Raw genomic sequence first — 57,145 nt, 5'->3', positions numbered from 1 at the left:
GGGGCACGTCCGGGACGTCCCGGAAGGTGCGATTCGGCCGCGCCCGGTCTGGGACGGGCTTGTCGAAGCGTCGGACGATGCCGAGGCGCCGACCTATGACTTTCGTATGGGGAAGCCTGATGCGGCGCTGTTTCCGCTACCGGTTTGGAGGCGGCTGCTAGCGGCGGAGTGGCGCGCGTCGACGATCCGGACCGCTGGTTACGGAGCCCCCGCTGGACACCATGGATTGCGCGAGGCGATCGCTCGGTCTACTGGCCTGTCGCGGTCCGTGCGCGCGCGGGGCGACGACGTGGTGGTGACTCAGGGCGCTCAGCAGGCGTTCGATCTCATCGGACGCGTCCTGGTCGAGCCGGGTGACATCGTGGCCGTGGAGGATCCGGGGTATCCGCCGGTGCGCGATCTGTTTCGGTCGCTCGGTGCGCGTGTCGTGCCCGTTCCGGTTGATCGCGAGGGGCTTGAGGTGGAGGCGCTTCCGGACGGTGCCCGTCTGGTGCATGTGACGCCCTCGCACCAGTTCCCGCTGGGCACGCCGATGTCGCTGGCGCGCCGGGCGGCGCTGCTCGACTGGGCCGGACGCCATGACGCCGTGATCGTCGAGGACGACTACGACAGCGAGTTCCGCTTCTCCGACCGTCCGCTCGACCCGCTGCACAGCCTCGACCGCGCCGGACGCGTCCTCTACGTCGGGACGTTCTCGAAGACCCTGCTGCCGATGCTGCGCGTCGGGTTCCTCGTCGCGCCCGCCTCGCTGCGTCCGGCGCTGTGCGCGGCCAAACGGCTCTCCGACTGGCATGGCGAGCCCGTCACGCAGGCGGCGCTCGCCCGGTTCATCGACTCGGGGGAGCTGGCGCGGCATGTCCGGAAGGCCACACGTACCTATGCCGCCCGCCACGAACTTATAGCTGAGGCGCTGGCGGGCGATCTCGCGGCGTGGCTCGATCCCGTCCCCTCGACCGCTGGGCTCCACTTGTGCGCAGTGCTCAAGCCGGACGTTTCAGTCGACATCCCGTCGGTGCTGGCCAGGGCCGGGGAGCGGGGCGTTGCTGCTCAGAGCCTGGCGAAGTACGGCGATGAGGTTTCGCTGCAAGGCGTCGTCCTCGGCTACGGCGCCATCCCGACCGAGCGCGTTCAGGCAGGACTCGCGCACCTTGCCAAGGCGTTCAAGGACGAGACGAAACGTCCGCGGGGCGGCCTCCGGTCAGCCGATTTCCTCTAGGCCCTTCTTGAAGACGCGCTCGGCCTCGTCCTTCGACACGTCGCGACCGGTCAGGTCGTGCCGGGCGTCGCGGAAGCGGAACGCGTAGCCGCGGTCGGGCAGGTGGCAGATCTCCCACCAGTTGCCGTCGAGGTCCTGGAGGTAGAACGCGTAGGTCCCGTGCTGCTCGACCGGTTTGGTCATCTTCCGGATGCCGTACTCGTCCCGGACGGCCGAGATCTTCGCGTGCGCCTCGTCCACCTCCTCGCGGCTCCCGAGGTCGATCCCGTTGTGCCCGAGCAGCGGCATCTCGTGCTGCGCGGCCTTCGGCGTCTCGACGCACACGTACACGTGGTCGCCGCCGAGCCGCACCATCAGCGCGATCGGAGCGTGCTGGATCACCTCCAGCCCGAGGACCTCCTCGTAGAACCGCCGGGACGCCTGGAGGTCCACCACCTCCAGCGTCCCGTGGGACAGGAACCGCGTCTTAAGCAGGGGCTCCTTCGCTGACCGCTGGGTGATTCCCGCCATGTCCTCTCCTCCTGCTGGACGTCCTCCACCGAAGGATGGTCGGTCCCCCGGCCGCTGGCCACCCCTTCCCCGCGACGCCTTGACCCAACTGGTCGGTTGGCCGGATGCGGCCAAGAAAGAGGCACGAGAACCTCTCGACAGGGTCAGCGCACTGCAATCGAACGACTACTGTGCGTGGCATGGGAGATCGAGCGCATTACGTGATCAAGCAGGCCGGAGCCTGGAAGCGGTACTACTCGCAGTGGGGCGGCGCCTCGATGGTGTCCGACTTACTGCCCGGCCCGGCCGAGGCGACCCGGTTCGCGGGGCTCCAGGCCGAGACGGGCGGCTGGATCGACGACGCCATGTGCAGCGGGGCGGCGTTGATCGACCACGACCGGCGGCGGCTGCTGTGGTTCGGCTGGGTGCACGACGCCGCGCACCGCGCCGCCGCGCTCGCCGTGCTGTCCCGCACCTGGGCGGGCTGGCGTGTCGAGTGGGCCTACGACGGCCTCGGCGACATCGTGGCCGCGGTAGGGGAGGACCCTGCCTCCGTCCGCGCCCGCCGCACCCTCAAGGTGCCGGACGATCTGCGGACGGTCGGCGAGTTCGAGCGCGCCTTCCGGAACTTCTCGTTCCCGGGCCGCTCGCCGGACGAGCCGCTCCCGCGCGAGCTGCCCCTCACCCCGATGGGCATGACCCCGGCCGACGAGACCGAACCCGCCTGCCTGATCACCATCACCGGACACCGCCCGTCCGGCGACGACCCCCGGGAGCCTGGGAAGCCTGCCGAGGCCGACGCCCCAATCCCGGCCCCGCGCAACGGCGAGGGCACGACGCGGAACGGCGAGGGCACGACGCGGAACGGCGAGGGCACGACGCGGAACGGCGAGGGTACGGCGCGGAACGGCGAGGGTACGGCGCCAAACGGCGAAGGCGCGGCGCCAAACGGCGAAGGCGCGGCTCAAGGCGAAGCAGGCGCGGCGCATGACGGGAGAGGCGCGGCGCGTGGCGGGGGAGGGGTGGTGCGGGCCTACACGCCCGGGTCGTGGTGCGCGAACGTCATCGAGCACGGGCCGGAAGGGCTTCTCGACGTCCTGGACAGGTGGACGCCCGTGTCGTCCTGCGCCCGCTTCCCGACGTCCGGTGTCCACCTGGACCTGGAGTCCCGCGAGGCCGGGGTCTGGACGACCGGCACGCTCGACCAGATCCTCGACATCGCCTCCGGAGCCTGGGAGGGGTGGCGCTGGTCACGATGGGACGATCGGTGGGACGAGCAGCTCGCGCGGGTTTCGGGTGCGGTCGAACTCCCGCCGCTCGACAGGGCCGGGGGGTTCCGCCGCCTCGCCGAGGACTTCGAGGAGAACCAGGTGGCGGGCCCCGCCGTCCGGGGCGCGATGCTCCTGAACCTCGCGACCGGGGCGCTGCGCGCGTCCATGGAGAAGTCGGGCCACAAGGTCACGACGGCGGCGGACAACTCCATGGTGCATCGCCCCATCGACCTCGCCCCGGAGGCCGCGTCCCATGTCAGGAAGGTCATCGCCGATGCCGCGCCTTGACCGACGTCGAGCCTTCGGCGACCGCCGTCCGATCAACGAAGCCGTGTTGATGCGGGGCGTGTCATGGTGCCAGTTGCCAGACGCAGATCGCGTCGCGGCGGCTGTTGCTGATGACCACTGGACGTCCGTCCAGCTCGGTGATGGCGACGCCGTCCACGCTGCGGGAGTGCTCGCCCACCTGGCGGCTGACGAGCCTGCGGCCGGCCAGGTCCCAGGCATGGACCTTGCCGCCCTCCGAGCCGGTCACGGCGATCGGACGACCATTCACGACGGCTGCGGTGAGGCACGAGATCGCCCCGTCCCCGAGCGCGGCCGCCCCGTCCCCGGGCGTGGCCGCCCCGTCCCCGAGCGCGGCCGCGCCGTCCCCGGGCGTGGCCGCGTTGTCCCTGAGCGTGGCCGCGGTGTCCTCGGGTGTGGCCGCGGCGACCCACTCGCGGGTGGACGGGTCGCCGAGCATGAGCCGTTCGCCGCCGGCCACGACGTGCGCGCGGCCGTCCACGTCCACGAGGGCGAAGACCTTCGGTGTCGCGCCGTCCACGTCGAGCCGGGCGGTGGGATGCCGGCCGTCGATGTCCCACAGGAGCACGCCGCCGCTGCGATCGCCGCCCACGACGACGCGCTGATCGTCGATCATGCCGCCCGCGACGGCACTGGCGCTCAGCGAGCGGGAGGACAGCTCCCAGATCTCGACCCGGAGGATGCGGGGGAAGGGCTGGTCTCCCGGATCGGCCGATTCGCCGGTCCTGGGCACCGTCGGCTCCCACACCTGGACGGCCGTCTCGGACGTTCCTCCGTAGACAAAGAGGCTCTGGCCGGCGAAGTCGACCGCGGTCGCCGAAGCGACCCCGCCGTCCAGGGCGTGCAGCCTGACCGCGCCGGATTCCAGGTCCCACTGGGCGAAGCCCTGGTGGTCACCGCCGCCGGCGATCACGATCCTGCCGTCCACGACCGCGGCGGCGAGCGAGGTGATCTCGGTGTAGTCGCCGTCCTCATCGTGGAACCAGGGATTGGCGAGGGTGTGCTCCGTCCAGATGTCCCGGGCGGGGTCCCAGGTGAAGGCGCGGTGATCACGGTCGGGGGTTCCGACGACGAGCGGGCGCCCGTCCACGGTGACCAGATCGAAGTCGTACAGATGCCCGGAAGGGCAGGAACTGCGGGTGAGGGGAGCGGCCATGCCAAATGATCTTAGGGAGCGGCGCCGACAGGCACCGCGAAACGGCGGACACGCCAGGAGGAGAGGTGATCCTTTCGGGTCCGGGGCATGAAAAAGGCCCCGAAAACGGGGCCTTTTCGTGGTGGGCGATACTGGGATTGAACCAGTGACCTCTACCGTGTCAAGGTAGCGCTCTCCCACTGAGCTAATCGCCCGGAACGTCCGCCCAGCAGGGCGGTCCGGAGAGCGGAAGACGGGATTTGAACCCGCGACCCTCACCTTGGCAAGGTGATGCTCTACCCCTGAGCCACTTCCGCGTGTGCTGCTCGGTGCCTTCCCTTTCGGGCCGGTCCCTCGCGGCGACAAGGAAACTTTAGCGTGGATTCCGAGTGCGTGTGACATCGGAGCGAGCTGATCAGCCATGTCGCCAGGTGCCCCAGCCCCCGCTAGCCCGCCCGAACGACGCCACGTCCGGGTGGGGCGCCCGCTCCTCCTGGCCCGCGCAGAGCTCTGCTGTGCCCGGGAGGCCGCGCCTCTGGACCCACACCGGCCCGGGACGGGCGCCCGAGGCATGCCGGGGCCCACCTCCGGGCCCCGGCGGAACGGAGCCGCACTCAGGCAAGGCGTCCCCTAGCCAGGACTGGGACCGGGAACCCGGAGCCGGAACCCGCGGGCCGGAACCCGGAGCTGGAATCCACGGGCCGGAATCCGGGGGCCGGAATCCGCGGGCTGGAATCCGCGGGCTGGAACCCGGGGGCCGGAATCCGCGGGCCGGAACCCGGGGCTGGAACCCGGGGGCCGGAGGCCATGGCGTGGGTCCCGGGGCGGGCCCCGGGGCGGGGGCGGGGCCGGGACCGGGGGGTGCGGGAGTCGGGGTCGGGAGGTTTGGGGTGGTGGGTTAGGGCCTGTCTGACAATTCGTGGTGGCGGAGCCACAGGACGAGGCTGGCCAGCAGGACGCCGGATCGGTAGCGGCTGGCCAGCTTGTCGAAACGGGTAGCGATCGCGCGGAACTGCTTGAGCTTGGCGAAGCAGCGTTCCACTACGTTGCGTTGTTTGTAGAGCTGGGTGTCGAAGGTGGGTGGCCGGCCGCCGCGACTGCCCTTGCGGGCCCGGTTGGCCTGCTGATCGCGGGGTTGCGGGATCACCGTGTGGATCCGGCGACGGCGCAGGTAGACGCGGATCCGCCGGGCCGAATACGCCTTGTCACCGATCAGCACGTCCGGGGTGGTGCGGGGGTGCCCGCCGCCGGGCCGTGCGACCCTGACCTGAGCCAGGATCTGCTCCAGCACTACCGAGTCGTGCACGTTCCCGCCGGTGATCAGCACGGCCATCGGCAGGCCACGGCCGTCGACGAGCAGATGCAGCTTGGTGGTCAGGCCGCCTCGCGATCGACCCAGCCCCTGCGCGGCTTGGGTGGTTTGATCATCACCCTGCCTGATCGTCCCCTGCAAGGTCCCCCTTTTCCGGGGCCCCGCCCTTGCGGGCTCCGGCGGCGTGCTGGTGCGCGCGGGCGATGGAGGAGTCGATGCTGAAGGTCCAGTCCACCTGGCCGACCGCGTCGTCCTTGACCTGCAGATGCTCCAGCAGACGGGGCCAGGTGCCGTCCTCGTCCCAGCGTTTCCACCGCTCGTAGCAGGTCTGCCAGGGTCCGTACCGTTCGGGAACATCCCGCCAGGGCGCCCCTGTCCGCAACCGCCACAAGATGCCGTTGAGCACCTGCCGGTGGTCTCGCCACCGACGACCCGGCCCAACCCCCTGCGGCAACAACGGCTCGATCTGCGCCCAGGCCGCATCGGTCAACTCACCACGTCTCACCACAACGATCATCCAACCCCGACCAACCCCGACCAACACGATCTTTTGTCAGACAGGCCCTAGTGGCGGGGTTTGGAGGCGAAGCCGTGGCGGGTGGCGTAGGCGGCCAGGTCGTGCCAGTCGTCGCCGGTGTGGGGATGGGGTTCCAGGCATCCGCGGGTGTCCGGGCGCGGGACCTTGTACTGCGGGGCGTGCAGGTTCGGCTTGGCGTGGAAGTCGAGCACCTCGGCGATGTTGCGGGCGGCGGCGTCCCGGACCGAGAGCGGCTTCAGGCCCCAGCGCCACTCGATGGCCTTGAGGACGGAGGTGTGGTCGTAGACCTCGTGCGCGATCGAGCGCCGCCGGGCGCGCGGGGAGATCAGCAGGCACGGGACGCGGAAGCCGCGCAGCCCGGTGCCGAGGTCCGGGCGCGGGTCCGGCCCGGCCGGCGGCGGGACGTGGTCGAAGAAGCCGCCCCACTCGTCGTAGTTGATCACGAAGAGGGTGCGCGGCCAGTTCGGGGAGGTGGTGACGGCCGTGTAGACGTTGTTCAGGAAGTGCTGGCCGAGCCGGATGTCGGCGAGCGGGTGCTCGTCCTCGGACATGCCGGGCAGCGCCTCGCCGAGGAAGCCGGGCTCGACGAAGCTGACGGCCGGGAGCCGTCCGGCCTTCGCGTCCGCGTAGAACTCGGCGATGTTGCGGCTGACGTCCAGGTGCTTCAGGCCCCAGAGCGCGGTGAACGGCACGTCGCTGAAGTAGTAGCGACAGGAGACGCGCTTCTCCTTCAACCGGTCCCAGATGGTGGTGAGCTGCGAGATCGTGAACGTGTTGGACGTCCGGTCCGTCTGCGCCGCGTGCTGGAAGATCCGGTTCGGGAACGTGGACGACATGACCGCCGGGAAGTAGCGGTCGCAGACCGTCCAGTCCCGCGCGGCGTGCCCGTGGAAGCCGAGGTCCGGCCCCTTGAAGTAGCCGATGGAGAACACGTCGTTCTCCCCGGCGCGCAGCCAGCCGTCGCACTTGCCGCCGTTGTACTCGGTGCGCCCGCCCGCGTACGAGTGGTCGGGGTCGTTGAAGCCGCATCCCCACGGCACCGTCAGGTGGTGCGTCGAGTGCGCCTCGCCTTTGGCGTCGGTGAAGGTCAGCCCCTCCTGCTTGCCGTCCGCGCCCGGCAGCCAGCCGAGGTAGTGGTCGAAGGAGCGGTTCTCCATCATCACGACGACGATGTGGTCGATGCCCGACTTCTCCGGTGCAGGCAGCGCCGCCACGGGCGCGCGCGTGGACGCCGACGCCTCGCCCTCGGCCCCGCCCGCCGCCAACACCGCGGCCGCCCCCGCCGTCCCCGCGAGGAACCCGCGCCGTGTCAGGTCGTCGATGCCCATGTGACTCCCTCCATCCACCGCAACAGCGTGAGGAGTATCGCCACGTATGGGGCACGAGCGGAAGAACAAGACCCGAATGCCAAAGAACAAAACCCCGAAAACCCCTCACCCGAATCCCGCCCCGTCCACCCCGCCAACCCCACCCCCGACACCGCCCGACGAGCGAGCGTTCACCCCCGCGCAAGAAGAGACCGATGACCCCCCACAGCAACGGCGTCCGTCCCGCTCAAACCACTCACCCCCAGGACCAGCCGCCGTCGCCCCGCTCGACCAAGTCAGCAGCTCACCCTGAGCTCCCCATACGCGAGCGCGCGTTCCGAACCCAAAGCGCGCCAGCCTCCCAACCCGGCGAGCGAGGCAACATCCGAGCCGCCTTGCGTAACGATGACGCCCAACGCGCGGGGCGCGACGCCCGGCAAGTGGGGCAATGTCCGAGCCGCCTTGCGTGGCGCGACGCCCAACACGCGGGGCGCGACGCCCAAGCGCGGGGCGATGTCGGAGCCAGCACGGAGGCGTGGACCGAGCGCGCGCTAGCACAGTCCGAGCTCGCGCCTGGGCACCGTCCGGGGCGGCGCGTGGGAGGAGGTAAGTGAGACGCGTCTGTGGCGGTGATGTTCGAGGGCGGGACGTGATGCCTGAGCGGCGGGCGTGATGTCGGGCTCCGCGGGGTGATGTGGTGCGGGGCCGTGCTTGGGAGGGTGGCGTTCGCGCGTGTGGGCACCGTCCGGGCGGCGCTTGGAGAGGTTAGGTGGGCCGCGCGTGCGGTGGCGCTGATGTTGGAGGGTCGGGTGATGACGGCGCTTGTGGGCACCGTCCGCAGGCGGCGGTTGGGAGGGGGTACGTCCGAGTCGCGTGCGTGGCGCGGTGCCTGAGCGCGCCGAAGGGTCGGGTGCGAGGTCGGCTCCTGCGGCGCTACGAGCCTGTGCTGGAGGGTGGCATTCGCGTGCGTGTGTTCAGAGTGCGCGCGAGGCGGTATCTGGGGTCGCGTCGTGGGGCGTCCCAGCGAACGCGGAAATGGTGTTTGAGGTCGCGGGCTGGGGATGGGCGGGGTTGCTTGGTGTGCTGCCGGTCGTCGGGGGCGTGGGTGGGATTGGGGGCCGTCGGGGCTTTGGGAGGAGCGCGGTGGGGGGTTGGAGGGGGCGGGGTTTGTCAGACTGGGGGAGTGGGAGACAGAGGGGCTGCGGTGGAGGCGGCCGCCAGGGTTCGGGCCGTCCGGGAGGGGGCGGTGGCTGGGCGGTTGCGCCTTGCGGCGGAGTTCTACCAGGGGCGGCATGCCGCGTATGGACGGGCTGAGCTGAGCTTTCTCCGGTGGACGATCGCGCGCGGGGTGCTCAATCCGCCGGATGCCGACCCGCCGGGGAGTCCCTGGTGGCGTGCGGTGAACGAGCACCTGCTTCGCGACAAGACCGAGGCCGTTCTGCTGGACGGGACGCCGTCGTCCAATCCGCGTGTGGTGCTGTGGCAGCGGTTTCTGCACAGGCCGTCGCCGGCGGCCTGGTACCGCGCGCATAACGCCAGCGTTGTGGCGGGGTATCTGGAAAACCTGCCGTTGGCCTTGGCGGAGTTGCCTGCCGAGCGGTTCATGATGAACGTCGCGCTCGTGCGCGTTCTTTATACGCATGCGATGGTCGCACGGCCGAAATTGGCGCTTGGGCCGCTCGCGCGGCTCGGTCCTCTGCTGGGGGATCCGCGCAAGGGGACGGTCGGGTTCTTTCTCGATCTGCGTCGGGGTTTCCCGGAGCGGTATCCGCTGGTGGGACTGTCTGCCGAGTCGCTCGTCCATGCGGCGGGAGGGCTGCCCCGGCTGCTCGACTACGGGGTGATCAACCAGCGCTCTGCCGAGCTGTACCACTTCTCCGCGGCGTCGCTGGACGAGCCGCGGGTCGCCGACCTCCATCAGGACGGCCTGCCCAGCTACGCGTGGCCCGCCGATCGGCTCTCGATCTGGCCGAACGGCGAGTCCCCTACCCGGATCCTTCGTCTTGCTGCGCGGGCGACCCGTCCGTGAGCACGGCTCGCACGGAGGGCTGCATCATGAGCGGCTGCCTGCACAGGCTCTAGGAGCGTCCGGTTCAGGCGCCGGGTTGCTGCGGCAGGCGGTGCGCGTCGCACGGCGGGTCAGAGTTCGACGATTTTGCCGTTTTCGACTTGGAGGCGGCGGGTGGTGCGGACGGCGTCGAGCATTCGGCGGTCGTGCGTGACGAGCAGGAGCGTGCCGGAGTAGGAGTCGAGTGCGGATTCCAGTTGCTCGATCGCCGGAAGGTCCAGGTGGTTGGTCGGCTCGTCCAGGACGAGGAGGTTGACGCCCTTGGCCTGGAGCAGGGCCAGGGCGGCCCGGGTGCGTTCGCCGGGGGAGAGGGTTCCGGCCGGTCGGAGGACGTGGTCGGCGCGCAGCCCGAACTTCGCGAGGAGCGTCCGGACGTCGGCGGCCGTCATCTCCGGGACGGCCGCGCCGAACGCGTCGAGCAGCGCGTCGTCCCCGAGGAACAGCCCGCGCGCCTGGTCGATCTCGCCGACCAGGACACCCGGTCCGAGCGACGCGTGGCCCTCGTCCACCGGGACGCGGCCCAGCAGGGCGCTCAGCAGGGTCGTCTTGCCCGCGCCGTTCGCCCCCGTGATCGCGACCCGGTCGGCCCAGCTGATCTCCAGGTCCACCGGGCCGAGCGTGAACGAGCCGTGCCGCACGACCGCGCCGCGCAGCGTGGCCGCGACCGCGCCCGAACGCGGAGCCGCGGCGATCTCCATCCGCAGCTCCCACTCCTTGCGCGGTTCGGCGACGACCTCCAGCCGCTCGATGGCCTTCTCGGTCTGCCGCGCCTTCGCCGCCTGCTTCTCGCTCGCCTCGGACCGGAACTTCCGCCCGATCTTGTCGTTGTCGCTCGCCTTCCGGCGCGCGTTCTTGACGCCCTTGTCCATCCACGCGCGCTGCGTCTGCGCCCGGTCCTTGAGCGAGGACAGCTTGTCGGCGTACTCCTCGTAGTCGGCCCGCGCGTGCCGCCGCGCGACCTCCCGCTCGGCGAGGTACGCCTGGTACCCGCCGCCGTATGCGTTGACCTGCTGCTGCGCGAGGTCCAGCTCCAGGACGGCGGTGACCGTCCGGGTCAGGAACTCGCGGTCATGGCTCACCAGGACGGTCCCGGCCCGCAGTTCGGAGACGAACCGCTCCAGCCGCTCCAGCCCGTCGAGATCCAGGTCGTTGGTGGGCTCGTCCAGCAGGAACACGTCGTACCGGCTCAGCAGCAGCGACGCCAGGCCCGCCCGCGCCGCCTGCCCGCCTGACAGGGCCGTCATCGGACGGTCGAGCGAGACCTTCAGCCCGAGTTCGGCCGCCACCTCGCCCGCCCGGTCGGAAAGATCGGCACCGCCGAGCGCGAGCCACCGCTCCAGCGCCTCGGCGTACGCGTCGTCCGCGCCCGGGACCTCGTCGACCAGGCCCTGGGTCGCCGCGTCGAGCTCGGCCTGAGCCTGCGTCACACCCGTCCGGCGTCCGAGGAAGTCCTCGACGGTCTCGCCCGGACGCCGCTCAGGCTCCTGGGGCAGGTACCCGACCAGCGCGTTGGGCGGGCTGAGCCGTACCGAACCGCCCTCCGGCGCGTCCACCCCGGCGAGGAGCCGCAGCAACGACGACTTCCCCGCCCCGTTGGCCCCGACCAGCCCCACGACGTCCCCGGGAGCCACGACCAAGTCAAGCCCGGAGAACAGAACCCGGTCCCCGTGCCCCGCGGCAAGTTCCTTAGCAACAAGAGTGGCGCTCACGTCCCAAACGCTACCGCCGCAACCAGCACGAATGCGCATCCCTGAGCCAGCAGCGCCAGCACGAACGCGCATTGCTGAGCCGGCAGGGGGGGCGTGGGGGCGGAGCCCCCACATCGGGGGTCTGGGGGTCGTCCCCCAGGAAAGCATTGCGGGCCACCCTGGAAGGCGCGGAGCGCCGACCATGGTGGCCCGCCACGTGGGCGATACTGGGATTGAACCAGTGACCTCTACCGTGTCAAGGTAGCGCTCTCCCACTGAGCTAATCGCCCGAAGAGGTGGAGACGGGATTTGAACCCGTGTACACGGCTTTGCAGGCCGTTGCCTCGCCTCTCGGCCACTCCACCAGAGCGAGGCCGTGCGAGGCCTCTCAGAGCGGAAGACGGGATTTGAACCCGCGACCCTCACCTTGGCAAGGTGATGCTCTACCCCTGAGCCACTTCCGCGTGCCCTCCGGGTTCCCCCGGCGACAGAGAGAACACTAGCGCGTCAGCGCCGCTTCCCCAAACCGGATTACGGCAGGACGCCTCCGGAACACGCGACGGTGCCCCCGGGCCTCCCGGGGACGCCGACAGATCATGCAGGGACGGTTCGATGGGGGTCGAAGTGTCCGGCGCTTAGGCTCGGGGGCATGAGCTTGGCGTATGACTCCGACATCGCCCCGGTGGCGGCGCTGATGGCCGACCGGGCGCGGGCGGCGATGCTGACGGCGCTGCTGGACGGGCGCCCGCTGGCGGCCGGGGAGCTGGCCCGGACGGCCGGGGTGAGCCCGCAGACGGCGAGCGCGCACCTGGCGAAGCTGCTGGACGGCGGCCTGGTCAGCGTGGTGGCGCAGGGCCGGCACCGGTACTACCGGCTCGCCGGGGACGAGGTCGCCGCGGTGATCGAGGCGCTCAGCCGGATCAGCCCGGACGTCGAGGTGCGGGGCCTGCGCCAGTCGCAGCTGGCGCGAAGGCTGCACACGGCTCGGACCTGCTACGACCACCTCGCCGGCGAGGCTGGGGTGGCGCTGTTCGCCGCGCTGGTGGACGGCGGCATGATCGAGCCGGACGGCGGGCGTCCGGTCGAGACGGGCGTCCCGTACGAGGCGACGGAGAAGGGTGAGCACCGGTTCGAGGAGATCGGGCTCGACCTGCCCGCGCTGCGGCGGAGGCGGCGCAGGTTCGCCGGGGCCTGCCTGGACTGGACGGAACGCCGCCCGCACCTCAACGGCGCGCTCGGCGCGGCTCTGACCAGCCGGTTGATCGAGCTGGGCTGGTTCGAGCGGGGCCGCGAGCGCCGCGCCCTCACGGTGACCGGCGCGGGGCTCAGCGGCCTCGCCGACTCCTTCGGCTGCGTCCTCAGCTGAGGGCCTGCCGCGAGCGCCGGGCCCAGGGTGCCGCGCCCGGCGGGCGGGCGGCAGACTGGGGGCATGTTCGTGCACGTCGGAGGGATGCTGGCGACCGGGCTCGCGGAGGTGACCAGCGACCCGGCGGCGCTGGACGGGCGCGGCTGGTGGGCGGTCGTCGTGAGCTACGAGGGCAAGATCACCTGCGCGCGGTTCGAGGACGTGCGCGAGGCACCGCATCCGGACGGGTCGTGGCGCGCGCCCGGGGAGTGGCGGTCGTCGCTGGACCAGGACGAGTACATGCGGGGCGTCGAGCGGATCCGGGCGGCGATCGCGGACGGCGTCGTCTACCAGGCGAACCTGTGCCGGGTGCTGTCCGCGCCGCTGGCCGGGGACGCCGAGATCGCCGGCCTCGGCACGCGGCTGGCCAGGGGGAACCCGGCGCCGTACGCGATGACGGCGAGCCTGCCGGGGATGGCGCTCGCGTCCGCGTCGCCCGAGCTGTACCTCGCGCGGGACGGCCGGACGGTCACGTCCAAGCCGATCAAGGGGACCGCGCGCACCGAGGCCGAGCTGCTGCACAAGGACCGCGCCGAGAACGTCATGATCGTCGATCTCGTCCGGAACGACCTCGGACGGGTCGCGGCGGTGGGGACGGTCGAGGTCCCCGGGCTGCTCGAACTGGAGGAGCACCCGGGGCTGGTGCACCTGGTGTCCACGGTGAAGGCCGAGCTGGAGCCGGGGGCGGGCTGGCCGGAGCTGATCGAGGCGACGTTCCCGCCCGGGTCGGTTACGGGGGCGCCGAAGCAGAGCGCGCTGGTCCTGCTGGACGAGCTGGAGCCCGTGCCGCGCGGCCCGTACTGCGGAGCCGTCGGCTGGGTGGACGCGGACGCCGGACGCGGCGCGCTCGCCGTCGGGATCCGGACGTTCTGGGCCGAGGACGGCCTGCTGAAGTTCGGGACGGGGGCCGGGATCACCTGGGGATCCGACCCGCTGGGAGAATGGCGGGAGACCGAGCTGAAGGCGGCTCGGCTGCTGGAGGTGGCGTCAGGTGAGCGGTGAGCGGGCGAAGGTCTGGGTCGACGGGGCCCTGCTGGATCCCGATGAGGCGTCGGTGTCGGTGTTCGACCACGGCGTCCTGGTCGGGGACGGCGTGTTCGAGACGGTCAAGGTCGTGGACGGGGAGCCGTTCGCGCTGACCCGGCACCTGCGGCGGCTGGCGCGGTCGGCCGCCGGGCTCGGCCTGCCCGCGCCGGACGAGGCCGCGCTCGCCGAGGGCGTCCGCGCGACGCTGGAGACCGCGCCGGACATGCCGCTCGCCCGCATCCGGATCACCTACACCTCCGGGGTTGGGCCGCTCGGCTCCGAGCGCGGCACGGAGGGCACGACGGCGACGATCATCGTGGCCGAGCAGAAGCCGTTCGCGGAGACCGCCGACGTGGTCGTGGTGCCGTGGAAGCGGAACGAGCACGGCGCGCTGGCCGGTCTCAAGACGACGTCCTACGCCGAGAACGCGCTGTCGCTGGCCTACGCCAAGGAGCGCGGCGGCGGCGAGGCGGTCTTCGCCAACCTCGCCGGGAACCTGTGCGAGGGCACCGGCACGAACGTCTTCGTCGTGCTGGACGGCGAGCTGGTCACCCCGACCCTGGAGGCCGGCTGCCTGGCGGGCATCACCCGCGAGCTGGTGCTCGAATGGTGCGGCGGCGTCGAGGGCGATGTGCCGATCTCCGAGCTGTACCGGGCGGAGGAGGCCTTCCTGACGTCCACGACCAGGAACGTCCAGCCGATCAGGAAGGTCGACGACACCGTCCTGCGAGCGGCGCCCGGACCGGTGACCCGCAAGGCCATGGAGGCCTTCGCCGCGCGCTCGGCCGAGCAGACCGACCCGTGACCGCCCGCGCGCCGGCCGCATGATCGCCCGCGCGCCGGCCACACCGGCCGCGTGATCGCCCGCGCACCGGCCGCAGCGGCCGCGTGATCGCCCGCGCTCGGACCGCATGATCGGCCGGGCGGGCGAATCGATGATCGAATAGGTCTTTACGCCGTTCGACTCATCGGTCACGTTAGCGGTGACGCCCTTTTGGAGGTCACCGTGGACATCCCCGGACGGCCCGCAGCGGCCCGACTCCCACTCCGACCCGGCTCACTCCTCCGACCAGGCTCACCGCTCCGACCCGCCTTCCGCCGCAACCCGTTCCGCTCCGGCCCGGCGCTTCCGGCCGCGCTCGCCGTGCTGATGGCGGGCGCGGCCCTGTCGTCCTGCGGCGGCGGCTCGTCCTCGACCGATCCGCAGCGCAACGCCAAGGCCAAGACGTTCACCCTCACGATCGCCCGCAACGCCATCGTCGGCGGCAAGAACAGCGCCGAGGCGGAGTGGGTCACCAAGACCGTCATCCCCGGCTTCGTCGCGGCGGAGAAGGCCAAGGGCCTGCACGTCAAGGTCGTCTACCACGGCTACGGCGTGGACGACGAGGCGTACAAGACCAAGACCGCGCTCGACCTGAAGTCCAAGGCCGGGGCCGACATCGTCAGCCTGGACGGGATCTGGGTCGGCGAGTTCGCGCAGGCGGGGTACATCAAGCCGCTCACCGACGTGGTCGGGCCGCGGGCGGACTCCTGGGACGGCTGGTCCCAGATCAGCCCGTCGGTCCAGCAGTTGGGAGCGTTCCAACTCAAGCGGTACGGCATCCCGCCCAGCACGGACGGGCGCGTGCTCTTCTACAACAAGAAGCTGCTCGCGCAGGCAGGGCTACCGGCCAACTGGCAGCCGACGAGCTGGAACGACATCCTCGCCGCAGGACGGGCGCTGAAGAAGCTCCCCGGCGTCACGCCGCTCCAGATCAACGCGGGCACGGCGATGGGCGAGGCGACCACCACGCAGGGCGTGCTGCCGCTGCTCGCGGGCGCCGGCGCGGAGATCTACTCCGGCGGCAAGTGGACCGGCGGCGGCCCGGCGATGAAGCAGGTCCTCGGCCTCTACCAGCAGCTCTACGGACCGGGCGGGCTCGGCGACCGCAAGCTCCAGGAGGAGGCGAAGGGGCGGGACAAGTCGTTCGAGGAGTTCGCGTCCAACAAGATCGGCGTCCTGCTGGAGGGCGTCTACTTCTGGCGCGCGGTGCTGAACCCGAAGGACGGCATCGCCAAGATGGCCGACCGCGACCAGTCCGTCGGGTACGCCCTGATTCCGGCGATGGCTCCCGGCAAGGGGGTGAGAGGGCAGTCGTTCGTCAGCATGTCCGGCGGGTCGGTCGCCGCGGTCAACCCGCACACCAGGTACCCGCAGCAGGCGTTCGACCTGCTGACCTACCTGAACAGCGCGGACGCGATGAAGGCGCGCATCGCCGGGAACCCCGAGGTGACGTCCCGGAACGACGTGAACGCCGAAGCGCTGAAGAGCGACCCGTTCCTGACGTTCGTCGCGCAGAAGGTGCTGCCGATCACGCTGTTCCGGCCGGGGCTCGCGGCGTACACGCAGGTCTCGACGGCGCTGGAGGAGGCGACGGCGAGCGTGGTGGCAGGGCACGGCCCGGACGACGCGGCGGCGCAGTACACCAAGAAGCTGGAGGGGATCGTCGGTGGCCCCGGACACGTCAACGCGGGCTGAGCCCACCCGGAGCGCCGCGGTCGACGTCGTGGGGCTGGGGCGGCGGCGCGCGGCCGCGTTCGTCGCCCCGGCGCTCGTCCTCATCGTCGTGTTCCTGGTGTTCCCGGCGCTGTGGACGCTGTACCTGGGCGTTACCGACTACCGGCTGACCGGCCTCGCGGCGACGCATCCGCACTTCCTCGGCGCCAAGAACTACACCGATGTCGTCGCGGACGGGCGGTTCCACAACTCGCTGTGGCTGACGCTGGAGTTCGTCGGGGGATCGGCGGTGCTCGGGCAGACCGTCCTCGGCTTCGCGATCGCGTGGGTGATGCGCGAGCGCCCGGCGGCCGTCCGCCGGACGGTCGAGGCGCTCGTGCTGCTCTGCTGGATCCTGCCCGGATCGGTGGTGGCGTTCCTGTGGCTCGCGCTGCTCGACCGGGACGGCGGGACGCTCAACGCGATGCTCGGCACGCCCGGCACGGCCTGGCTGCTCGACCATCCGATGGCCTGCGTCATCGTGTTCAACATCTGGCGGGGCACGGCGTTCTCGATGATGCTCTACACCGCCGCCCTTGGGAACGTTCCGCCGTCGCACCTGGAGACGGCGCGGCTGGCCGGCGCGTCCACCTGGCAGACGCTGCGGGACGCGGTGCTGCCGAAGATCCGCAGGCACGTGCTGACGAGCCTGCTGCTGGTCAGCCTGTGGACGTTCAACGACTTCACCCCGTTCCTGATCACCGCGGGCGGCCCGGAGAACCGCTCGGAGGTCATGTCCGCCTACGTGTACCGGACCGCGCTCGGCGAGGGGCGGCTCGGCTTCGGCGCCGCGATCTCCCTGGTCATGCTGCTGATCAACCTGCTCATCGCCTTCGCCTACCTCCAGGCCCTCCGAAGGAGGCGCACATGAGCCCGGAACCCCCGAGGGGGCGCGCATGAGGACGGCGCTGCGGCGGATCGCCGCGACCACGTTCGTGTCGCTCGTGCTGGCGTTCTTCGCGCTGCCGATGCTGTGGCTGGCGAGCGCGCCGTTCAACGCGGACCCGAAGATCAACGTGTCGCTGCCGAGCTTCACGCTGGAGAACTTCCGCGTCCTGATGGACGACCCGTACGCGCTGAGGTCGCTGCGCAACTCGGTGATCCTCGCGGCCGGGACGGCGCTGGTCGTAGTGGTGTTCGCGGCGCTCGCCGCCTACGCGCTCAGCCGGGTCCGGCTGCCCGGCCGGGACGTGCTGCTCTACCTGCTGCTCCTGCTGTCGTCCATCATCACCGGCACGGCCGCGATGGTGCCGATCTTCCTGCTGGCCACCCAGCTGCACCTGGTCGACTCGCACCTGGGTGTGGTGCTGGTGCTGTCCGGCGGGCTGCTGCCGACCGCGATCTTCCTGCTCAAGGACTTCACCGACGCCACCCCCGCGTCCTACGAGGAGGCCGCGCGGGTGTTCGGGGCCTCGCCGCTGCAGACGCTGCGGCACGTGGTCGTCCCGGTGATCCGGCCGGGGCTGGCGATGGTCGGGATCTGGACGGTCGCGCAGGTGTGGGGCGACTTCCTGATGCCGTTCCTGCTGCTGCGCGATCCGGACAAGGCCCCCGCGTCGGTGATCATGTACACCTTCTACACCGAGGGCGGCCAGCCGGACCTGGCCCTGATCTCCACCTTCTCGCTGCTCTACTCGGTGCCCGTTGTGGCGATGTACCTGCTGGTCAGCCGCCGGTACGGGTTCCGCTTCCACGGAGGGATCAAGCGGTGACCGGTGATCGACGCGAGCCGGCCGGTGTCGGGCTGAGCGCGCTGACCAAGGACTACCCCGGCGGCGTCCGGGCGGTGGACGGCCTGGACCTGGACGTCCCGGACGGCGCGTTCTTCGCGCTGCTCGGGCCGTCCGGCTGCGGGAAGACCACCCTGCTGCGGACGATCGCCGGGCTGGAGTCCGCGACGTCCGGGACGGTCCGGATCGGCGACCGCGACGTGACGCGGCTGCCGCCGGGCCTCCGTGACGTCGGGATGGTGTTCCAGGACTACGCGCTCTTCCCGCACATGACCGTCGCCGACAACATCGCCTATCCACTCCGCATCAAGAAGGTCGGCAAGGGCGACAGGCGCGCGGCGGCGGCGGCCGTCGCGTCCTCGCTCGGCCTGTCGGACCTGCTGGAGCGGCGTCCGGCGGAGCTGAGCGGCGGCCAGCAGCAGCGGGTCGCGCTCGCCCGCGCGATGGCGGCCCGTCCGAAGGTGTTCCTGCTGGACGAGCCGCTGTCGAACCTGGACGCGCGGCTCCGCCTCGAAGCCCGCACGTTCCTGAAGAAGCTGCAGCACGAGCTGGGCGTGACGACGCTGTTCGTCACGCACGACCAGGCCGAGGCGCTCGCCATGGCCGACCGGATCGCGGTCATGGAGGCCGGCCGCATCCGGCAGGTCGGGACGCCGGCGGAGGTGTTCCGGCGGCCCGCGAACCTGTTCGTCGCGTCGTTCATCGGCTCGACGCCGATGAACCTCGTGGACGCGCGCGTCACCGGCGGCCTGGTCGAGGCGGCCGGAGCGCGCCTGCGCCCACCGGTGCATGTGGACGACGGCGAACAGGTCGTCTACGGCGTCCGGCCCGAGTACCTGGACTTCTCGCCGACACCCGTGGACGAGGCGTTCCACGGAAGGGTCGTCGTGGTGGAGAACCTGGGTACCAGCTCACTGGTGACCCTGGAGACCGGGGACGGCGTGCTCGTGCACGTCGTCGTCCCGGAGGACGCCGAACCCGAACCGGGCGGCGAGGGCTGGGCGGCTCCGCGCCCCGGCCGTGCACTGCTCTACCGCGAAGGGGACCTGATGCAGAACGACGTGACGGCGGCGGCATGATCCGGTTCGAGGGCGTCTGGACGCTGGAGGACCGGCTCGAACGGATCATGCGCGAGCTGTCCTTCGAGGTGCCGCCCGGGACGGCCGCGCTGACCGTCCGGCTGCGCTTCGAGGCCGGGGTGATCGACCTCGGCTGCGGCGGGCCGGGCGGGTTCCGCGGCTGGTCGGGCGGCGCGCGCGACACCTACACGATCGCCGCCGGCTGGGCGACGCCCGGCTACCTGCCGGGCGAGCTGGAGCCGGGGGAGTGGCAGGTGTGGTTGCGGCTGCACCGCATCCCGCCCGAAGGCGTCCCGTACGAGGTGACGGTCGAACTCACCGATCGTGCGCCGGAGCGCCCCGAGACACCGTCGCCGCCTGCTGTTCCGGACCGTCCGGCGCGGCGGGGCGGCCTGCCCGAGCCGTCCGGGATGCGGTGGTTGGCCGGTGACCTGCACGCGCACACCGTGCACAGCGACGGGACGCTGACCGTCCCCGAGCTGGCCGATCTCGCCGTGCGGGAGGGGCTGGACTTCCTCGCCGTCACCGACCACAACACCGTCAGCCACCATTCGGAACTGCCCGGTGCGTCGAAGCACGCCGGGATCGTCCTGGTGCCGGGGCAGGAGGTCACGACCGACTACGGGCACGCCAACGCGTTCGGCGACACCGGCTGGATCGACTTCCGGCGCCCGGCGGCCGAGTGGGACGCGCCCGGCGGTGTCCTGTCGATCAACCATCCGCTCTCCGGCGACTGCGCGTGGCGGCATCCCGTCCCGCCCGGGAAGCGCGCGCGGCACGTCGAGCTGTGGCATTCGTCCTGGTGGGACAGGACGTGGGGCGCGCCGCTCGCGTGGGCCGCGCTCTGGCGGGACGACACGGTCGCGCTCGGCGGCAGCGACTTCCACGACCCCGCGCAGCACAAGACGCTCGGCGAGCCGACCACGTGGGTGCTCGCCGAGGACGGCTCGCCGGAGGCGGTCGTCGCCGCGATCGCGGCCGGACGCACCGCCGTCACCAACGGCCGCTCCGGCCCGCTCCTGCTGCGCGTCGGCGACGAGCTGCACGCGCTCGGCGCGGACGGGAGCGTGCTGTGCGCGCCGGACGGGCGGCGCACGGCCGTCCGCGGCGACCGGGTGGTGCTCGCCGCCACCGAGACCGGAACACACCGCCTCGAAACGGACAGGAACGAGGTGATCGCGCTATGCGGTTGAATGACGAGGCGCTCGTGGTGGTCCCGCACACGCACTGGGACCGCGAGTGGTACCTGCCGTTCCAGCGGTTCCGGCTGAAGCTGGTCGGCCTGCTGGACGACGTGCTCGACCGGATGGACCGCGATCCCCGGCTGCGGTTCACCCTGGACGGCCAGATGGCCGCCGTGGACGACTACCTGGAGATCAGGCCCGAGCGCGCCGAGCTGGTGGCGCGGCTCGTCCGTGACGGGCGGCTCGCGGTCGGCCCCTGGCAGATCCTCATGGACGAGTTCCTGTGCTCCGGCGAGACGATCGTGCGGAACCTGGAGCTAGGGCTGCGCCGCGCGGACGCCCTCGGCGGCGCCATGCGGATCGGCTACCTGCCCGACATGTTCGGGCACATCGCGCAGATGCCGCAGATCCTCGCCGGCTTCGGGATCGACCGGGCCTGCGTGTGGCGGGGCGTCCCGGAGCGGATCACGACCCACGCGTTCGCCTGGCAGGCCCCGGACGGTTCGCGCGTCCGGACTGAGTACCTGCCCGGCGGCTACGGCAACGCCGTCCACATGTTCGACGACGAAGGGCTGCACGAGGACCGCGCCGAGGACGTGGCGGCATGGCTGCGCCAGTGGCGTCCCGAGGGTGGTCCGTCGCTCGCCATGTACGGATCGGACCACACCGCGCCCGCCGCCGACCTGGCGGAACAGGTCGAGAACGCGTCGATGCCCATGCGGCTGGCGACGCTCGGTGAGTTCCTCACCGACGCGTCGCTCGACGGCCTACCGGTGGTGGAAGGCGAGATGCGCTCGCACGCGCGCGCGAACATCCTGCCCGGCGTCTTCTCCGTGCGTATACCGCTGAAGGCGGCGATGGGCGCTGCCGAGCGCCGCGTCACGCGCTACGCCGAGCCGCTCGCCGCGCTCTGGCTCCCGGACGGCTCGGCCGACCGGTTCCTGGAGCTGGCCTGGCGCAAGCTCATCGAGGTCAGCTGCCACGACTCGGTCACCGGCTGCGGCAGCGACGCCACCGCGCAGCAGGTCGCGGCCCGGATGGCCGAGGCCGAGCAGCTCGGCCACGCCGTGTTCGACCTGGTCACGGGCCGTCTCGCCGCGTCGGTCGACCGGGGTGACCACCTGGTCGTCAACCCGTCGCCGGTGCGGCGCCGCGGGGTCGTCCGGGTCGGCGAGCCGGTGCTGGTGGAGGTCCCGGCGCTCGGCTGCGCCACGGTCCGGTCGGCGTCCGTCCAGCCGCGGCACCCGGCGCGGATCGAGGACGACCGTCCGGTGAACGACCTCACCGGCATCCGCGACCTGGGACGGATCGTGGACGGCGGCGACACCGGCGACACCTACAACTACGCGCCGCCGAAGAGCGACGTCCTGGTGGACGAGCCGGAGACCGAGCACGTCCAGGTCCGCGAGGACGGGCCGGTCGTCGCGTCCGTCGCGCTCGACCGCGAGTACGCGTGGCCGCTCGAAGCCGACGCTGACGCGCGCTCCACCGCGACCGCCCGGGTCGCGGTGCACACGCTCGCGGAGGTTCACGCGGACGAGCCGTTCACGCGGATGACCATCGCGTTCGACAACCCGTGCCGCGACCACCGCGTCCGGCTTCACCTGCCGCTCCCGCGCCGGGCGGACCGGTCGTTCGGCGAGGGCCAGTTCGCGGTCGCCGAACGCGGCCTGACCGGCGAGGGCGGGCATGGCGAGTTCCCGATCCCGACGTTCTCCGCGCACGCGTTCGTCGCGGCCGGCGGGCTCGCGGTGCTGCTCCGGCACGTCACCGAGTACGAGGTCGTGAACGACGGGACCGAGCTGGCGCTGACGCTGCTGCGCTCGGTGGAGATGCTCTCGCGCGACGACAACGGGCTGCGGGAGGAACCGGCCGGGCCGCAGGTCTTCACCCCGGACGCCCAGTGCCTCGGCCGCCAGGTCGTCGAGCTGGCGCTGATGCGCTACGACGGCGACCGGCCCGGCCCCGAGGTGATCGCGGCGGCCGAGCTGTTCGGGCACGAGGTGAAGGCGGTGCGCGGCACGGCGCGCGAGGAGGCGCCGCCGCCCGAGCCGCGGACGGGCGTGCGGGTGAGCGGCGACGGCGTGGTCCTGTCGTCGCTGCGCCGCCGCGACGGGATGCTCGAACTGCGCGTGGTGAACGAGCTGCCCGAGCCGTCCGAGGCGGTCGTGACCGGCGACTTCACCTCGGCGACGCGCCGAGACCTGGCGGGCCGTCCGACCGGGCCGCTGGAGGCCTCGACCGGACGCTGCGCGCTGCCGCTGCGCCCCTGGGAGATCGCCACGATCGCCCTCGGCTGAGACCGAGCGCCCCGGGCCGACGACTGCCGCCCCGGTCCCCGGCTCAGGGCTTGGGGGCCGGGGCCTGGCGGGCGGGGGACGGCGCGGCGGTCTTCGCGGCGGCCATCGCGGCGCCGACGATCCCGGCGTTGTTGATCAGGGCGGCGGGCACGATCGGCGCCCGCACGCCCTCGATCAGCGGGACGAACCGGTCCGCCTTCCGGCTCACGCCCCCGCCGAGGATGATCAGCCCAGGGCTGATCAGGCCCTCCAGCCGCGCCAGGTACTCGCTCAGCCGCTCGGCCCAGTGGTGCCAGCTGAGCTCCTTCTCCTCGCGGACCTTCGCCGACGCGCGCTTCTCGGCGTCCTTGCCGCGGATCTCGATGTGCCCGAACTCGGTGTTCGGCACGAGCGCGCCGTCGATGAACAGCGCGCTGCCGATGCCCGTCCCGAGGGTCAGCATGACGACCGTGCCCGGGTGGCCGCGGCCCGCGCCGTGCGCCATCTCGGCGACCCCGGCGGCGTCGGCGTCGTTGAGGACGGTCACGCGCCGCCCGGTGACCCGGGCGAACAGCGCCGCCGCGTCCGTCCCGATCCAGCCGTGGTCGACGTTCGCGGCGGTCATCGTCGTCCCGTTGACCACCACGCCGGGGAAGGTCACCCCGACCGGGCCGTCCCAGGCGAAGTGCTCGACGACCTGCGCGACCGCGCCCGCGACCGCCGTCGGACGGGACGGGTCGGGTGTCGCGATCCGCATCCGGTCGGCGGTCAGCTCGCCGGTGCCGAGGTCGACCGGGGCGCCCTTGATGCCCGATCCGCCGATGTCGATGCCCAGCATCCGCATGCCCACGGCCTACCCCCGCTCGTCCCGGTCCAGTCCGGCAGTCCCCCCGACCGGAAGTCCTCTCGATCGGAAGTCCTCCCGATCGGAAGACCCCCAGCCTGAAAATCCTTCCAAGCCGGGCCTTATGGAAACCTGCGGCCTTCGTCACACTGGGGGCGTGTTCGACTTCGACATCCTCGTGCTCGGGTCGGGTCCCGGCGGGCAGCGCGCCGCCATCGCGGCGGCGAAGCTCGGCCGCCGGGTGGCGGTCGTGGACCGCAGGGACATGATCGGCGGAGTCTGCATCAACACCGGGACGATCCCGTCCAAGACGCTGCGCGAGGCGGTGCTGTACCTGACCGGGCTCAGCCAGCGCGAGCTGTACGGGCAGAGCTACCGGGTCAAGGAGGACATCACCGTCGCCGACCTCGGGATGCGCACCCGGCACGTGGTCGGCCGCGAGATCGACGTCGTCCGCAGCCAGCTCGCCCGCAACCACGTGACCGTGCTGCCCGGCACCGGCCGCTTCCTCGACCCGCACACGGTCGGCGTGACCTCCGCCGCGACGGCCGAGGCGGCGGGCCGGGAGACCAAGGTCAGCGCGGAGCGGATCGTGATCGCCACCGGCACCCGCCCGGCGCGTCCGGACTCGGTCGCCTTCGACGACCGGACCGTGATCGACTCCGACGGGATCATCCACCTGGAGCGGATCCCGCGGTCGATGGTGGTGGTCGGCGCGGGCGTGATCGGGATCGAGTACGCCTCGATGTTCGCCGCGCTCGGCACCAAGGTCACCGTGGTCGAGCGGCGCGAGCGGATGCTGGAGTTCTGCGACCTGGAGATCGTCGAGGCGCTCAAGTACCACCTGCGCGACCTGGCGGTCACCTTCCGGTTCCGGGAGGCCGTCGCGGCGGTCGAGCGGCGCGGCCGGGCCGCGATCGCCGTGCTGGAGAGCGGCAAGCGCATCCCGGCCGACACGGTGATGTACTCGGCGGGCCGGATCGGCACGTCCGACCGGCTGAACCTCGGCGACGCCGGGCTGGCCGCCGACGACCGCGGCCGGATCCGGGTGGACGGCGACTACGCCACCGAGGTCCCGCACATCTACGCGGTCGGCGACGTGATCGGCTTCCCGTCCCTCGCCGCGACCTCGATGGAGCAGGGCCGGCTCGCCGCGCACCACGCCTGCGGCGAGCCGGTCGCCCGGATGTCGGAGCAGCAGCCGATCGGGATCTACACCATCCCGGAGATCAGCTTTGTCGGGCGCACCGAGGACGAGCTGACCGAGGCGAAGATCCCCTTCGAGGTCGGAGTGTCCCGGTACCGCGAGCTGGCCCGCGGCCAGATCATCGGGGACTCCTACGGGATGCTCAAGCTGCTGGTGTCCCCGGACGACCGGTCGCTGCTCGGCGTGCACGTGTTCGGCACCGGCGCCACCGAGCTGGTGCACATCGGGCAGACCGTGATGGGCTGCGGCGGCACCGTGGACTACCTGGTCAACGCGGTCTTCAACTATCCGACCCTCGCCGAGTCCTACAAGGTCGCCGCGCTCGACGCGATGAACAAGATGCGCCAGGTGGCGCGGCTGACCGAGCTGACCGGCGGACCGGCCGCGGACGCGGCCGGTGAGGGCGGGGAACCTGGGGAGTGAAGTCCCGCCGCGGGCGCGACGGGCGCGCGGGGCGGACGCCGTGCGGCGCGTGCCGGACCGTCCGGGGGAGCGTCCCGGAACCGTCCGGCGCCCGTCAGGACGACCAGAGCAGCGTGGCGAGCTCCGCGTCGATGTCGATGAAGCGCGGCTCCTGGCCGGCCGGCACCACCTGGTAGGTGCGGTGCAGGAAGTCCGCGAGCGGGCTGAGCGGGGCCTCGAACAGCGCGTCGCCGAACGGCGAGCTGAGCGCGATGTCGAGGGTGTCGTCGTCGTCGGCCGAAGGCCAGACCTCCACGTCGCCGTCCCCGACCCGGCGCACGATGCCGACGGTGAGCAGCTCGCGCGCGAAGATCCACTCGACCGGCTCGTCGTCGCCGACGTAGAAGGCCATGCGGATCGCGTAGGGGTCGTCGGCCGCGTAGGAGAGGCCGGCGAGCAGGGGGACGGTCGTGCGGTCGGGGACGACGAGGCGAAGGCCCAGCTCTGCTGAGACGGTGGTGCTGCTGCTGTTCATGGCCATTCCTTCTGACGTCGGTCCCGCGGTGCGGCGGGCGTTGGGTGGGAACTTCACTCCTCTCACGGATGTCCCCGCGATCTATGACGCGTAACTGGGCCGAGTTGTGGGAACATTCCGCGACCCGCCGGGGCTGTGATCAAAATCACGTACCGACAACCGGCCTTTGACCTGGGCAATTGGATCATTTCGCCCGGCTGGATCGTTGTGTTCCCATGATGGCGCCCGGTCGGTCGTGCCACGATCGAGAGGGCCCGCCTGCACCGTAAAAACGGGGCATGATGCGCTTAATGACCATCGCCCCCCAACCTTGGGTAAAAGCGTGGCTATTGACTCGGAAAATGATCGGCCCACCCGGCTGGAGCGGTTCCAGGCCCGCGCCCGCCGCAACCGCGCGACGCACCTGGCGTGGCGCGGCGGCGTGCTGGTCGTCGGCGTGGCCGTCCTCGCGGTCGGCGTCGTCATGATGGTCACGCCCGGCCCCGGCATCCTCGGCATCGTCCTCGGGCTGGCGATCCTCGCTACCGAGTTCGCGTGGGCGCGGCACGCGCTGCACAAGGCGCGCGCCGCCGCCGACAAGGCCAAGGAGAAGGCCCTGGAGAAGACCCGGGCCAAGAGCGCCCGCCGCGGCGCCTCGCAGGACTGACCGCCGCGCCTCGCGGGACGGATGGGCCGCTCTCGCGCGGCGTTTGTCCTGGTCCGTAGGGGGATGTCGGCTGTTTACCCAAGCACTAGCGCGACCTGGTCTTATGCCGTGTCCGCACCGGAAACGAGCCCCTTGATGCCGTTCAAGGGGGACCCACGTGACCAACTCGCCGTTCGGATCGTTCTTCGACGACCCCTTCCGGGGGTTCGACCTGATGAGCAACCGGATCTTCGGGGGTGAGTCCTGGCCGCCCTCCCGGCCGGGGGTGCAGCGGGTGGACGTCGGCCGGCTGCTCAGCGAGCAGGGCCGCGAGCTGCTGGTGCGCGCCGTCCAGGACGCGAGCGAGCGCGGCGCCGCCGACATCGACACCCTCGACATGCTGAACGCCGCCGCGCAGGCCGACCCCGCGCGGACGCTGCTGCGTTCGGCCGGCGCCGACCCGGACGGCCTGACCAAGGCGATCGACGAGGCCCTCGGCGGGTCGCCCGGCTCCCCGCCGTCCACGTTCACCCCGTCCGCCAAGCGCGCCCTGCTGGACGCGCAGCGGATCTCCAGCGCGCTCGGGTCGTCCTACATCGGGCCCGAGCACCTCGTGCTCGCCCTCGCCGCCAACCCGGACGCCGCGTCCGCCAAGCTGCTGTCCTCGCAGGGCGTGACGGTGGACGACCTCCGGGAGGCGCTGGCCGGTGAGCAGCAGCGGTCCGGCCCGTCCGGCGGGATGGCGGCGGGTGGCAAGGCGCAGCGCGGCGGCGGCGAGACGCCCACCCTGGACGAGTACGGCCGCGACCTCACCGAGGAGGCCCGGCAGGGCAACCTGGACGCGGTCGTCGGCCGCGAGGACGAGATCGAGCAGGCCGTCGAGGTGCTGTCCCGGCGGACCAAGAACAACCCGTGCCTGATCGGCGAGCCCGGCGTCGGCAAGACCGCGATCGTGGAGGGCATCGCCCAGCGGATCGTGAACGGCAGCGTCCCCGACACGCTGAAGGGCAAGCGGGTCGTCGCGCTCGACCTGACCGGCATGGTCGCCGGGTCCAAGTACCGCGGCGAGTTCGAGGAGCGGATCAAGAAGGTCATCGACGAGATCCGGGCCGACTCCGACAACCTGATCATCTTCATCGACGAGGTGCACACCCTGGTCGGCGCGGGCTCGGCCGAGGGCGGCATGGACGCCGCGAACATCCTCAAGCCCGCCCTGGCGCGCGGCGAGCTGCACGTCGTCGCGGCGACCACGATCGACGAGTACCGCAAGAACATCGAGAAGGACGCCGCGCTGGAGCGCCGGTTCCAGCCGGTGCTGGTCGCCGAGCCGACCGTCGAGCAGACCGTGGAGATCCTCGCCGGGCTGCGGGACGCCTACGAGGCGCACCACCAGGTGAAGATCACCGACGACGCGCTGGACGCCGCCGCGACCATGTCCGACCGGTACATCTCCGACCGGTTCCTGCCGGACAAGGCGATCGACCTGATGGACCAGGCGTCCGCGCGGGTCCGGCTGCGCTCGGCGGTGCCCGCCGACGACGTCCGCGAGCTGGAGGACCGCCTCGACCGGCTGCACCGGGACAAGGACCAGGCCGTGTCCGGCGAGGACTACGACCGGGCCAAGGAGCTGACCGCCGAGATCGACCGGCTGCGGCCGCAGCTGGAGAACGCCCGGCACGGGTACGCCAACGCGCCCGAGGTCACCGCCACCGACATCGCCGAGGTCGTGTCCCGCCGCACCGGCATCCCGGTCGCGCAGCTCACCGAGGAGGAGCGGGACCGGCTGCTGCGGCTGGAGGAGCACCTGCACGAGCGCGTCATCGGCCAGGACAAGGCGGTGGACGCGGTCGCCGAGGCGGTCCGCCGGTCCCGCGCGGGCCTGTCCGACCCGAACCGGCCGATCGGCAGCTTCCTGTTCCTCGGCCCGACCGGCGTCGGCAAGACCGAGCTGGCGCGCGCCCTCGCCGACGTGCTGTTCGGCGGCGTGGACCACATGATCCGCATCGACATGTCGGAGTACCAGGAGAAGCACACCGTCGCCCGGCTGGTCGGCGCGCCTCCCGGGTACGTCGGCTACGACGAGGCGGGGCAGCTCACCGAGGCCGTCCGGCGCCGCCCGCACAGCGTGGTCCTCTTCGACGAGATCGAGAAGGCGCACCCGGACGTGATGAACATCCTGCTCCAGGTGCTCGACGACGGGCGGCTCACCGACGGGCAGGGCCGCACGGTCGACTTCTCCAACACCCTCGTCATCATGACGAGCAACATCGGCGCGCAGCTGATCCTGGACAACACCGGCAGCGAGGACGACCTGCGCGACAAGCTCATGGACCTGCTCCAGCACACGCTGCGGCCCGAGCTGCTCAACCGGATCGACGAGGTCGTCATCTTCGACCGGCTCGACCGGGGCGAGCTGCTCCAGATCGTCGACCTGCTGCTGGAGAACACCCGGCAGAAGCTCAAGGGCCAGGACGTCGGGCTCGACGTCACCTCGTCCGCCAAGGAGAATCTCGCCGAGCAGGGCTACCAGCCCGAGTTCGGCGCGCGGCCGCTGCGGCGGACCGTCCAGCGCCAGGTCGACAACCAGCTCTCCCGCATGCTGCTGAGCGGCGAGCTGAAGGAGGGCGACAAGGCCATCGTGGACTACGTGGACGGCGGCCTCGACTACCGCGTCGACCGCAGCGGCGAGAAGTCCGGCTCGTCCGGCGGTGCCGGCGGTTCGTCGGGCAACGGCTCGGGCGCGATGCCGATGCCGCCCGCCGGAACCGGCCCCGCCACCCCGCCGTCGTCCGGCTCGTCCGGCTCGTCCGCCTCGTCCGCATCGGACGCGTCGGAGCGGCTCAAGCCGTCGCCGTCGCCTTCGCCGAACCCGTCCGGTTCGCCGCATCCGTCGCCGTCGCCTGATCCGTCGCCGTCGCCCGACATGCCGCCGTCGGCCGACTCGACCATGTCGCAGAACCCGCCCACCGGCCCGTCCTCCTCCGCGCCCGCGGACCGGGACGGACCGGGCGCCGGCTGATCGGGGAGATGGGCCGGGACGGGCACGGCGACCGGCGCCCGCACCGGAGGGTCTCGGTGTGGGCGCTGCTCCGTCGCGGCCGGGTCGGGGACGAGCCGGAGGCGACGGGACCGCCGCCGCCGTCCCGCGAGCTCGTGGTGTTCCTGCGCGACATCGGCGTGGCGCTGTGCCGCAGCGGCGACGCGGTCAACCGCATCGCCGAGAAGCTGGTCGACCTGGCGAACCGGTACGACGCGCCCGGCGTGAAGTTCATCATCCTGCCGACCGGGCTGTGGGTCCGGGTGGGCGAGGGCGAGGACTCCGCCGTCGACTTCGCGCCCATCCTGGGCGGCGACCTGCGGCTCGACCAGATCGGGCGGCTGTACGACCTGGTCGACGAGGCCGAGCGGTCCCGGATGTCGCCGGTGGAGGGCGAGGCGCGGCTGGAGAAGATCCTCGCGTCCCCGCCCCGGTTCGCGCCGTGGGCGACGATCGCCGCGACCGTGCTGATGACGCTCGGCCTCGGCCTGATCCGCAACCCCGTGCCGAGCGCGATCGTCGGCTACCTCGTGCTCGGCGCCGTGGCCGGGGCGCTCCGGCTGGTGGCGCACCGCTGGTCCGGGCTCGCGCCGAGCCTGCCGGTGGTGGCGGCGATGGCGGTGACGATCGTCGCGGGCGAGCTGTCCGGGCCGTTCGCCTCGGGCGACACCAGCCAGCTGCTGGTGCCCGCGCTGGTCACCTTCCTGCCCGGCGCGGCGCTGACGATCGCGACCATCGAGCTGGCGGGCGGCGCGACGGTGTCCGGCGCGTCCCGGCTGGTGGCGGCCCTGATGAAGCTCATGCTGCTCGCGTTCGGCATCGCCGCCGGGCTGCAGCTCGCCGGGGAGGGGCACCCGGGCCGGCACGTCGAGGCGCTCGGCGGCTGGGCCCCGGTGCTCGGCGTCGCCGTGCTCGGGCTGGGCATGTACCTGAACGCGGCGGGCCCGGCGAAGTCGCTGCTGTGGCTGCTGCTGGTGATGTACGTGGTGTGGGCCGTCCAGCTGGCGGGCAACTCGTTCGGGAGCACGCTGCTCGGCGCGTTCCTGGGCGGCGCGGTCCTGTCGCCCGCCGCGTTCGCGGTGCAGGGGCGGCCCGGCGGTCCGCCCGCGCAGGTCAGCTTCCTGCCCGCGTTCTGGCTGCTGGTGCCGGGCGCGCTCGGGCTGACCGGGGTGTCGGACCTGGTCAGCGGCACCAGCGACGCGGCCACCGGGCTGGCCACCCTGGTGAACGCGATGGTCACGGTCGTGGCGATCGCGCTCGGCGTGCTGGTCGGCTCGTCCCTGACGCGGTCCACCGTGCAGGTCGCGGGACGGACGGCCAAGGCGCCGGGCCCCGCCGCCGAGGATCCCGCGGGCTGACGGAGGACGTGTGGAGAACGAGAGCTTCAGCGGCCGGTTGAACTGGCTGCGCGCCGGGGTGCTCGGCGCGAACGACGGCATCGTGTCGACCGCCGGGATCGTGGTCGGCGTCGCCGGCGCGACGACCGCGGAGGGCACGCTGCTGCTCGCGGGCCTGTCCGGGCTGCTCGCCGGGTCGCTGTCGATGGCGGCGGGGGAGTACGTGTCGGTCAGCACCCAGCGCGACACCGAGCAGGCGTTCCTGGCGACCGAGAAGCGCGAGCTCAGCGACGACCCGGACGCCGAGCTCGACGAGCTGACCCAGGCGTACGTGGACAAGGGCCTCTCCCGCGACCTGGCCCGGCAGGTCGCGGTGGAGCTGACCGCCCGCGACCCGCTGTCGGCGCACGCCGAGGTCGAGGCCGGGGTCGATCCCGACGAGCTGACCAACCCCTGGCACGCGGCGCTGGCCAGCTTCGTCGCGTTCACGCTCGGCGCGCTGCTGCCGCTGCTCGCGATCGTGCTGCCGCCGCCGCAGGCGCGCGTCCCGGTCACCGTCGTCGCGGTCGCCGCCGGGCTGACGGTGTGCGGCTGGACGAGCGCGCGGCTCGGGAACGCGCCGGCCGGGCGCGCCGTGCTCCGCAACGTCCTCGGCGGCCTGGTCGCGATGGCCGTCACTTACCTCGCCGGCCACCTGCTCGGCACCGGCGGCGGCGCCGCGTGAACGGCGGCCCGAACGGCCTGAACGCCGCGGGAGCGGGGAGCGCGCCGGGGTGTTCGGGGGATTTTGCCCACTCGGGGTGCGGGGATGGTGTTCGCCGCAGCCCGGCGCGGACAGTCTCTCGACATGAATGGTCAACTCAGCCGCCACTGGTGGGTCCTGCTCGTCAGGGGCGCGGTCGCGGTTCTGTTCGGGGTCCTCGCCCTGTTCTGGCCGGGCATCACGGTCTGGGCGCTCACCGTCCTGTTCGGCGCGTACGCGCTGGTGGACGGCGTGTTCTCGCTGGCCGGCGCGTTCACCGGCGTCGAGGGCGAGTCGCGCGCGTGGCTGGCGGTCGCGGGCGTCTGCGGCATCCTGCTCGGCGTGATGGCCTTCGCCTGGCCGGGCGCGACCGCGCTGGTGCTGCTCATGCTGATCGCGGCCTGGGCGCTGGTCGTCGGCGTGCTGCAGATCGTCGGCGCGTTCCGGCTGCGGAAGCTGGTCGACGACGCCTGGCTGCTCGGCGTGTCCGGCGTGGTGTCGGCGATCCTGGGCGTCCTGCTGTTCATCTGGCCGGCGTCCGGCGCGCTCGCCGTGGTCTGGATGATCGGGCTGTTCGCGATCGTGATGGGCGCGATGAGCATCGGCGCGGCGTTCCGGCTGCGCAAGCTCGGCGAGCCGGCCGGCTCGCACCGCGTGGGCCGCCAGCTCGGCTGAGCGCGGCCGGAAAAGCCCGGGCCCGGGTCCTCCGCCACAAGGACCCGGGCCCGTCCCCTGTTCTCCAGTGGTCAGGCAGGCTCCCCCGGTGGTCAGGCGGGTCCTCCGGTGCTCAGGCGAGGGTGTCGCAGAGGTTCTCGACCGTCGCGTGCCCCGGGTGGATGATGCGGTTCCCGTCCGCCTTCACCACGATCGTGAAGCGGCCGTGGATGATGTAGTCGCCCGCCGGGTAGCCGGCGTTGCCCTGCTTCACGCGGATGCTGAGACCGCCGTCGAGCCGTCCGTGCAGGGTGCCGTCCTTCAGGTAGTGGAACCAGGCGTACCCGGACACGTCGCGGACGACCGAGTGCCCGTTGCCGGTGAACCGGACGACCAGCGGCCCGCGGAACTCCTCCCACTTGACCTTGCCATTCGGGTAGGTGGAGAGCGTGCGCACCTCCTCCTCGTCGCGGACGATGTCGCCGCGCACGGTGAACGAGCACACCCCGACGTCCACGAACGGCTTGGCGCTGTAGGGCCGCCACTCCCTGCGGGCGGCGGCCGACGCGGACGGCCCGGCGCACAGCAGTCCCGCCCCGCAGGCGGCACCGGCGGCGACCGCCGCGGCCCGCCGCCCGGCGCTCCTCGACTCGAACAACAGGCACCTCCGATGCGATGGGATTGCCGGAACAGACTCCCCGCGCCCGGTACAGGACGGGTATAACGCCTGCTGTGATGTTCCGGGTCCTGGGTTCGCTGGAGGCGCTCGACGGGGAGCGCCCGGTGGCCCTCGGCGCCGGCCGCCCGCGGACGCTGCTGCTCATGCTGCTGGCCGCGGCGAACCGCACGGTCACCGACGACCGGCTCACCGACGGGCTCTGGCCGGACGGACCGCCGCCGTCCGCGCGCAAGAACCTCCAGGTCTACGTGCACCAGCTGCGCCGCGCGCTGGACGACCCGTCCCGGATCGTCCGGGACGGCACCGGCTACCGGCTGACCGCGGCCACCGAGGAGATCGACGCGCTGCGCTTCGAGGACCTGGTCGTCCGGGCGCGCGAGTCCGGCGACCCGAGGCGGCGCGGGGCGCTGCTCGCCGAGGCGCTCGGCCTGTGGCGCGGCGCGGCCTACTCCGGCCAGGGCGACCCGGCCTACTCCGGTCGGGGCGACCCGGCCTGGCTCCAAGACGAGGCGCTCCGCCTGGACGAGCTGCGCCTGACCGCGGTCGAGGAGCACGTCGAGGCGGAGCTGGCGCTCGGCCGGCACGAGCGCCTGATCCCGGAGCTGCGCGCGCTCGTCCGCGGGCAGCCGCTGCGCGAGCGCCCGGCGGCGCAGCTCATGGTCGCGCTCTACCGGGCCGGACGGCGCGCCGAAGCCCTCCAGGTCTACCAGGACGCCCGGACCCGGCTCGCGAGCGAACTCGGCCTCGATCCGTCGCCCGCGCTGCGCGCGGCGCACCGGGCCGTGCTGACCGGCGATCCCGCGCTCGACCTGGCCGAGGTCCCGGCCGAGACGCCGCCGTGGCGCGGGCCGCGCAGCCCGGTCGCGGAGGTCATCGGGCGCGATCCGGTGGTCGCCGACCTCGTCCGGACCGTCCGGACGCGGCGTCTGGTCACGGTCACCGGGCCCGGCGGCGTCGGCAAGACCACGGTCGCGCTGCGGGTCGCCGCGCGGGCCGCGCCGTCCGGCGGGGTCGCGGTCCTCGCGCTCGCTCACCTGTCCCGCGAGGACGACGTGCTCGCCGAGCTGGCCGCGCTGCTCGACGTCGGCGGGCATGGAGAAGCGGCCTGGCGCGGTGTGGAGGAGCGGCTTCGCGACGGCGAGCGGCTGCTGGTGCTGGACAACTGCGAGCATCTGGCCGAACCCTGCGCGCGGCTCGTCGCCCGGCTCGTCCCCGCCTGCCCCGGCCTGCGGATCCTGGTGACCGGGCGGCGTCCCCTCGGCGTGCCGGGCGAGGTCGTCCGGCCCCTCGCCCCGCTGGAGGTGCCCGCCGCGGACGAGGTCACCGACGCCGTCCGGCTGTTCGCGCGGCGCGCCGCCGAGGCCGCGCCGGGCGTGGACCTGGACGCCGCGCCCGGCGCTGCGGGCCGCGTCTGCCGCGCCGTGGACGGCCTGCCCCTCGCGCTCGAACTCGCCGCCGCCCGCCTGCGCGCGTTCGGCCCGGCGGAGCTGGCGGACCGCCTGGAGGACGACCTGGGCCTACTGTCGGCAGGCGGTTCGGCGGCCGAGCCCCGGCACCGCACGCTCACCGCCACGATCGACTGGTCCTACCGGCTGCTGGACGACCCGGCCCGCACGCTGCTCGCACGCCTGTCGGTGTTCCACGACGGGTTCACCGCAGACGCCGCCCGCCAGGTCTGCGCGGGCCCGGACCTGCCGGATCGCCGGGTCCCGGCCCTCCTCGCCACCCTGGTCGACGACTCGCTCGTGCAGCCCTACCGGACCGGCGACGCGCCAAGGTTCCGGCTGCTGGAGACCGTCCGCGACTACGCCCGCGACCGGCTGGACGAGCGCGGCGAGACGGGTGCGCTGCGCGACCGGCACCTGGCGTACTGGCTCGACCGGGCCCGCGCCGTCCACGCCCGGCCGCCCGACGAGCAGATCGAAGGTCTGCGCGCGCTCGCGCCCGAGGTCGGCAACCTGCGGGCCGCACTCGGCCACGGCCACACCGCCGGGCGCGCCGCGCAGGCCGTCGAGCTGACGCACATGCTCGGCCTGTTCTGGGTGCTGGAGGTCACCCACCTCGGCGAGTTCGAGCGCTGGACGAGCCGCGCCGCCGCGTCCGCGCCCCCGCCGATGCGGCCCGCGATCGCCTACACCCGCGCCACGATGCACATCTGGCGCGGCGAGTTCGCCGAGGCCGCCGGGCTGCTGCGCGCCAACCTCGCCGACCTGCCGCGCAGCTGCCCGACCGGGCACGGCGACGCGCCGATCACGCTGATGGAGTGCCTGTTCCGCACCGCCGACCCGAGCGCGCTGACCGGCTACCAGGCCATCCTGGACGGCCTGGACCCCCGCGACCTCGCCGAGGGCCGCACCCGCGCGGCGGGCGGCCTCACCGAGTGGGGCCGACCCGACCTGGCCGTCCCGCTGCTGGACCGGTTCGACGCGACCGCCGACGGGACGGGCGCGCCGGTGATGGCCCGGGTGGTCGCCGTCCGGACCCGCTGCCTGCTCGCGCTCGAACGCGGCGACCTCGACGAGGCCCGCCGCTGGGAGGACCGGCTGCGCGACCGGCACGCGCTGCGCGGCCCGGCGACGCATCCGCAGCGCCTCGCCTGGACGGTCGCGCTGCGCCTGCTCGCCGAGGGCGCCCCGGACGCCGCCCGCCGCGAGCTGGACGCCGCCATCGCCGCGCTCGACGCCGCCTACCCCGGCGGCTACGCGGCGACGTTCCCGCTGCGCGCGCTGCTCGCCGAGTCGCTGCGCCGCCTGGGCCGTCCGGACGAGGCGCGCCCGCACCTCGCCCGCGCCCTCGCCGGAGCGGCGCGCGGCAGCAACCACCTGTCCGCGCTGACCGGCGTCGTCATCGCCGCGCTCACCGCCACCGACCTCGGCGACCCGTCCGGACGCGACCTCGCCCGCGACTGGAACGCGCTGCGCGCACCGGCCGGGCTGGCCGCGCCTCTGGGCCTGTCCGCCCAGGTCAAGGACGTCCTGAGCATCGATCCGGCGGCCCGCCCGCCGGATCCGTCCGCCCCCTGGACGCCGGACATGGTCACCGCCCTCACCCGCCGCGCCCGCACGTGGGCCGCGGGGCCTCCGGGAACCCGGTGATCAGGAGGCGGGGAGCCAGGCGGGCCGGGCGCCGGGCCAGACCAGGCGCGGCGACCCCGCGCGGGCGCGGCGCAGCGACGCGGGCATGATCTCCAGGTAGCGGGCCACGCCGTTGATCACGGCGTCCTCGGAGTCCTCGGCGATCCGGACCGGCAGCCCGGTCGCCTCGCGCAGCACCGCGGGCAGCCCCTTCAGCCGCGCCCCGCCGCCGGTGAGCAGCATGCCGGTCGGGATGATGTCGGCCGACAGCTCCGGCGGGCACAGCGCGAGCGCCGTCCGGACCGTCGCGATCAGCTCCTCCAGCGGGCCCGCGACGGCCCGCTCCACGTCGACCGCCGACAGCACGGTCGTGCCGGGCAGCCCGGTCGCCAGCTGGCGGCCGTGCACGACGATCCGGCGGCTGCGCTGGCGGCCGCGCGGGCGCAGCGCGCCGACCGAGAGCTTGGCCTCCTCGGCGGTCTGCTCGGCGATGAGCAGCCCGTCGCGGCGCCGGACCAGCGCGGCGATCGCCTTGGACAGGTCGTTGCCGCCCGCCCGGGAGTGGTGCGCGCAGATCAGCCCGCCGCAGGCGAGCACCGCGACGCTGGTCGCGGTCGCGCCGACGTCCACGACCATGGTCGCCTGCGAGCCGTCCACCGGCAGGTCCGCGCCGAGCGCGGCGGCCATCGGGGTCGGCACCAGGTACGCCTGCCGGGTGCCGATCGAGTACAGCACCTCCCGGACGGCCCGCTCCTGCACGTCGGTCAGCGTGGTCGGGACGGCCACCGCCAGCCGCGGCTTCACCAGGTACGGGCGGCGGCCCTGCGCGATCCGCACCAGCCGGCGCAGCAGCCGCGCCGCGGGCTCGGTGTCGAGCGGGATGCCCGCCTCGAACGGCCGCTCGAACCGCACCCACGGCAGCGCGCGCCGCCGCATCTCGGCGGCCGACTCGCCGGCGGCCAGCATCTTGCCGGTGTGCGCGCAGGTCGCCAGCAGCGGCGGCTGCGAGACGATCCCGCCGCGGCCGCGCACGTGCACCCGGACGCTGCGGGAGCCGAGGTCGATCGCGATGTCGGGGGAGAAGACGGGGTTCACGGACGCCACCCCCCGCGTGCCCTCGCGCCGTCGCGGGCCGTCCCGGACATCGCCGTGAGTACCGTCGTCCGCGCGTCGGATGACGGGGGATCCGATGGTCGGGAGGACCGCGGCCGGACGGTCGGGGGCCTGGAAACAGGAGGCTCGCAGGCCGGAGGCCCGGAGTTGGGAAACCCGAAGGAGGACCCGGAGGAAGGTGGCCGGGAGGTGGTGTGGCCGATGACTGGAAGCGATGCGCGCCGCGCCGGAATGCCCATGATCGATTCATGCCCGCGCCGGGGTCCGGGCCAGGTCAAACGCGGCTCATGATTCCGCCGAGACCGGCCCGCCGAGCAGCGCGGGCGTGACCGGGCGGTCCGCGACCGTGGTCGAGTAGACGACGGTCGTGGCGGTCGTGCCGAACCGGGCGAGGCCCGCGACCGCCTCCTCCAGGTGCCGCATGGACCGTGCGGCGACCTTGGCGATGAAGCAGTCCTCGCCGGTGACGTGGTGGCACTCGACCACCTCGGGCACCGACCGCATCCGCGCCACGTACTCGCGGTGGTCGCTGCCCGGGAACTTCACCCGCACGAACGCCAGGATCGGCAGCCCGACCGCCTCCAGGTTCACCCGCGCGGCGAACCCCTCGATCACGCCGCGCTCCTGCAGCCGGCGGACGCGCTCGGCGACCGCCGGGGACGTCAGCGACACCCGCCGGCCGAGTTCGGTGAAGCTGATCCGGGCGTCCTCCTGCAGCTCGGCGAGGATCCGCCAGTCGGTCGCGTCCAAGGTCATGGTCGGACGTTACCTTGAAATCCAAAGCAGAAATGCTGATCTGCTTTGAATCTTGTCTGCAAGGTGCGGAAACGTGCGCGGTAGCTTCCGGGCCATGAGCACTCCAGGCACGGCCTTCGCGGCCGATCACGACCAGCGGCGGATGCTGTTCGACGCGCTCACCGGGCTCGTCCAGGAGCACCTGGACGAGCTGCCCGGGCTGCCCGTCACGCCCGAGACCACGCCGGAGGCGCTGCGCGTCGCGCTCAAGCGGTTCGACTTCGAGGACGGCGCCGACCCGTTCGGCCTGCTCGCCGAGACCGCCCGGATGCTCCGGGACGGCATCGTGCACACCTCCCACCCGTCCTACTTCGGCCTGTTCAACCCGGCGCCCGCGCTGATGGGCGTGCTCGGCGAGGCGCTGACCGCCGCGTTCAACCCGCAGCTCGCCGCCTGGTCGCACGCGCCCGCCGCCGCCGAGATCGAGCGGCACGTGCTCGGCTTCCTCGGCGGACGGCTCGGCTGGCAGCCGGAGGCGACCGCCGGGAGCTTCACCACCGGCGGGGCCGAGGCGAACCTGACCGGCGTGCTGCTCGCGCTCACCCGCGCCTTCCCCGCGGCCGGACGCGACGGGCTCCGCGCCCTGCCCGGCCGTCCGGTCCTGTACGCCAGCGCCGAGAGCCACCTGGCCTGGCTGAAGATCGCGCACATGTGCGGGCTCGGGCGGGACGCCGTCCGGCTCGTCCCAGTGGGTTCGGATCTGCGGATGGACGTCGCGGCGGCCGTCGACCTCATCGCCCGCGACCGGCGCGACGGCCACCTGCCGTTCCTGCTGGTCGGGACGGCCGGAACGACCAGCGCGGGCATCATCGACCCGCTTCCCGAACTGGTCGGCCTCGCCGCAGCCGAGGGCCTGTCCTTCCACGCGGACGCCGCGTGGGCGGGCGCGGTCGCGCTCTCGGACCGGCTGCGCCCGCTGCTGGACGGCATCGAACGGGCCGATTCGGTCACGCTCGACGCGCACAAATGGCTCGCGATGCCGATGGGGGCGGGCACCTTCCTGACCCGCGACGCGTCCGGGCTGCGCGAGGCGTTCTCCGTCCACACGGCCTACATGCCGGACGAACTGCCCGAAACCGTCGATCCCTATGCCAGCTCGGTGCAGTGGTCGCGCCGCGCGATGGGCGTGAAGCTGTTCCTCACCCTCGCGACCGCCGGACGCACCGGATACGCCGACCTCATCGAGCACCAGACCGCCCTCGGGGACGTGCTCCGGAACCGCCTAGACGAGGCCGGCTGGACGATCGTCGCGCCGTCCCCGCTGCCCGTCGTCTGCTTCACCCGCCCGGACGCCACGGCCGACGACCTCGAAGCCGTCGCTGACCGCGTCGTCCGCAGCGGCCGGGCATGGATCTCGACCACGCGCCTCGCGGGACGCCCCGCTCTCCGCGCGTGCATCACCAATTTCGCCACGACCGAAACCGAGATCGAGGCTTTGGTCGACCTGCTGTAGCCGGACTGCCGCGCGGGCCGGGACGCCCGCGCGGCTCGCGCGGCTCGCGCGTCAGAGTTCCGGCTCGGTCCTGATCTCGGCGACCGGCTCGGCGACGCCGTCCAGTTCCAGGACGACCAGCTCGTTGTCGCCGGGGCGGAGCAGCGGCCACGGCAGGTACAGCGTGCGCTGCGGCCCGCGGTCCCAGTAGCGGCCGAGGCAGAACCCGTTGATCCAGGCGTAGCCCTTCGTCCAGCCGGGCAGCGCGAGGTAGCCGTCGCGGGGTTCCTCGACGGTGAGGACGCCGCGGTGGAACACGGGCCCGCGCCCGGCGGTGTCCGGAACGCCCCATGGCAGGGCGGAGATGTCGTCCACGGGGTAGGTCGCGGCCGTCCATCCGTGCAGGAACTGGCGCTCGTGCCGGACGCCGCCGACCAGCCCCTTGCGGTCGCCGATCCGCGGGCCGTAGTTCACCCGTCCCATCGACTCGACGAGGATCTCCAGCGACGCGCTCTCACCCGCCACCTCGACCGGCACGGACGTCTCGCCGGAGCGTTCCAACACGGCGGCGAGCGTGCCGTCCACGTACACGTGCGCGCGGTCGGCCAGGCCGTCCAGGTGCAGGTCGTACGGCTTGCGCGGGCCCGGGATCTCGGCCGTGTACCGCACCAGGCCGTGGTGCAGGCCCAGCTCCTCGAACGTCGGCGGCTCGGCGGACTCGGCGACAGAGGCGGGCGGGACGTCCAGCAGGCGGAGCGTCTCGTCCAGCCGGACGGTCCCGGCGGGCAGGAGCGGCGGCAGCGGTTCCGGTTCGGGGATCTCCCGCTGCTGGTACTTCGCCAGCACCTCGCGGAACGCGTGGAACTTCGCGGTCGGCGCGCCCCGCTCGTCGATCGGCGCGTCGTAGTCGTAGGACGTGACGGTCGGCTGGTACGCGCCGGTCGACTCGTCCCCGCCGAGGTTCGCGCCCGCCGACGTGCCGAAGTTCGTTCCGCCGTGGGCCATGTACAGGTTCACCGACGCGCCCGCCGCGAGGATGCGCTCCAGGACGTCCGCCGCGTCGGACGCGTCGCGGGTGACGTGCCGGTCGCCCCAGTGGTCGAACCAGCCGTTCCAGAACTCCATGCACATCGGCGGATCGTCCGGGCGGTACCGGGCGAGCGTCGCGAACGCGGTCTCGGGGTCGGACCCGAAGTTCGCCGTCGCCGCCGCGCCGGGGACGCTGCCGCCGGTCAGCATGTGGTCGGTCGGGCCGTCGGAGGTCACCAGCGGGACGTCCACGCCGCGTTCGAGCAGCGCGTCGCGCACCCATTCCAGGTAGCGGCGGTCGGTGCCGAACGAGCCGTACTCGTTCTCGACCTGCACCATCACCACGTTGCCGCCGCGCGTCCGCTGCCGCTCCACGACCGGCGGCAGGACGGCGTCGAAGAACCGCGCGACATGGCCGAGGTACACCGGGTCGTGGCAGCGCAGCCGCGCGGACCGGTCGGCCAGCAGCCACGACGGCAGGCCGCCGTTGTCCCATTCGGCGCAGATGTACGGGCCGGGCCGGACGATCGCGTCGAGCCCCGCCTCGGCCGCGAGGTCGAGGAACCGGCCGATGTCGGCGCGCCCCTCGAAGTCGAAGCGACCCGGCTCGGGCTCGTGCAGGTTCCAGGCGAGGTAGGTCTCGACCGTGTCCAGGCCCATCGCGCGCAGCATCGCGAGGCGCTGCGGCCACTGCTCGGGCAGGACGCGGAAGTAATGCAGGGCACCAGAGAGAAGCACGGAGCGATGTTAGGGCCGGTCCGCCGCGCCGTCCATGGTTACGCACGGCGACCGGGAGGGAAGATCCCTCGGAGACCGGGGGGGTTGCGTCATGTCAGAGTCAAAACCGGCGACGGGGAAGCCCGGGGGCGTCGCGGGCGTGGAGCACGACTCCATGCCCGGGTCCCATGCGGGCCGGCCGAGCTCGTGGGTGGCCGTCACGATCGTGTTCGTCGGGTTCGCGGTCGGCGGCATCGGGCTGTGCCTCGGGCCGCTCTGGGTGATGTTCTGGATCGGCGCGGCGGTCGTCGCCGTCGGCGTCGTGGCGTGCGGGGTCGTGCACCTGTTCTCCGACGTCGTCGTGGACGCGCCGCGCGTGATCCCGGAGATCGTGGACTACTCGCTGTTCGGCCACGCGACCGCGCGGCGGCGGGGCGGCACGCAGGGCGAGACGGGGCCGCATCCCGTCCGCACCGACACCCAGGACTTCCCGCACGGCTGAAACGTCCACGCGGGCTCTTCGCACTCACCGAGATCCGTCCGGGACCTGCTTCCGGACGGATCTTACTATGTAAAGGAGAGCGGTCGGAAAGCGCACAGAACGGCGACATACGCCGTTCGCCGGAGCCGAGGGGCCGGTTGGGTTTTGATAGGGGTGTGCGGAACCCGTGACGAGAGGGAAGCACACCGTGATCGACTACCCCGCAGACCCCGCCTGCGCCGGGGTGATCTGGATGCGCGGCATCGCCGACGCCGGTCCGCGCCGCGCCACGCGCACGTTCGCCGACGCCCTGTTCGAGGCGTTCGGGACGGGCGCGGCGCGGACCGACGTGCTCCAGGCGTGCGCGCCGCGCGGCGCCGGGCTGCCGCAAAGCCGGCTGCTCGGCTCGCGCGCCGCGACACTCCCGCTACCGCCGCCCCGCTCGCCGCTCCCCGGCGACGACGCGGGCATACGGCCGTGGCGGTTCGACCGAGAGGAGGACGAAGGGGCGGGCGCGCCCCGGCTTGTCGCACGCACCACGGCCCGCTGGAGCGACCCGGTGGCGGGCGCGGTGCGGGCCGCGATCGTGCTGCGCGACTCCCCGCGCGGCCTGGTGGAATGGGGAGTGGCCGCGCACGCCGAGCGCGGCTGGACACACCGGGCGGTGCCGCCGTGCGTGCGCCTCGGCATCGACCGGCAGCACATCTGCGACTCGGGCGGCCTGCCGGTGACCGGCGAGCCGCTCAAGCTGTTCCCGCTGGACGGCGTCCCGCCGGACGAGGCGGCCGAGGACGAGCGGCTCGTGCTGGTCGCGGGCAGCCTGGAGCACGCCGAGCGCAGCATCGGCGTGCTGGTGGTCTCGCTCGACTCGCGCAAGGCGCTGGCCAGCATCGACACGCTGTTCCGGGTGCACTGGCCGGGGCTGCTGAGCGTGGCGGTGGTGATCGAGCCGGGCCGCCGGGTGCTGGCCGGGCTGATGCCCGAGCGGGCGATCCCGGTGGGCGGCGCGCGGTATTTCGGGCCGTCCGGGAGTCCGGAGGACGACACGACCTTCACCCGCGCGGCCGTCCGCGACCGGCACGGGCTGCTGACCGCGCTGCTGGACGACGCGCTGACCGCGCGGTGCGGGGAGGCGCCGTGCGGTGTCGCGGCCGAGGCGGCGGGGCTGCTGGACGAGGTCCTGCCGCGCCGTCCGCGTCCGGTGGTGCCGCCGCCGGCGGTCGAGCCGCCGTCCGCCGAGGCCGTGCCGTCGGAGGCGGACCGGTTGCGGTCCCGGCTGAGCGAGCTGGAGTCGGTGCTCGCCGACACCGAGCGCCGCGCCCGGACGCAGCTGACGCTGCTGCGGGACGAGGCGTCGGCGGCGCAGCAGGCGCGGGCGCTGGCCGAGCAGCACGCCGACCACCTCACCCGGCAGCTCGCCGAGGCGCTGACCGAGCGGGACCTGTTCGCCGAGGCGCTGGACGACGCGGAGGCCGAGCGGGACGCGGCGGTCCGGGACCGGGGGGTGCTGGCGGCGCGGCTCGCCGACGTGGCGCCGGCGGTCGCGGCGGCGCCGCCTCCGGCCGCGGCGGTGGACCGGGTGCCGGGGTCGTTCGAGGCGCTGATCGCCGAGTGCGCCGCGCGGTACTCGCTGCTGCTGCTGGAGGACCTGGACGCGTCGGTCGCCGCCGCGCTCGATCCGCATCCGAAGGCGGCGTCGTGGCGGCGCAAGGCGCGGGACGCGCTGACCACGCTGGACGCCTACGCGCGGGCCAAGCAGCGGGCCCGCCGGGCCGGGGCGCCGCCGGGCCCGCACCTGGCGGACCTGCTGGCGTTCGTCCGGTCGGGTGCGCCCGGCGCGATGATCAGCGCGAACATCATCGCGCTGGCGGAGTCGGACCGGGTGGAGCACCAGGAGAAGTTCCGGCAGGCGCGGATGTTCCCGGTGCGTCCGGCGACGCATCCGTCCGGGCGGGCCTGCTTCACGGCGCACATCAAGCTCGAACGCTGCAAGCCGCCGGCGCCGCGCCTGCACTTCTTCGATGACACCGACAAGACCGGCCTGATCTATATCGGCTACCTGGGGCCGCACCTGGCGACCGGCCGCACCAACTGACCGCCTGGCCTTTGACCTCGGCTTGATGCCGGCGCCGCGTTCGCTTCGGCGCCGGCATCAGGCCGGGGCGTCTCGCGTCGTGTTCGTCGGTGGTCAGGCCGGGACGGTGCCGGTTTCGGCGTCGGCGTGGTCGGGGAGGCGGCGGGTGAGGACGAGCGGCTCGCCTTCGGTGATCGCGATGGTGTGCTCGGAGTGCGCGGTGCGGGAGCCGTCGGCGGAGCGGATCGTCCAGCCGTCGGGGTCGTAGACGATGCGGTCGGTGGTGCGGGCGAACCAGGGTTCGAGCGCGAGGGTCATGCCGGGCCGGAGCTTGAGGCCGCGTCCGGGGCGTCCCCGGTTGGGGACGTGCGGGTCCTCGTGCATGGTGCGGCCGAGGCCGTGCCCGCCGAACTCGGTGTTGACGGGGTATCCGTAGCCGGTGGCGACGGCTTCGATCGCGGCGGAGACGTCGCCGAGGCGGTTTCCGGGCGTGGCGGTGGCGATGGCGGCGTCGAGCGCCTCCTCGGTGGCGCGGACGAGCCGGACGTCCTCGTCCGCCGGGGTGCCGACGATGATGGTGCGCGCGGAGTCGGCGACCCAGCCGTCGATGCCGACGGCGATGTCCATGCTGAGGACGTCGCCGTCGCGCAGCGTGTAGTCGTGCGGCAGCCCGTGCAGGACGGCGTCGTTCACCGACAGGCAGATGACGTTGCGGAAGGGGCCGTTGCCGAAGGACGGGGCGTAGTCCCAGTAGCAGGACTTGGCGCCGCGTTCGCGGATGAGGTCGCGGGCGCGCTGCTCCAGGTCGAGCAGGTTGACGCCCACGTCGGCGATCTCGCCCAGCTCGGTGAGGATCCGGGCGACGAACCGCCCGGTGGTGTGCATCCGCTCGATCTCGGCGGGCGTCTTCAGCTCGATCATGGGTGCCTTCGTGGTCGCCGGTATAATAATACCAACCTACCACCTTGCGGTATTTAAATACCAACCGTACCCTGGTGTCGTGGTCCGCAATCCGCTCACCCCCGAACAGATCGAGGCAGGTCGCCGCCTCGGCAGGCTGCTGCGCGAGGCGCGGGCGGACCGCGATCTCGGCTCGGTCGCGCGCGCGGCGGGCATGTCCCCGGAGACGCTGCGCAAGATCGAGACGGGCCGGCTGCCGAGCCCCGCGTTCGGGACGATCGCGAGCCTCAGCGAGGTCCTCGGCCTCCCGATCCAGGACCTCGCCGACGCCTACCGCAAGGCCCCCCGCCTCGAAGCGGCCTCCTGACACCACGTCTTCGGGGGCTCGACGTCTCCGTGGGGCTCGCGTGCGGACTCTGCGCGTCCGCCGAGGTCTACGGGTCCGGGGGAGCGGGACCGGTCATGTGCGGGTCGGCCCAGAAGTCGATCAGCTCGGCGGCGGGCAGCGCGTTGTAGGGGACGGGCGGTGGCGTCCGTCCCGTCCGCATGGCCCACAGGGTGACCAGCGACAGTGCTATCAGTTCCTCGTCGGCCGAGGCGGGACGGCAGGGTGGTGCCGGGTCCTCGGTGAGGGGCGCGGGGTGCAACGGCGGACCTCCGATCCGGGCAGTGAGCGGAAACCGTCGCCACTCACCCTGCGGCATCACCCGGGTGCGAATCGCAGCATTCGGGCAATCCCGGACAGTTGATCGCGGCGTTTCCGGATGCCGCCGGTATCCGCAGATCACCGGCGGACCGCCGTTGCGAATGTGTCATGTGACCGGGAGGGCCGGCGGGGCGGGTGAGAGCATGGGCCTGCGCCCGCCCGTCTCCCCCGAATGGACCGGCGAATGTCCGCTCCCGAACGCCACGGCCACCCCTGCGGTGCGGCCGTCGAGGCCCTGCGGCGCAACCTGCGCCTCGCGGGCAGGCCCACCCTGAACACCCTGGACCGGCTGTCCCGCCGGCTGGAAGGCCGCCGGGTGCACGGTGTCGCGGTCGTCGGCGTGCCGCGCTCGACGCTCAGCGACCTGTTCAACCTGGTCCCGGCGCGGCCGCCGCGCCGGGAGAAGGTCGAGTCGGTGTGGGCGGTGATCTACGCGCACGCGCTCGACAAGGGCCTGGACGTGTCCGCGATGGTGCCGCTGGACGAGCTGCGCGACCTCTACGACCGCCGCGTCCCGGCCAGGTCCGAGTCCGGGGCGCGGGCCGAGGCGGAGACCGGGGACGACTCCGAGGGTGAGGACGAGTCCGAACCCGGGGCGGGGTCCGCGGTTTCTCGCGCGTCCCGGACGCCTCGTCCTTCGTCGGACGCCGATCGTCCTCCGCCGCTGCGGCGTGCCGCGCGCGGCTCGTCCCTGCGCCGCACGCCGGGACGCCTGGCGACCACGCGGCGGGCGACCGCATCGCGGACGTCCACGGTCACCGAAACGCCGGAAAGGCCGTCGTCCGGACGGCGCCGGAGCGCGGGCGAGGTGCTCGCCGAGGCCGCCGTCCGCGGACGCCGTGCGTGGTGGCGTCCCTATGACGACGTCGTCCCGGCGCATTCCGGGCTGTACCTGACGCTGGAGCCCGAGCTTGCCGACATCCGGGTGTTCGCACCCGCCCGCATCCCTGACCTGCTGCTTTCCGCCGACTACGCGCGGCATCTGATCCTGTGCGACACCCCCGACATCGACCCCGACCGGTTGCGGCGGCGGGTCGAGCTGCTGGCGTTCCGGCAGGACGTCCTGTACCGGGCGCGTCCGCCGAGGCTGTGGGCGATCATCACGCGGCGCGCGCTGGCGCTGGACGTCGGGGACGCGGCGGCGCGGCGCGCGCAGCTGCGGCACCTGATCGGGATGGCGGGGCGTCCGGGCGTGACCGTGCAGGTCCTCGCGGACGAGGACGCCGGATCGGCGGTCGCGGACGGCGCGGTCACGGTGATGAGGTTCCCCGACCGGGACCGTCCCGACCTGGTGCGCGTCGAGCAGCCCGGGACGGAGGTCTACCCCGAGGACCCGGCCGTCATCTCGCACTTCGTCGCGCAGCACGGCCGGCTGCTGATCAAGGCGTGCCCGCCGGAGCGGACGCTGCCGCTGCTGCGCGCGATGCTCGCGGGCCCGGACGGCACGCCCCGGCACCGCCCCGGGGCGACCGGGTGACCGGCCGACCGGCCGACTGGGGTGACCGGGGTGACCGGGTTCAGCCATCGGAGCGCGTCCCGCCGGGGGTTCGCCTCTGCTGTGATGGACGCACGAGGAGGCGGATCATGACCGGTGACGAGCAGGAGATCCTGGCGGCGGCCGAGAGGGACCTGATGGGCGACATCGACACGACGGTCCCGCATTCGGCCCGCATCTGGAACTACTGGCTGGGCGGCAAGGACAACTTCCCGGTGGACCAGGCGGCCGGCGACGCCTACACCGCCGTCTACCCGGCGATCGAGGATCTGGCGCGGGCGTCGCGCGCGTTCCTCGGCAGGGCCGTCCGGCACCTGGCGGGGGAGCGCGGCGTCCGGCAGTTCCTGGACGTCGGCACCGGCCTGCCGACCGAGGGGAACACCCACGAGGTCGCGCAGGACGTCGCGCCTGACAGCCACATCGTGTACGTGGACAACGACCCGCTCGTCCTCGTGCACGCGCGGGCGCTGCTGACCAGCCGTCCCGAAGGCGCGACGCACTACATCGACGCCGACCTGCACGACCCGAAGGGCATCGCCGCGCGTGCGGGCGAGCATCTGGACCTGACCCGTCCGGTCGCGCTGATGCTGATGGGCATCCTCGGGCACGTCGACGACGACGCGGAGGCGCGGTCGATCGTCGCGCAGCTGCTGGAGCCGCTGCCGTCCGGCAGCTACCTGGTGCTGTACGACGGGACGGCGACCGACCAGGCGTTCGTCGAGGCGCAGCAGGGCTATGACGAGACCGGCGCGGTGCCCTACCGGTTGCGGCATCCGGACCAGATCCGGGCGTTCTTCACGGGCCTGGACGTGATCGAGCCGGGCGTTGTCCCGCTCCAGCGCTGGCGGCCCGACCCGTCCGGCGAGCGCGGAGAGGTCGACGCGTACTGCGGAGTAGGTCGCAAGCCGTAGCCGGCCGCGGCTCTGACCTGGGACGCGGCCGCCGGCGAGCGCGACCGGTCACAAGGCGTCGCCGTGCCGGCGGTCGCTGTCGGCCCGCGGGACCGTTGCAAGCGCGCGGGACCGTTGTCAGGGCGTCCGGACCGGAGCATGGTGAGGGAGGACACCGGCGTCGTGGGGCGCGCGCACGGTCCGGCGCCCCGAGGGCCGTGGGGGGAGGCCGTCACCCGGGGCGCCGGGGGCCCGCGCGGTGGAACACCGCAGCGGGCGGTTCCGGCCTGGGACCAGGGGCGGGAAGGTTCCGGGCCGGAGCTCCGCGTCGGTGGCGGATCGAGCTTCGCGTCCGTGGCGGATCTGTTCGAGGAGTGGCGCGGAACCGAGGCCACCCTCCTCGCGACCGCGCACCGGAGAGAGATGGGAGCTCCTCCCCGGACCCACTTCATGACGGAACATAACGCCGATCGATCGGAATTGGTAGTTCCCTGACGACGAATGCCATGTACCCCGCCGGGTCGTCCCGGACCGCCGGGTCGTTCTCCACCGCGGCGACGCACATGTGATGCAGGTCACATCGTCGCGCGACGGATTCCGGCCCGGTCCCGGGTCTTGATGCGGACCGATTCGCAAGACGTGGGAGGGCCTGATGGCCGATCAGTTCACGAGCGCCGTCGTCACCGGCGCCAGCCGGGGTTTCGGACGGGCCGTGGCCGGAGCGCTCGCCGCGCGCGGTGTCGCCGTCGTCGGGATCGCCCGGGGCGAGCAGGACCTCCGTTCCGCGGCGGAGGAGTTCGGCGACAACTTCACACCGCTCGTCGGCGACGCCACCGACGAGGGGCTCGCGCGGCGCGTCCTCGCCGAGCACCGGCCCGGCCTGCTCGTGCTGAACGCGGGCGCCGTGCCGCACGTGGCGCCCGTGCAGGAGCAGACCTGGGAGTCGTTCAGCATCAACTGGCACAACGACACCCGGCACGCGTTCACCTGGACGAAGGCGGCGCTCCTCGCGCCGCTCGCGCCGGGAAGCGTGGTCGTCGAGGTGTCGAGCGGCGCGGCGATCGGCGGGTCGCCGCTCAGTGGCGGCTACGCGAGCGCGAAGGCGGCCGTCCGCTACATCCGGCAGTACGGGGCGGACGAGTCGGAACGCGGCGGCCTCGGCATCCGCTTCGTGTCCCTTCTGCCCGGCCTGTCCCCGAGCGGGGTGGGGTCGGTCGGGGTGGACGCCTACGCCGCACGTTCGGGGTTGAGCCGGGAGGTGTTCGTCGAGAAGCTGGGACCGGTCCTGACGCCGGACCTGGTCGCGGCGGCCGTCCTGCAGCTGGCGGACGACGCGGGCAGCGGACCGGAGTACACCGTCGACGGATCCGGCCTCCACGCGATCGACTGAGGCGAACCGACCGAGTTAAGGGGAAAAAGGGATGCCCTCGCACGCCGAGTTCGCCGTCCAGGCCGAGCCCTACCGGCGGGAGCTGCTGGCGCACTGCTACCGGATGCTCGGCTCGATCCACGACGCCGAGGACCTGGTGCAGGAGACCTACCTGCGGGCCTGGCGGTCGTTCGACGGGTTCGAGGGCCGCTCCTCGCTGCGCCGCTGGCTGTACAAGATCGCGACGATGGCGTGCCTGACCGCGCTGGAGGGGCGGGCCCGGCGGCCGCTGCCGTCCGGGCTCGGCGCGCCCGCCGAGGACCACCGGGCGGGCATCGCCGGGCGCGAGCCGTCGGTCCCGTGGCTGGAGCCCGCGCCGGACGCGCGGCTCGGCATCGGCGACCCCGCCGCGGTCGTGGCGGGCCGGACCGGGGTGCGGCTGGCGTTCGTCGCCGCGCTCCAGCTCCTGCCTGCCCGGCAGCGCGCCGTCCTGACCCTGCGGGACGTGCTGGCGTTCCGCACGGCCGAGGTCGCCGCGATCCTGGACACCACTCCGGCCGCCGTCGACAGCGCCCTGCGCCGCGCCCGCACCCGCCTCGCCGAGGCCGGTCCCGTCGAGGACGAGCTGACCGAGCCGGACGAACCCGTCCTCCGCGCGCTCCTCGACGGCTACGTCCGCGCGTTCAGCGACGCCGACCCCGACGCCCTGGTGCGGCTGCTCCGCGCCGACGTCGAGATGGAGATGCCGCCGATCCCGACGTGGTTCACCGGCCGGGACGCCGTCGTCGGCTTCCTCTCCGCCCGCGTCCTCCGCCCGAACCTGTGGCGTCTGACCCCGACCCGCGCCAACGGCCAGCCCGCCCTGGTCATCCACCGGCTCACCCCCGGCGGCGCCGATCTCCCGTACGGCGTCCAGGTCCTCTCGCTGATCGGAGACCGCATCTCCCGCATCACCTCCTTCAACGACCCCGCCCTCGTCGCGTCCTTCGCACCCACGCAGGTGGACCGCCGCCCCGCGCTGTAGGTTCGCGATCATGGAAACGCGGGTGCGGCAGGCGGAGCCGGGGGACTACGACCAGATCATCGGCGTGGTGGACGGATGGTGGGGGCGTCCCATCGCCTCCGTCCTGCCCCGGCTGTTCCTGGACCACTTCCACCGGACGAGCCTGGTGGCCGAGGACGCCGAGGGGACGGCCGGCTTCCTGGTCGGGTTCCTGTCGCCGTCCGAACCCGCGCACGCCTACATCCACTTCGTCGGCGTCGCGCCGCGGGCACGCGGCCGCGGCCTCGCCCGGGACCTCTACCGCCGGTTCTTCGACCTCGCCGCGTCCGACGGGCGGACGGCGGTCAGGGCGATCACTTCGCCGCAGAACGAGGGGTCGATCGCGTTCCACACCGCGATGGGCTTTACGGTCACCGGGCCCGTCGCGGGCTACGACGGGCCCGGGGTGGACCGGATGGTGTTCGAGCGGGCGCTCTAGAGGCCGAGGCGCTTGGCGGCGATCTCGTTCATGATCTCGTTGGTGCCGCCGCCGATGCCGAGGATGCGGATGTCGCGGTAGTGGCGCTCGACCTCCGACTCGCGCAGGTAGCCCATGCCGCCGTGCAGCTGCACCGCCTCGTTGACGACGTACTCGCAGGCCGCGACCGCGGTGTTCTTGGCGAAGGCCATCTCGGTGAACACGTCCTCGCCCGCCGCGTGCCGGTTCGCGACGTGGCGGGTGTAGACGCGCGCGACGTCCACCTGCCGGGCCATCTCGGCGATCTTGTGCCGGACGAGCTGGCGCGACGCGAGCGGGCGGCCGAAGGTCTCGCGGTCGTGCACCCACTGCACCGTCAGGTCGAGGCAGCGCTGCGCGTGCGCGTACGCCTGGACGGCGAGGGACAGCCGCTCGGCGACGAAGTTCTGGACGATCTGCACGAACCCGCTGTTCTCCTCCCCGACGAGGTTGGCCGCCGGGACGCGGACGTCGTCGAACGACAGCTCGGCGGTGTCGGAGCAGAGCCAGCCCATCTTCCGCAGCGACCGCGACACGGTGAAGCCGGGCGTGCCCTTCTCGATGACGAGCAGCGAGATGCCGCCGAACCCGGGGCCGCCGGTCCGCACGGCCGTCGTCACGAAGTCGGCGCGGACGCCGGAGGTGATGTACAGCTTCGACCCGTTCACGATGTAGGAGTCGCCGTCGCGGACGGCCGTGGTGCGCAGGCCCGCGACGTCCGATCCGGCGTCCGGCTCGGTGATGCCGAGCGCGCCGATCTTCTCCCCGGCGAGCGTCGGGGCGGCGAACCGGTCGATCAGGTCCCGGTCGCCGGACAGCACGATGTGCGGGATCGCGATGCCGTGCGTGAACAGCGACGCGATCAGCCCGCCCGAGCCGCCCGCGAGGAGCATCTCCTCGGTGACGATCAGCCCGTCTATGAGGTCGCCGCCCTGCCCGCCGTCCGCCTCGGGGAACCCGACGCCGAGCAGTCCCGCCTCGGCGGCCCGGCGGTGCAGCGACCGCGGCAGCTCGCCGGCCTCCTCCCAGGCGTCCAGGTCGGGGAGCACCTCGCGCTCGGTGAAGTCCCGCACCATCTTGCGCAGCGCCACCCGCTCGGGCGTGCTCCACAGGTCCTCGGCCACGTCCGCGCCTCCCGATCGCTCTAGAATCCGATTCGGAACCTACACAACCGGCCCCGTCCAGGGAACCCCGCCGGGGAGCGGGACGGGATGGCGCTTTCTCGCGATCCGCGACTCCATGTCGTCGAAGAGTTACGCAGAGTATTCACTTGGGGAAGATCTTCTCGGAAGTTCCGACCCAGAGGAGTTGCCATGAAACGCTCGTCCGCCCTGATGGCGACCGGTCTGCCCGCCGCCGCCCTCGCCGCGGCCGCCGCGGTCGCGCTCGGTTCGCCGGCGGCCCACGCCCAGGTGGGCGTCACCATCCGCACCTTCGCCAACAAGTGCCTGGACGTGAAGAACGAGTCCTTCGCCGACCACGCCAGGATCATCCAGTACCACTGCAACGGCCAGGACAACCAGCGCTTCGTGCTCCGCCCGGTCGGCGCCGGCGAGGTGGAGTTCCGCACCTTCGCGGGCAAGTGCCTGGACGTCTCGGGAGGATCGGCCGCCGACGGCACGAACCTCATCCAGTACCGCTGCAACGGGCAAGTGAACCAGCGCTTCCGCATCGGACCGCTCGGCCTCGTCGGCAAGATCACCACCTTCGCCGACAAGTGCCTGGACGTGAAGGGCGGCCTCCTGCACGACGGGGCGCCGATCGTGGAGGAGCCGTGCACGGGCCTGTTCCACGAGGTGTTCGTCGTCCTCTGAGGCTCAGGTGCGGTGAGGACGGAGGTCCTGGCCGGCGGTGATGGTGGCGGCGGCCAGGAGCGCCAGGGCGATGGTGGCGGCGAATGAAGGAGTGACGGAACCGGACTTGACGCACGCCATGGCGTTCTGGAGCGCGGCGGACGCGAGGCCCGTTCCGAGCAGGACGAGCGCGGTGCCGAGGCGGCGTCTGGACGGAAGGACGGCGGCGCCGGCGACGCGGCCCACGAGGACGCAGGCGGCGACCGCCCCGAACGCGAGCGTGCCCCAGTAGTACGAGACGAGAAGGACGTCGGTGAGGCCCGACGTCTGCTTGAGCACACCGGAGTTGGCGAGCAGGACCATGGCCGCGAGCGCGGCGGCAGGACCGGCGAGGGCGCGGATCGCGACGGCGGTCAGGCGGCGCAGCGCGGACCATCGCAGTGGCGGGAGCGGCGCGGCCAGGGCGATGCCGAGCAGGGTGGGGATGAGCCAGAGGCTCGTGGCGATGTGCCGGGTGTCGGCGGTCAACGCGGGCGACGGTTCGACCGCGCGCAGCATCAGCATGGTGGCCGAGGTGACCGCGAAGAGGGCGACGGCGGCCACGCGCCGGGTCTGGCCCGTCGACGTTTCGGGCCACGTGCTCGGACGGAGCCAGAGCCGGACGGCCCCGATGATCGCGTCGGGCCAGGAGCGGAGGCCAGCGGCGTCCAGTTCGTCCCGGATGCCGGGCCCCCAGCGGTCGCGGACCGCGGGCGGGTAGAGGCCGACGATCAGGGCGGCGGCGTTCATGCCGGGTTGATCCCGAGCGCGCGCAACCCCGCGCGGGCGATGCGGTTCATCTGTTCGAGCTCGGCGCGCAGCGCGTCCCGGCCGGCGTCGGTGATCTCCATGGTGCGGTGCCGCTCGCGCGGCGAGGCGTCCGCCTCCGCGCCCGCGGGCCGGATGAGGGCGCGCGCTTCGAGCCGGGACAGCGCGCCGTAGAGGCTGCCGGGGCCGAGGCGGCTGCCGGTGAGCTCCTGGATCGCGGTGTTGATCGCGTAGCCGTGCAGCGGCCCGTCCGCGAGGACGGTGAGCACGAGCATCTGCGCGTCGTTGCTGTGCATGGACGTGGGCCTCCCACCGGGAACGATACTACGCGCCTCGTTGCTACTTGACGCGTACTACGTTCCGCGTACCATGACGGCCGTGGAACGCAGAAGCGGGACCGGACGGGCGGCACTCACGGCGATCCGGGCGGCGCTGGGAACGGCGGGCCTGTTCGAGGCGCTCAGCCTCCTGGCGTCCCAGGACAAGGCGGTCAGAGCGACCAGCCCCTGGCAGGACGACCCCTACGACGTCTTCGTGTCGTTCGCGATCTTCGCCGTGCCGATGCTCGCCGGCGTCATCACGTTGCGGATGCTCGCCTGGCGGGCGCCAGGCGGTCCCGACCGCGCGCACCAGATGCTGCGCGCGACCTGGACGATGACGGCGCTCATATGGGTCACCCTGCTCGCCGAAGCGGCAGCCGTGGCCGTCGGAGCGCACGCCGCGATATGGAACCGCTGGACGGCCGTCCTGATCAGCGGACTCGCCGTAGCAACAGCGGCCGCACTCGTCGTGACGGTCCTGCTGGCACGCCAACGCCGTCCGCGCGGATCGGCCGCGCAATGGCGGCACGACTGGCTCGGCGACGTCGTCTGGATCTGCGGGCGGGTTCCCGCACTGCGGCGCTGGACGACCGACGACAACGCCGCCTGGGTGCGCCGGCACGCGATGGGCGTCTTCCTCGGGTTGAGCGCCCTGGTCGCGCTCGGTCTCGTCGGCGCGCTCGCCGGCGGGGAGGGCTGGACGGACCCGCTGCTGATCGCCTGGGCGCTGGCCGTCGAGACGGCGGCCTACCTCGCGTTCTGCTGGCTCAGCAACCTGATCGGCGGCTTCATCGCCCGTCCACCCCGCACGTCCGCCCGCCGTACCGCGGAGCTGTCCGTGGTCGTCGGATGCGTCGCGATCCAGCTCGCCGTCGCGTTCCGCAACGCGCTCGGCTCTGCGCTCGGCACTGGCGACCCGGCGGACGTCCCGTCCCTGGTGCTGCTCACCCTCGGGGCCGGGCTGCTGTCCGGGACGGCCACCGCCGTCCCGCTGATCGCCCGGCGCCGCGAGCCGGCGGGCTGAGCTAGTCCAGGTCGGCGATCTGGCGGCGGAGGTGGTCGTAAACCCAGCCGCCCAGCGCGGTCGGCGTGGTCGACTCGACGGTCCGGGGCTGCTCGGGCACGAAGTCCTCTCGCAGCCCGGTCGACATCGCGAGGACGGCCTCGACCTGGCCGTCCGCCATCCCCGCCTGCCGCAGCAACCCGCGCATCGCGTCGTCGCTGATCTCCTCGACGTCGATCTGCCGGCACGTGGCGGCGGTGAGGATCGCGGCGACCTGCCGCCACGTCAGGTCCGCGGGCCCGTGGACGGCCCGCACGCAGCGCCCGGACCACTCCGAAGACAGCAACCGCGTCGTCGCCACCTCGGCGATGTCCCTCGGCGCCACCCACGCCATCGGAAAATCGAGAGGAAGGTTCACCTGAAGGAGCCCGGCCCGCAGCGCAGGAAGTTGTAGCTCCAGGTTCGTGAAGAAGTAACCGCACCGCAGATGCGTGACGTCGATGCCGAGAGCGTCCAGGGCGACCTCGGTGTTCGCCAGGCCGTCGATCTCACCGGCGCCATGGCGCTTCTCGGCGCCGACGCTGCTCTGGAACACCACCCGCCCGATGTGGTTGTCCGTGACGGCCCGCACGACACTGCTGGTCGCGCTCGCATAATCAGCCAGCGGATCCGGACTCCCGGACGGCGGATCCACCCAGAACAGCACATCAACACCCTTGGTGGCCGCCACCACCGCATCCGCGTCGTACTGGTCCACCTGGAAGGCGTCCACCTGGCCCCGCAGCGCCGGATCCAACCGCGCCGGCTCGCGCAGCAGCACCCGCGGCCGCACCCCCGCCCGAACCAGCATGGCCACGACGTGACGGCCGACGTTCCCCGTCGGTGTGGTGACGGCGACGCGCATGCTTCCCTCTCCCAGCCTGCCGGACGACACCGGACACCTAGACGCTAGGCCGCCCCGAACCACGAACCAGCAACCCCACCCCCAATTCCAAGAACAAACTCCCCCACATCGCTCTCCGCATCGTCCGCGGGCGTCCCGACCGGGACCCGAGACGTCCCTGGGCGGGTGTTGGTGAAAGGCTTTGCTGGGTGTGTGGGCGCCTTTACCATGAGTGCTCATCTGGAGGGGGCTGCGGTCCTACCGGACGAGGGCGGGCGGATGGACGAGTGGGGATGGACGAAGCTCGGGACGCGCAACGAGCCGACCGGGTTCATCGGGCGGGCGGACGAGCTGCGGGCGGTCGGCGACGCGCTCACGCGGGCGCGGATCGTCACGGTGACCGGGCCCGGCGGGATCGGCAAGACGCGGATCGCGTTGCGGGTGGTCGGGCAGCAGCAGGACGCCTTCCCTGACGGGGTCGCCATCGTCGAGCTGAGCGGGTTGCGGAACCCGGAGTTCCTGCCGCACACCGTGCTCTCCGCGCTGGGGCTGCCGCAGAGCAGCGCGCGGCCGGTGATCGAGCAGCTGATCGAGTACTTCGCCGAGCGGCGGGCGCTGCTGGTGCTGGACACCTGCGAGCATCTGGTGGAGGCGATCGCGGCGTTCGCCGAGATCCTCGTCCGCAACTCGGCCCACCTGGTGCTGCTGCTGACGAGCAGGCAGGCGGTGGCGCTGCCCGGCGAGCACGTGCTGGTGGTGCCTCCGATGCCCGCCCCCGACGCCGAGTCCACCGAGGAGGGCAACGACGCGGTGGCGCTGTTCGTGGCGCGGGCGCGGGCGGCGCGTCCCACGTTCGCCATGAACGACGACAACCGGGCCGAGGTGATCGCGCTCTGCCGCCGGCTGGACGGCATCCCGCTGGCCATCGAGCTGGCCGCGGTGCGGATGCGGACGATGGGGCTGGAGCAGATCCTGCAGCGCTTCGGCGACCGGTTCCGGTTCCTGGCCGGCACCCGGGCGCTGCACGCCAGGCACCAGACGCTCCGCGCCACGATCGAGTGGACGTACCAGCTGTGCTCGGATCCGGAGCGGGAGCTGTGGGCGCGGCTGTCGGTCTTCGCCGGCGGGTTCACCATGGCGGCCGTCGAGGAGGTGTGCGCCGGCGGGGAGCTGGACGGCCTGGACGTGATCGACCTGCTGGAGAGCCTGGTCGACAAGTCGGTGGTGCAGTTCCTGGACGACCCCGACGGCGACCGGTACCGCATGCTCGACACCCTCCGCGAGTTCGGCGCCGAACGGCTCGGCGGACGGGCCGAGACCTACGCGCGCCGGCACCAGGAGTTCTACCTGCGCGTGGCGGTCCGGGCGGGCGGCGAGTGGCTGAGCGACCAGCAGGTCCTCTGGGACCGCCGCCTCGCCGCCGACCTGGACAACTTCCGGGTCGCGCTCGACTTCGCCGCCGAGCACCCGGGCGGCCAGGCCGCGCTGCGGCTCGTCAACGGCCTGTGGGGGATGTGGCTCAGCCGGAGCCGGCTGACCGAGGCCAGGCGCTGGCTCGACAAGGCCATGTCCGCCGAACCCGAGCACACCGCCGAGTACGGCCACGCCCTCTTCTACAGCTGCTACTTCGGCGTGCTGCAGACCGACCCGGCGGTGCAGGACGACATCGTCCGGCTGGCCGCGGTCGCCGAGCGGCTCGACGACGACCGGCTGCGCGGCCGCGCGATCCACGCCCGGGCCCACGCGACCGTCCTGTTCGAACCCACCACCGACGCACTGCCCCTGTTCGCCGACGTCTGCGCCCTCGCCGCCGAGACAGGGGACCGTTTCGTCCTGGCGACCGGCCACATGGCCGCCGCCGGCGTGCGCGGTGGGCACGGCGACCCCACGGGGGCGCTGGACGAGGTGGAACGGGGCCTGGCCCTGCTGGAGCCCATCCCCGAGGAACGCTGGTCGCGCAACAGCCTGCGGACCATGCAGGTGCTGTCGCTCTTCGTCCTCGGAAGGCTCGACGAGGCGCGCGAGCAGGCCCGCGCCGTCCTGCCCTCGCTCGTCGAGCAGGACACCATCATGAGCATCGCCGCGACCTTCGAGTACCTGTCCTGGATCGCCGCCGCGGGCCGCGAGCACGAGT

48 protein-coding genes and 5 tRNA genes (2 of these 53 cut by a window edge) are annotated in these 57,145 nt (G+C 72.8%); 31 read left to right on the top strand and 22 right to left on the bottom strand.

Annotation, left to right across the window (positions count from 1 at the left end):
- A protein-coding gene (gene pdxR, locus FHU30_RS23250) for a MocR-like pyridoxine biosynthesis transcription factor PdxR (protein WP_253878662.1) crosses the window boundary here: on the top strand, positions 1-1,216 show its 3' portion. It extends 362 nt beyond the left edge of the window; the window shows 1,216 of its 1,578 coding nt (coding positions 363-1,578); the start codon falls outside the window, past its left edge; its stop codon occupies positions 1,214-1,216.
- On the opposite strand, the gene FHU30_RS23245 is transcribed toward pdxR, so the two are convergent.
- A complete protein-coding gene (locus FHU30_RS23245; protein WP_253878661.1) occupies positions 1,199-1,726 on the bottom strand; it encodes a VOC family protein in 528 nt (175 codons plus the stop codon). The genes pdxR and FHU30_RS23245 overlap by 18 nt on opposite strands.
- A 179-nt stretch (positions 1,727-1,905) precedes the next feature.
- Between FHU30_RS23245 and FHU30_RS23240 the strand changes: the two genes are divergently transcribed.
- Positions 1,906-3,264 carry a hypothetical protein gene (locus FHU30_RS23240; protein ID WP_253878660.1) on the top strand — a complete coding sequence of 453 codons (1,359 nt, stop codon included), beginning with the start codon at positions 1,906-1,908 and terminating at the stop codon, positions 3,262-3,264.
- 61 nt (positions 3,265-3,325) lie between these two features.
- On the opposite strand, the gene FHU30_RS23235 is transcribed toward FHU30_RS23240, so the two are convergent.
- From FHU30_RS23235 to FHU30_RS23215, 5 genes are all read right to left on the bottom strand, one after another.
- Positions 3,326-4,438 (bottom strand): WD40 repeat domain-containing protein, encoded by a 1,113-nt coding sequence (locus tag FHU30_RS23235; protein ID WP_253878659.1) that lies wholly within the window; start codon positions 4,436-4,438, stop codon positions 3,326-3,328.
- 119 nt (positions 4,439-4,557) lie between these two features.
- Positions 4,558-4,632: transfer RNA gene (locus FHU30_RS23230), tRNA-Val, on the bottom strand.
- A 30-nt stretch (positions 4,633-4,662) separates the two neighbouring features.
- Positions 4,663-4,734, bottom strand: a tRNA-Gly gene (locus FHU30_RS23225).
- A 581-nt stretch (positions 4,735-5,315) separates the two neighbouring features.
- A protein-coding gene (locus FHU30_RS23220; protein ID WP_372503842.1) for an IS5 family transposase occupies positions 5,316-6,234 on the bottom strand; the annotation gives its coding sequence in 2 pieces (ribosomal slippage) (positions 5,316-5,886 and positions 5,885-6,234; 921 coding nt in all).
- Between the two features lie 59 nt (positions 6,235-6,293).
- Positions 6,294-7,595 carry an alkaline phosphatase family protein gene (locus tag FHU30_RS23215; protein ID WP_253878658.1) on the bottom strand — a complete coding sequence of 434 codons (1,302 nt, stop codon included), beginning with the start codon at positions 7,593-7,595 and terminating at the stop codon, positions 6,294-6,296.
- Positions 7,596-8,820: 1,225 nt separating this feature from the next.
- Here FHU30_RS23215 and FHU30_RS23210 point away from each other — a divergent pair.
- Positions 8,821-9,603 carry a hypothetical protein gene (locus tag FHU30_RS23210; RefSeq protein WP_253878657.1) on the top strand — a complete coding sequence of 261 codons (783 nt, stop codon included), beginning with the start codon at positions 8,821-8,823 and terminating at the stop codon, positions 9,601-9,603.
- 110 nt (positions 9,604-9,713) lie between these two features.
- Here FHU30_RS23210 and FHU30_RS23205 read toward each other — a convergent pair whose 3' ends face one another.
- From FHU30_RS23205 to FHU30_RS23190, 4 genes are all read right to left on the bottom strand, one after another.
- Positions 9,714-11,351: an ABC-F family ATP-binding cassette domain-containing protein gene (locus tag FHU30_RS23205; RefSeq protein WP_253878656.1), complete on the bottom strand. Its 1,638-nt coding sequence runs from the start codon at positions 11,349-11,351 to the stop codon at positions 9,714-9,716.
- Between the two features lie 197 nt (positions 11,352-11,548).
- Positions 11,549-11,620, bottom strand: a tRNA-Val gene (locus tag FHU30_RS23200).
- 4 nt (positions 11,621-11,624) lie between these two features.
- Positions 11,625-11,695 (bottom strand) — tRNA-Cys (locus FHU30_RS23195).
- A gap of 27 nt (positions 11,696-11,722) precedes the next feature.
- A tRNA-Gly gene (locus tag FHU30_RS23190) sits at positions 11,723-11,794 on the bottom strand.
- 185 nt (positions 11,795-11,979) lie between these two features.
- Here FHU30_RS23190 and FHU30_RS23185 point away from each other — a divergent pair.
- From FHU30_RS23185 to FHU30_RS23145, 9 genes are all read left to right on the top strand, one after another.
- Complete coding sequence (locus FHU30_RS23185; RefSeq protein WP_253878655.1) at positions 11,980-12,696, top strand: ArsR/SmtB family transcription factor; 717 nt, start codon at positions 11,980-11,982, stop codon at positions 12,694-12,696.
- A gap of 63 nt (positions 12,697-12,759) precedes the next feature.
- Positions 12,760-13,737, top strand: coding sequence for a chorismate-binding protein (locus tag FHU30_RS23180; RefSeq protein WP_253878654.1), 978 nt, complete (start codon positions 12,760-12,762; stop codon positions 13,735-13,737).
- Positions 13,727-14,566: an aminotransferase class IV gene (locus tag FHU30_RS23175; RefSeq protein ID WP_253878653.1), complete on the top strand. Its 840-nt coding sequence runs from the start codon at positions 13,727-13,729 to the stop codon at positions 14,564-14,566. The genes FHU30_RS23180 and FHU30_RS23175 overlap by 11 nt, the downstream gene beginning before the upstream one ends.
- 201 nt (positions 14,567-14,767) lie before the next feature.
- Complete coding sequence (locus tag FHU30_RS23170) at positions 14,768-16,279, top strand: extracellular solute-binding protein (protein WP_253878652.1); 1,512 nt, start codon at positions 14,768-14,770, stop codon at positions 16,277-16,279.
- Entirely contained in the window at positions 16,251-17,168 is a 918-nt protein-coding gene (locus tag FHU30_RS23165; RefSeq protein ID WP_253878651.1) for a carbohydrate ABC transporter permease, read from the top strand. Before FHU30_RS23170 ends, FHU30_RS23165 begins: the two co-directional genes overlap by 29 nt.
- 25 nt (positions 17,169-17,193) lie before the next feature.
- Positions 17,194-18,009, top strand: a complete 816-nt coding sequence (locus FHU30_RS23160; protein WP_253878650.1) for a carbohydrate ABC transporter permease — start codon at positions 17,194-17,196, stop codon at positions 18,007-18,009.
- Positions 18,006-19,106, top strand: coding sequence for an ABC transporter ATP-binding protein (locus FHU30_RS23155; RefSeq protein ID WP_253878649.1), 1,101 nt, complete (start codon positions 18,006-18,008; stop codon positions 19,104-19,106). Before FHU30_RS23160 ends, FHU30_RS23155 begins: the two co-directional genes overlap by 4 nt.
- Positions 19,103-20,299 (top strand): CehA/McbA family metallohydrolase, encoded by a 1,197-nt coding sequence (locus tag FHU30_RS23150; RefSeq protein WP_253878648.1) that lies wholly within the window; start codon positions 19,103-19,105, stop codon positions 20,297-20,299. The genes FHU30_RS23155 and FHU30_RS23150 overlap by 4 nt, the downstream gene beginning before the upstream one ends.
- Positions 20,290-22,590, top strand: a complete 2,301-nt coding sequence (locus tag FHU30_RS23145; protein ID WP_253878647.1) for a glycoside hydrolase family 38 N-terminal domain-containing protein — start codon at positions 20,290-20,292, stop codon at positions 22,588-22,590. Before FHU30_RS23150 ends, FHU30_RS23145 begins: the two co-directional genes overlap by 10 nt.
- 43 nt (positions 22,591-22,633) lie before the next feature.
- Here FHU30_RS23145 and ppgK read toward each other — a convergent pair whose 3' ends face one another.
- Positions 22,634-23,413, bottom strand: a complete 780-nt coding sequence (ppgK, locus tag FHU30_RS23140; protein ID WP_253878646.1) for a polyphosphate--glucose phosphotransferase — start codon at positions 23,411-23,413, stop codon at positions 22,634-22,636.
- 157 nt (positions 23,414-23,570) lie between these two features.
- Here ppgK and sthA point away from each other — a divergent pair, with 157 nt between their 5' ends.
- Positions 23,571-25,043 (top strand): Si-specific NAD(P)(+) transhydrogenase, encoded by a 1,473-nt coding sequence (gene sthA / locus FHU30_RS23135; RefSeq protein WP_253878645.1) that lies wholly within the window; start codon positions 23,571-23,573, stop codon positions 25,041-25,043.
- A 94-nt stretch (positions 25,044-25,137) separates the two neighbouring features.
- Here sthA and FHU30_RS23130 read toward each other — a convergent pair whose 3' ends face one another.
- Positions 25,138-25,557 carry an SsgA family sporulation/cell division regulator gene (locus FHU30_RS23130; protein WP_253878644.1) on the bottom strand — a complete coding sequence of 140 codons (420 nt, stop codon included), beginning with the start codon at positions 25,555-25,557 and terminating at the stop codon, positions 25,138-25,140.
- A 322-nt stretch (positions 25,558-25,879) separates the two neighbouring features.
- Here FHU30_RS23130 and FHU30_RS23125 point away from each other — a divergent pair, with 322 nt between their 5' ends.
- The 5 genes from FHU30_RS23125 (at position 25,880) to FHU30_RS23105 (ending at position 31,973) form a co-directional block, all read left to right on the top strand.
- Positions 25,880-26,203 carry a PGPGW domain-containing protein gene (locus tag FHU30_RS23125; RefSeq protein ID WP_253878643.1) on the top strand — a complete coding sequence of 108 codons (324 nt, stop codon included), beginning with the start codon at positions 25,880-25,882 and terminating at the stop codon, positions 26,201-26,203.
- Between the two features lie 157 nt (positions 26,204-26,360).
- The gene (locus FHU30_RS23120) at positions 26,361-29,201 is read left to right on the top strand and encodes an ATP-dependent Clp protease ATP-binding subunit (protein WP_308211383.1); all 2,841 of its coding nucleotides are present in this window, start codon (positions 26,361-26,363) and stop codon (positions 29,199-29,201) included.
- Between the two features lie 8 nt (positions 29,202-29,209).
- Complete coding sequence (locus tag FHU30_RS23115) at positions 29,210-30,577, top strand: threonine/serine exporter family protein (RefSeq protein ID WP_253878642.1); 1,368 nt, start codon at positions 29,210-29,212, stop codon at positions 30,575-30,577.
- Between the two features lie 10 nt (positions 30,578-30,587).
- Entirely contained in the window at positions 30,588-31,280 is a 693-nt protein-coding gene (locus tag FHU30_RS23110) for a VIT1/CCC1 transporter family protein (protein WP_253878641.1), read from the top strand.
- A 123-nt stretch (positions 31,281-31,403) separates the two neighbouring features.
- Positions 31,404-31,973 (top strand): HdeD family acid-resistance protein, encoded by a 570-nt coding sequence (locus FHU30_RS23105; protein WP_253878640.1) that lies wholly within the window; start codon positions 31,404-31,406, stop codon positions 31,971-31,973.
- A gap of 112 nt (positions 31,974-32,085) precedes the next feature.
- Here FHU30_RS23105 and FHU30_RS23100 read toward each other — a convergent pair whose 3' ends face one another.
- Complete coding sequence (locus FHU30_RS23100; protein WP_253878639.1) at positions 32,086-32,610, bottom strand: hypothetical protein; 525 nt, start codon at positions 32,608-32,610, stop codon at positions 32,086-32,088.
- 77 nt (positions 32,611-32,687) lie between these two features.
- On the opposite strand from FHU30_RS23100, the gene FHU30_RS23095 reads away from it, so the two are divergent.
- Entirely contained in the window at positions 32,688-35,726 is a 3,039-nt protein-coding gene (locus FHU30_RS23095; RefSeq protein ID WP_253878892.1) for an AfsR/SARP family transcriptional regulator, read from the top strand.
- On the opposite strand, the gene FHU30_RS23090 is transcribed toward FHU30_RS23095, so the two are convergent.
- Together FHU30_RS23090 and FHU30_RS23085 are read right to left on the bottom strand one after the other, a co-directional pair.
- Positions 35,727-36,800, bottom strand: coding sequence for a rod shape-determining protein (locus tag FHU30_RS23090; RefSeq protein WP_253878638.1), 1,074 nt, complete (start codon positions 36,798-36,800; stop codon positions 35,727-35,729).
- A gap of 303 nt (positions 36,801-37,103) precedes the next feature.
- Positions 37,104-37,574: an Lrp/AsnC family transcriptional regulator gene (locus tag FHU30_RS23085; RefSeq protein WP_253878637.1), complete on the bottom strand. Its 471-nt coding sequence runs from the start codon at positions 37,572-37,574 to the stop codon at positions 37,104-37,106.
- A gap of 94 nt (positions 37,575-37,668) precedes the next feature.
- Between FHU30_RS23085 and FHU30_RS23080 the strand changes: the two genes are divergently transcribed.
- The gene (locus tag FHU30_RS23080; RefSeq protein ID WP_253878636.1) at positions 37,669-39,066 is read left to right on the top strand and encodes a pyridoxal phosphate-dependent decarboxylase family protein; all 1,398 of its coding nucleotides are present in this window, start codon (positions 37,669-37,671) and stop codon (positions 39,064-39,066) included.
- A 51-nt stretch (positions 39,067-39,117) separates the two neighbouring features.
- Here FHU30_RS23080 and FHU30_RS23075 read toward each other — a convergent pair whose 3' ends face one another.
- The gene (locus FHU30_RS23075) at positions 39,118-40,812 is read right to left on the bottom strand and encodes a glycoside hydrolase family 35 protein (RefSeq protein WP_253878635.1); all 1,695 of its coding nucleotides are present in this window, start codon (positions 40,810-40,812) and stop codon (positions 39,118-39,120) included.
- A 154-nt stretch (positions 40,813-40,966) separates the two neighbouring features.
- Here FHU30_RS23075 and FHU30_RS23070 point away from each other — a divergent pair, with 154 nt between their 5' ends.
- Together FHU30_RS23070 and FHU30_RS23065 are read left to right on the top strand one after the other, a co-directional pair.
- Positions 40,967-41,293 (top strand): HGxxPAAW family protein, encoded by a 327-nt coding sequence (locus FHU30_RS23070; protein ID WP_253878634.1) that lies wholly within the window; start codon positions 40,967-40,969, stop codon positions 41,291-41,293.
- A 187-nt stretch (positions 41,294-41,480) separates the two neighbouring features.
- Positions 41,481-43,367: a hypothetical protein gene (locus FHU30_RS23065; RefSeq protein ID WP_253878633.1), complete on the top strand. Its 1,887-nt coding sequence runs from the start codon at positions 41,481-41,483 to the stop codon at positions 43,365-43,367.
- A gap of 93 nt (positions 43,368-43,460) precedes the next feature.
- Here FHU30_RS23065 and map read toward each other — a convergent pair whose 3' ends face one another.
- Positions 43,461-44,267, bottom strand: a complete 807-nt coding sequence (gene map, locus FHU30_RS23060) for a type I methionyl aminopeptidase (RefSeq protein ID WP_253878632.1) — start codon at positions 44,265-44,267, stop codon at positions 43,461-43,463.
- 79 nt (positions 44,268-44,346) lie between these two features.
- Between map and FHU30_RS23055 the strand changes: the two genes are divergently transcribed.
- Entirely contained in the window at positions 44,347-44,613 is a 267-nt protein-coding gene (locus FHU30_RS23055) for a helix-turn-helix domain-containing protein (protein ID WP_253878631.1), read from the top strand.
- Between the two features lie 67 nt (positions 44,614-44,680).
- Here the strand turns inward: FHU30_RS23055 and FHU30_RS23050 are convergent, their stop codons facing one another.
- Entirely contained in the window at positions 44,681-44,893 is a 213-nt protein-coding gene (locus FHU30_RS23050) for a hypothetical protein (RefSeq protein WP_253878630.1), read from the bottom strand.
- 243 nt (positions 44,894-45,136) lie between these two features.
- Between FHU30_RS23050 and FHU30_RS23045 the strand changes: the two genes are divergently transcribed.
- The 5 genes from FHU30_RS23045 (at position 45,137) to FHU30_RS23025 (ending at position 50,187) form a co-directional block, all read left to right on the top strand.
- Complete coding sequence (locus FHU30_RS23045) at positions 45,137-46,429, top strand: DUF5753 domain-containing protein (protein ID WP_253878629.1); 1,293 nt, start codon at positions 45,137-45,139, stop codon at positions 46,427-46,429.
- Between the two features lie 107 nt (positions 46,430-46,536).
- Complete coding sequence (locus FHU30_RS23040; protein ID WP_253878628.1) at positions 46,537-47,358, top strand: SAM-dependent methyltransferase; 822 nt, start codon at positions 46,537-46,539, stop codon at positions 47,356-47,358.
- A gap of 631 nt (positions 47,359-47,989) precedes the next feature.
- A complete protein-coding gene (locus FHU30_RS23035; RefSeq protein ID WP_253878627.1) occupies positions 47,990-48,727 on the top strand; it encodes an SDR family NAD(P)-dependent oxidoreductase in 738 nt (245 codons plus the stop codon).
- 31 nt (positions 48,728-48,758) lie between these two features.
- On the top strand, positions 48,759-49,730 hold the full coding sequence (locus tag FHU30_RS23030) for a sigma-70 family RNA polymerase sigma factor (RefSeq protein ID WP_253878626.1): 972 nt from the start codon (positions 48,759-48,761) through the stop codon (positions 49,728-49,730).
- 10 nt (positions 49,731-49,740) lie between these two features.
- The gene (locus FHU30_RS23025; protein WP_301323485.1) at positions 49,741-50,187 is read left to right on the top strand and encodes a GNAT family N-acetyltransferase; all 447 of its coding nucleotides are present in this window, start codon (positions 49,741-49,743) and stop codon (positions 50,185-50,187) included.
- Here the strand turns inward: FHU30_RS23025 and FHU30_RS23020 are convergent.
- The gene (locus FHU30_RS23020; RefSeq protein ID WP_308211379.1) at positions 50,184-51,329 is read right to left on the bottom strand and encodes an acyl-CoA dehydrogenase family protein; all 1,146 of its coding nucleotides are present in this window, start codon (positions 51,327-51,329) and stop codon (positions 50,184-50,186) included. The genes FHU30_RS23025 and FHU30_RS23020 overlap by 4 nt on opposite strands.
- 189 nt (positions 51,330-51,518) lie before the next feature.
- On the opposite strand from FHU30_RS23020, the gene FHU30_RS23015 reads away from it, so the two are divergent.
- Positions 51,519-52,019: an RICIN domain-containing protein gene (locus FHU30_RS23015; protein ID WP_253878625.1), complete on the top strand. Its 501-nt coding sequence runs from the start codon at positions 51,519-51,521 to the stop codon at positions 52,017-52,019.
- Positions 52,020-52,022: 3 nt separating this feature from the next.
- Here the strand turns inward: FHU30_RS23015 and FHU30_RS23010 are convergent, their stop codons facing one another.
- Complete coding sequence (locus FHU30_RS23010) at positions 52,023-52,787, bottom strand: hypothetical protein (RefSeq protein WP_253878624.1); 765 nt, start codon at positions 52,785-52,787, stop codon at positions 52,023-52,025.
- Positions 52,784-53,101, bottom strand: a complete 318-nt coding sequence (locus tag FHU30_RS23005; RefSeq protein WP_253878623.1) for a PadR family transcriptional regulator — start codon at positions 53,099-53,101, stop codon at positions 52,784-52,786. The genes FHU30_RS23010 and FHU30_RS23005 overlap by 4 nt, the downstream gene beginning before the upstream one ends.
- Positions 53,102-53,183: 82 nt before the next feature.
- Here FHU30_RS23005 and FHU30_RS23000 point away from each other — a divergent pair, with 82 nt between their 5' ends.
- The gene (locus FHU30_RS23000; protein WP_253878622.1) at positions 53,184-54,149 is read left to right on the top strand and encodes a hypothetical protein; all 966 of its coding nucleotides are present in this window, start codon (positions 53,184-53,186) and stop codon (positions 54,147-54,149) included.
- Position 54,150: 1 nt separating this feature from the next.
- On the opposite strand, the gene FHU30_RS22995 is transcribed toward FHU30_RS23000, so the two are convergent.
- Entirely contained in the window at positions 54,151-55,032 is an 882-nt protein-coding gene (locus FHU30_RS22995; RefSeq protein WP_253878621.1) for an NAD(P)H-binding protein, read from the bottom strand.
- Positions 55,033-55,239: 207 nt separating this feature from the next.
- On the opposite strand from FHU30_RS22995, the gene FHU30_RS22990 reads away from it, so the two are divergent.
- Positions 55,240-57,145 carry the 5' portion of an ATP-binding protein gene (locus tag FHU30_RS22990; protein ID WP_253878620.1) on the top strand. The gene runs 293 nt beyond the window's last position, so the window shows 1,906 of its 2,199 coding nt (coding positions 1-1,906); the start codon lies at positions 55,240-55,242; the stop codon falls past the right edge of the window.

Origin of the sequence: Actinomadura rupiterrae, assembly GCF_024172125.1 — a bacterium.
In the GTDB taxonomy this organism is placed as follows: Bacteria; Actinomycetota; Actinomycetes; order Streptosporangiales; family Streptosporangiaceae; genus Spirillospora; species Spirillospora rupiterrae.
This window is presented reverse-complemented; position numbering and strand designations above follow the sequence as displayed.

What these genes read in the sequence shown, in the direction of transcription:
- FHU30_RS23245 (WP_253878661.1), bottom strand. Translation starts at nt 1,726, where the DNA reads ATGGCGGGAATCACCCAGCGGTCAGCGAAGGAGCCCCTGCTTAAGACG.
- FHU30_RS23130 (WP_253878644.1), bottom strand. Translation starts at nt 25,557, where the DNA reads ATGAACAGCAGCAGCACCACCGTCTCAGCAGAGCTGGGCCTTCGCCTC.
- FHU30_RS23235 (WP_253878659.1), bottom strand. Translation starts at nt 4,438, where the DNA reads ATGGCCGCTCCCCTCACCCGCAGTTCCTGCCCTTCCGGGCATCTGTAC.
- FHU30_RS23085 (WP_253878637.1), bottom strand. Translation starts at nt 37,574, where the DNA reads ATGACCTTGGACGCGACCGACTGGCGGATCCTCGCCGAGCTGCAGGAG.
- FHU30_RS23185 (WP_253878655.1), top strand. Translation starts at nt 11,980, where the DNA reads ATGAGCTTGGCGTATGACTCCGACATCGCCCCGGTGGCGGCGCTGATG.
- FHU30_RS23105 (WP_253878640.1), top strand. Translation starts at nt 31,404, where the DNA reads ATGAATGGTCAACTCAGCCGCCACTGGTGGGTCCTGCTCGTCAGGGGC.
- FHU30_RS23035 (WP_253878627.1), top strand. Translation starts at nt 47,990, where the DNA reads ATGGCCGATCAGTTCACGAGCGCCGTCGTCACCGGCGCCAGCCGGGGT.
- FHU30_RS23070 (WP_253878634.1), top strand. Translation starts at nt 40,967, where the DNA reads ATGCCCGGGTCCCATGCGGGCCGGCCGAGCTCGTGGGTGGCCGTCACG.
- FHU30_RS23025 (WP_301323485.1), top strand. Translation starts at nt 49,741, where the DNA reads ATGGAAACGCGGGTGCGGCAGGCGGAGCCGGGGGACTACGACCAGATC.
- FHU30_RS23180 (WP_253878654.1), top strand. Translation starts at nt 12,760, where the DNA reads ATGTTCGTGCACGTCGGAGGGATGCTGGCGACCGGGCTCGCGGAGGTG.
- FHU30_RS22995 (WP_253878621.1), bottom strand. Translation starts at nt 55,032, where the DNA reads ATGCGCGTCGCCGTCACCACACCGACGGGGAACGTCGGCCGTCACGTC.
- FHU30_RS23040 (WP_253878628.1), top strand. Translation starts at nt 46,537, where the DNA reads ATGACCGGTGACGAGCAGGAGATCCTGGCGGCGGCCGAGAGGGACCTG.
- FHU30_RS23080 (WP_253878636.1), top strand. Translation starts at nt 37,669, where the DNA reads ATGAGCACTCCAGGCACGGCCTTCGCGGCCGATCACGACCAGCGGCGG.
- FHU30_RS23115 (WP_253878642.1), top strand. Translation starts at nt 29,210, where the DNA reads ATGGGCCGGGACGGGCACGGCGACCGGCGCCCGCACCGGAGGGTCTCG.
- FHU30_RS23015 (WP_253878625.1), top strand. Translation starts at nt 51,519, where the DNA reads ATGAAACGCTCGTCCGCCCTGATGGCGACCGGTCTGCCCGCCGCCGCC.
- map (WP_253878632.1), bottom strand. Translation starts at nt 44,267, where the DNA reads ATGATCGAGCTGAAGACGCCCGCCGAGATCGAGCGGATGCACACCACC.
- FHU30_RS23145 (WP_253878647.1), top strand. Translation starts at nt 20,290, where the DNA reads ATGCGGTTGAATGACGAGGCGCTCGTGGTGGTCCCGCACACGCACTGG.
- FHU30_RS23160 (WP_253878650.1), top strand. Translation starts at nt 17,194, where the DNA reads ATGAGGACGGCGCTGCGGCGGATCGCCGCGACCACGTTCGTGTCGCTC.
- FHU30_RS23005 (WP_253878623.1), bottom strand. Translation starts at nt 53,101, where the DNA reads ATGCACAGCAACGACGCGCAGATGCTCGTGCTCACCGTCCTCGCGGAC.
- FHU30_RS23010 (WP_253878624.1), bottom strand. Translation starts at nt 52,787, where the DNA reads ATGAACGCCGCCGCCCTGATCGTCGGCCTCTACCCGCCCGCGGTCCGC.
- FHU30_RS23215 (WP_253878658.1), bottom strand. Translation starts at nt 7,595, where the DNA reads ATGGGCATCGACGACCTGACACGGCGCGGGTTCCTCGCGGGGACGGCG.
- FHU30_RS23095 (WP_253878892.1), top strand. Translation starts at nt 32,688, where the DNA reads ATGTTCCGGGTCCTGGGTTCGCTGGAGGCGCTCGACGGGGAGCGCCCG.
- FHU30_RS23030 (WP_253878626.1), top strand. Translation starts at nt 48,759, where the DNA reads ATGCCCTCGCACGCCGAGTTCGCCGTCCAGGCCGAGCCCTACCGGCGG.
- ppgK (WP_253878646.1), bottom strand. Translation starts at nt 23,413, where the DNA reads ATGCGGATGCTGGGCATCGACATCGGCGGATCGGGCATCAAGGGCGCC.
- FHU30_RS23240 (WP_253878660.1), top strand. Translation starts at nt 1,906, where the DNA reads ATGGGAGATCGAGCGCATTACGTGATCAAGCAGGCCGGAGCCTGGAAG.
- FHU30_RS23150 (WP_253878648.1), top strand. Translation starts at nt 19,103, where the DNA reads ATGATCCGGTTCGAGGGCGTCTGGACGCTGGAGGACCGGCTCGAACGG.
- FHU30_RS23045 (WP_253878629.1), top strand. Translation starts at nt 45,137, where the DNA reads ATGTCCGCTCCCGAACGCCACGGCCACCCCTGCGGTGCGGCCGTCGAG.